Annotated in this window: 59 protein-coding genes and 1 pseudogene (1 of these 60 only partly in view); 29 read left to right on the top strand and 31 right to left on the bottom strand. The window is 55.2% G+C overall.

Translation table 11 applies throughout. The annotated features are described in order from the left end of the window. Positions 1–604, top strand: the 3' portion of a protein-coding gene (locus TA5113_RS04825; protein WP_058315234.1) for an AraC family transcriptional regulator. 143 nt of this gene lie to the left of the window's left edge; the window shows 604 of its 747 coding nt (coding positions 144–747); its start codon lies beyond the left edge, outside the window; the stop codon is at positions 602–604. 149 nt (positions 605–753) lie between these two features. Then, positions 754–1,932 (top strand): Na+/H+ antiporter NhaA, encoded by a 1,179-nt coding sequence (nhaA, locus tag TA5113_RS04820; RefSeq protein ID WP_058315233.1) that lies wholly within the window; start codon positions 754–756, stop codon positions 1,930–1,932. 147 nt (positions 1,933–2,079) lie between these two features. Here the strand turns inward: nhaA and TA5113_RS04815 are convergent, their stop codons facing one another. From TA5113_RS04815 to TA5113_RS04805, 3 genes are all read right to left on the bottom strand, one after another. Further along, positions 2,080–2,463 carry a RidA family protein gene (locus TA5113_RS04815; RefSeq protein ID WP_220387193.1) on the bottom strand — a complete coding sequence of 128 codons (384 nt, stop codon included), beginning with the start codon at positions 2,461–2,463 and terminating at the stop codon, positions 2,080–2,082. A 255-nt stretch (positions 2,464–2,718) separates the two neighbouring features. Next, complete coding sequence (gene rpsD / locus TA5113_RS04810; protein ID WP_058315232.1) at positions 2,719–3,339, bottom strand: 30S ribosomal protein S4; 621 nt, start codon at positions 3,337–3,339, stop codon at positions 2,719–2,721. A gap of 161 nt (positions 3,340–3,500) precedes the next feature. Then, complete coding sequence (locus tag TA5113_RS04805) at positions 3,501–4,409, bottom strand: LysR family transcriptional regulator (protein ID WP_058315231.1); 909 nt, start codon at positions 4,407–4,409, stop codon at positions 3,501–3,503. A 108-nt stretch (positions 4,410–4,517) separates the two neighbouring features. Here TA5113_RS04805 and TA5113_RS04800 point away from each other — a divergent pair, with 108 nt between their 5' ends. Both TA5113_RS04800 and TA5113_RS04795 read left to right on the top strand, forming a co-directional pair. Continuing rightward, a complete protein-coding gene (locus TA5113_RS04800) occupies positions 4,518–5,285 on the top strand; it encodes an SDR family oxidoreductase (protein WP_058315230.1) in 768 nt (255 codons plus the stop codon). A 238-nt stretch (positions 5,286–5,523) separates the two neighbouring features. Next, positions 5,524–6,168, top strand: coding sequence for a hypothetical protein (locus tag TA5113_RS04795; protein ID WP_058315229.1), 645 nt, complete (start codon positions 5,524–5,526; stop codon positions 6,166–6,168). 4 nt (positions 6,169–6,172) lie between these two features. Here TA5113_RS04795 and TA5113_RS04790 read toward each other — a convergent pair whose 3' ends face one another. Together TA5113_RS04790 and TA5113_RS04785 are read right to left on the bottom strand one after the other, a co-directional pair. Beyond that, complete coding sequence (locus TA5113_RS04790; RefSeq protein WP_058315228.1) at positions 6,173–7,234, bottom strand: Hint domain-containing protein; 1,062 nt, start codon at positions 7,232–7,234, stop codon at positions 6,173–6,175. Positions 7,235–7,332: 98 nt separating this feature from the next. After that, positions 7,333–8,253, bottom strand: a complete 921-nt coding sequence (locus tag TA5113_RS04785) for a lipid A-modifier LpxR family protein (RefSeq protein WP_245627162.1) — start codon at positions 8,251–8,253, stop codon at positions 7,333–7,335. A 167-nt stretch (positions 8,254–8,420) separates the two neighbouring features. Here TA5113_RS04785 and gnd point away from each other — a divergent pair, with 167 nt between their 5' ends. Then, positions 8,421–9,833, top strand: a complete 1,413-nt coding sequence (gnd, locus tag TA5113_RS04780) for an NADP-dependent phosphogluconate dehydrogenase (RefSeq protein ID WP_058315783.1) — start codon at positions 8,421–8,423, stop codon at positions 9,831–9,833. Between the two features lie 56 nt (positions 9,834–9,889). Here gnd and TA5113_RS04775 read toward each other — a convergent pair whose 3' ends face one another. Further along, complete coding sequence (locus tag TA5113_RS04775) at positions 9,890–10,498, bottom strand: response regulator (protein ID WP_058315782.1); 609 nt, start codon at positions 10,496–10,498, stop codon at positions 9,890–9,892. Between the two features lie 250 nt (positions 10,499–10,748). Here TA5113_RS04775 and TA5113_RS04770 point away from each other — a divergent pair, with 250 nt between their 5' ends. The 7 genes and pseudogenes from TA5113_RS04770 to TA5113_RS16900 all read left to right on the top strand — a co-directional run bounded on the left by TA5113_RS04770 (position 10,749) and on the right by TA5113_RS16900 (position 17,060). Next, positions 10,749–11,255 (top strand): putative pterin-binding protein, encoded by a 507-nt coding sequence (locus tag TA5113_RS04770; RefSeq protein WP_058315226.1) that lies wholly within the window; start codon positions 10,749–10,751, stop codon positions 11,253–11,255. Positions 11,256–11,293: 38 nt separating this feature from the next. Continuing rightward, a complete protein-coding gene (locus TA5113_RS04765; RefSeq protein WP_058315225.1) occupies positions 11,294–13,798 on the top strand; it encodes a hybrid sensor histidine kinase/response regulator in 2,505 nt (834 codons plus the stop codon). Positions 13,799–13,853: 55 nt separating this feature from the next. Then, positions 13,854–14,006: a heavy-metal-associated domain-containing protein gene (locus tag TA5113_RS17070; protein ID WP_220387192.1), complete on the top strand. Its 153-nt coding sequence runs from the start codon at positions 13,854–13,856 to the stop codon at positions 14,004–14,006. A gap of 3 nt (positions 14,007–14,009) precedes the next feature. Next, a pseudogene (locus TA5113_RS17155) lies at positions 14,010–14,192 on the top strand (hypothetical protein); the annotation flags it as partial. A 64-nt stretch (positions 14,193–14,256) separates the two neighbouring features. After that, a complete protein-coding gene (locus TA5113_RS04760) occupies positions 14,257–15,660 on the top strand; it encodes a cryptochrome/photolyase family protein (RefSeq protein ID WP_220387191.1) in 1,404 nt (467 codons plus the stop codon). 159 nt (positions 15,661–15,819) lie between these two features. Next, positions 15,820–16,821 carry a type I glyceraldehyde-3-phosphate dehydrogenase gene (gene gap / locus TA5113_RS04755; protein WP_058315224.1) on the top strand — a complete coding sequence of 334 codons (1,002 nt, stop codon included), beginning with the start codon at positions 15,820–15,822 and terminating at the stop codon, positions 16,819–16,821. Positions 16,822–16,916: 95 nt separating this feature from the next. Continuing rightward, a complete protein-coding gene (locus tag TA5113_RS16900; protein WP_058315223.1) occupies positions 16,917–17,060 on the top strand; it encodes a hypothetical protein in 144 nt (47 codons plus the stop codon). A gap of 9 nt (positions 17,061–17,069) precedes the next feature. Here TA5113_RS16900 and TA5113_RS04745 read toward each other — a convergent pair whose 3' ends face one another. After that, the gene (locus TA5113_RS04745) at positions 17,070–17,609 is read right to left on the bottom strand and encodes a TetR/AcrR family transcriptional regulator (RefSeq protein ID WP_058315222.1); all 540 of its coding nucleotides are present in this window, start codon (positions 17,607–17,609) and stop codon (positions 17,070–17,072) included. A 128-nt stretch (positions 17,610–17,737) separates the two neighbouring features. On the opposite strand from TA5113_RS04745, the gene TA5113_RS04740 reads away from it, so the two are divergent. The 6 genes from TA5113_RS04740 to TA5113_RS04715 are packed head-to-tail and all read left to right on the top strand — an operon-like array spanning position 17,738 to position 22,887. Beyond that, positions 17,738–18,196: a (2Fe-2S)-binding protein gene (locus TA5113_RS04740; RefSeq protein ID WP_058315221.1), complete on the top strand. Its 459-nt coding sequence runs from the start codon at positions 17,738–17,740 to the stop codon at positions 18,194–18,196. Between the two features lie 2 nt (positions 18,197–18,198). Then, a complete protein-coding gene (locus TA5113_RS04735; RefSeq protein ID WP_058315220.1) occupies positions 18,199–20,442 on the top strand; it encodes a xanthine dehydrogenase family protein molybdopterin-binding subunit in 2,244 nt (747 codons plus the stop codon). 11 nt (positions 20,443–20,453) lie between these two features. Beyond that, a complete protein-coding gene (locus TA5113_RS04730) occupies positions 20,454–21,077 on the top strand; it encodes a hypothetical protein (RefSeq protein ID WP_058315219.1) in 624 nt (207 codons plus the stop codon). 13 nt (positions 21,078–21,090) lie between these two features. Then, positions 21,091–21,435, top strand: coding sequence for a hypothetical protein (locus tag TA5113_RS04725; protein ID WP_131726424.1), 345 nt, complete (start codon positions 21,091–21,093; stop codon positions 21,433–21,435). 7 nt (positions 21,436–21,442) lie between these two features. After that, on the top strand, positions 21,443–22,339 hold the full coding sequence (locus TA5113_RS04720) for an XdhC family protein (RefSeq protein ID WP_058315217.1): 897 nt from the start codon (positions 21,443–21,445) through the stop codon (positions 22,337–22,339). Beyond that, the gene (locus TA5113_RS04715) at positions 22,336–22,887 is read left to right on the top strand and encodes a nucleotidyltransferase family protein (protein WP_058315216.1); all 552 of its coding nucleotides are present in this window, start codon (positions 22,336–22,338) and stop codon (positions 22,885–22,887) included. The genes TA5113_RS04720 and TA5113_RS04715 overlap by 4 nt, the downstream gene beginning before the upstream one ends. On the opposite strand, the gene TA5113_RS04710 is transcribed toward TA5113_RS04715, so the two are convergent. The 3 genes from TA5113_RS04710 to TA5113_RS04700 all read right to left on the bottom strand — a co-directional run bounded on the left by TA5113_RS04710 (position 22,884) and on the right by TA5113_RS04700 (position 26,054). Then, positions 22,884–25,175: a glycosyl hydrolase family 28-related protein gene (locus TA5113_RS04710; protein ID WP_058315215.1), complete on the bottom strand. Its 2,292-nt coding sequence runs from the start codon at positions 25,173–25,175 to the stop codon at positions 22,884–22,886. The two genes, TA5113_RS04715 and TA5113_RS04710, sit on opposite strands and share 4 nt — an antisense overlap. 121 nt (positions 25,176–25,296) lie before the next feature. Beyond that, positions 25,297–25,689: a DUF4864 domain-containing protein gene (locus TA5113_RS04705; protein WP_058315214.1), complete on the bottom strand. Its 393-nt coding sequence runs from the start codon at positions 25,687–25,689 to the stop codon at positions 25,297–25,299. Between the two features lie 50 nt (positions 25,690–25,739). Then, positions 25,740–26,054 (bottom strand): ArsR/SmtB family transcription factor, encoded by a 315-nt coding sequence (locus tag TA5113_RS04700; protein WP_058315213.1) that lies wholly within the window; start codon positions 26,052–26,054, stop codon positions 25,740–25,742. Between the two features lie 74 nt (positions 26,055–26,128). Here TA5113_RS04700 and TA5113_RS04695 point away from each other — a divergent pair, with 74 nt between their 5' ends. Continuing rightward, positions 26,129–26,578, top strand: a complete 450-nt coding sequence (locus tag TA5113_RS04695; protein ID WP_131726469.1) for a DUF6428 family protein — start codon at positions 26,129–26,131, stop codon at positions 26,576–26,578. A 33-nt stretch (positions 26,579–26,611) separates the two neighbouring features. Here the strand turns inward: TA5113_RS04695 and TA5113_RS04690 are convergent, their stop codons facing one another. Further along, positions 26,612–28,255 carry a lysine--tRNA ligase gene (locus tag TA5113_RS04690; protein ID WP_058316668.1) on the bottom strand — a complete coding sequence of 548 codons (1,644 nt, stop codon included), beginning with the start codon at positions 28,253–28,255 and terminating at the stop codon, positions 26,612–26,614. Positions 28,256–28,365: 110 nt separating this feature from the next. After that, positions 28,366–29,343 (bottom strand): hypothetical protein, encoded by a 978-nt coding sequence (locus tag TA5113_RS04685; protein ID WP_131726422.1) that lies wholly within the window; start codon positions 29,341–29,343, stop codon positions 28,366–28,368. A 110-nt stretch (positions 29,344–29,453) separates the two neighbouring features. Here TA5113_RS04685 and TA5113_RS04680 point away from each other — a divergent pair, with 110 nt between their 5' ends. After that, the gene (locus TA5113_RS04680; protein WP_058315210.1) at positions 29,454–29,879 is read left to right on the top strand and encodes a tellurite resistance TerB family protein; all 426 of its coding nucleotides are present in this window, start codon (positions 29,454–29,456) and stop codon (positions 29,877–29,879) included. A 141-nt stretch (positions 29,880–30,020) separates the two neighbouring features. On the opposite strand, the gene TA5113_RS04675 is transcribed toward TA5113_RS04680, so the two are convergent. The 8 genes from TA5113_RS04675 to TA5113_RS04645 form a co-directional block, all read right to left on the bottom strand. Further along, entirely contained in the window at positions 30,021–31,631 is a 1,611-nt protein-coding gene (locus TA5113_RS04675; protein WP_058316628.1) for a hypothetical protein, read from the bottom strand. Positions 31,632–31,882: 251 nt separating this feature from the next. Further along, a complete protein-coding gene (locus TA5113_RS16895; protein WP_165589382.1) occupies positions 31,883–32,032 on the bottom strand; it encodes a hypothetical protein in 150 nt (49 codons plus the stop codon). Between the two features lie 102 nt (positions 32,033–32,134). Then, positions 32,135–32,602: a preQ(1) synthase gene (gene queF / locus TA5113_RS04670; RefSeq protein ID WP_058315208.1), complete on the bottom strand. Its 468-nt coding sequence runs from the start codon at positions 32,600–32,602 to the stop codon at positions 32,135–32,137. Positions 32,603–32,614: 12 nt separating this feature from the next. Then, positions 32,615–33,328, bottom strand: coding sequence for a 7-carboxy-7-deazaguanine synthase QueE (gene queE / locus TA5113_RS04665; protein ID WP_181949459.1), 714 nt, complete (start codon positions 33,326–33,328; stop codon positions 32,615–32,617). Beyond that, a complete protein-coding gene (gene queD, locus TA5113_RS04660) occupies positions 33,328–33,684 on the bottom strand; it encodes a 6-carboxytetrahydropterin synthase QueD (protein WP_058315207.1) in 357 nt (118 codons plus the stop codon). The genes queE and queD overlap by 1 nt, the downstream gene beginning before the upstream one ends. Beyond that, positions 33,684–34,376, bottom strand: coding sequence for a 7-cyano-7-deazaguanine synthase QueC (queC, locus tag TA5113_RS04655; RefSeq protein WP_058315206.1), 693 nt, complete (start codon positions 34,374–34,376; stop codon positions 33,684–33,686). Before queC ends, queD begins: the two co-directional genes overlap by 1 nt. Before the next feature lie 159 nt (positions 34,377–34,535). Continuing rightward, positions 34,536–36,026, bottom strand: coding sequence for a D-alanyl-D-alanine carboxypeptidase/D-alanyl-D-alanine endopeptidase (dacB, locus tag TA5113_RS04650; protein WP_058315778.1), 1,491 nt, complete (start codon positions 36,024–36,026; stop codon positions 34,536–34,538). Positions 36,027–36,110: 84 nt separating this feature from the next. Continuing rightward, entirely contained in the window at positions 36,111–36,746 is a 636-nt protein-coding gene (locus TA5113_RS04645; RefSeq protein WP_082625885.1) for a nicotinate-nucleotide adenylyltransferase, read from the bottom strand. A gap of 85 nt (positions 36,747–36,831) precedes the next feature. Here TA5113_RS04645 and TA5113_RS04640 point away from each other — a divergent pair, with 85 nt between their 5' ends. The 5 genes from TA5113_RS04640 to TA5113_RS04620 all read left to right on the top strand — a co-directional run bounded on the left by TA5113_RS04640 (position 36,832) and on the right by TA5113_RS04620 (position 42,318). Beyond that, on the top strand, positions 36,832–37,716 hold the full coding sequence (locus TA5113_RS04640) for a bifunctional helix-turn-helix transcriptional regulator/GNAT family N-acetyltransferase (protein WP_058315205.1): 885 nt from the start codon (positions 36,832–36,834) through the stop codon (positions 37,714–37,716). Between the two features lie 139 nt (positions 37,717–37,855). Then, positions 37,856–38,239 carry a DUF1353 domain-containing protein gene (locus tag TA5113_RS04635; RefSeq protein ID WP_058315204.1) on the top strand — a complete coding sequence of 128 codons (384 nt, stop codon included), beginning with the start codon at positions 37,856–37,858 and terminating at the stop codon, positions 38,237–38,239. A gap of 422 nt (positions 38,240–38,661) precedes the next feature. Next, positions 38,662–39,606, top strand: a complete 945-nt coding sequence (locus TA5113_RS04630) for a hypothetical protein (RefSeq protein ID WP_131726467.1) — start codon at positions 38,662–38,664, stop codon at positions 39,604–39,606. Positions 39,607–39,725: 119 nt separating this feature from the next. Next, the gene (gene ettA, locus TA5113_RS04625; protein ID WP_058315202.1) at positions 39,726–41,381 is read left to right on the top strand and encodes an energy-dependent translational throttle protein EttA; all 1,656 of its coding nucleotides are present in this window, start codon (positions 39,726–39,728) and stop codon (positions 41,379–41,381) included. 193 nt (positions 41,382–41,574) lie between these two features. Then, on the top strand, positions 41,575–42,318 hold the full coding sequence (locus TA5113_RS04620) for a DUF4145 domain-containing protein (RefSeq protein WP_082625884.1): 744 nt from the start codon (positions 41,575–41,577) through the stop codon (positions 42,316–42,318). Between the two features lie 156 nt (positions 42,319–42,474). Here TA5113_RS04620 and TA5113_RS04615 read toward each other — a convergent pair whose 3' ends face one another. Next, positions 42,475–42,996 (bottom strand): REP-associated tyrosine transposase, encoded by a 522-nt coding sequence (locus TA5113_RS04615; RefSeq protein ID WP_058315201.1) that lies wholly within the window; start codon positions 42,994–42,996, stop codon positions 42,475–42,477. Positions 42,997–43,148: 152 nt separating this feature from the next. On the opposite strand from TA5113_RS04615, the gene TA5113_RS04610 reads away from it, so the two are divergent. Beyond that, complete coding sequence (locus TA5113_RS04610; RefSeq protein ID WP_058315200.1) at positions 43,149–43,385, top strand: HP1242/YdcH family protein; 237 nt, start codon at positions 43,149–43,151, stop codon at positions 43,383–43,385. A gap of 87 nt (positions 43,386–43,472) precedes the next feature. Here the strand turns inward: TA5113_RS04610 and TA5113_RS04605 are convergent, their stop codons facing one another. Both TA5113_RS04605 and TA5113_RS04600 read right to left on the bottom strand, forming a co-directional pair. After that, positions 43,473–43,937: a HugZ family pyridoxamine 5'-phosphate oxidase gene (locus tag TA5113_RS04605; RefSeq protein ID WP_058315199.1), complete on the bottom strand. Its 465-nt coding sequence runs from the start codon at positions 43,935–43,937 to the stop codon at positions 43,473–43,475. An 84-nt stretch (positions 43,938–44,021) separates the two neighbouring features. Beyond that, positions 44,022–44,225: a dodecin family protein gene (locus tag TA5113_RS04600; RefSeq protein WP_058315198.1), complete on the bottom strand. Its 204-nt coding sequence runs from the start codon at positions 44,223–44,225 to the stop codon at positions 44,022–44,024. 423 nt (positions 44,226–44,648) lie between these two features. Here TA5113_RS04600 and TA5113_RS16890 point away from each other — a divergent pair, with 423 nt between their 5' ends. Both TA5113_RS16890 and TA5113_RS04595 read left to right on the top strand, forming a co-directional pair. Continuing rightward, positions 44,649–44,822, top strand: a complete 174-nt coding sequence (locus TA5113_RS16890; RefSeq protein WP_165589381.1) for a hypothetical protein — start codon at positions 44,649–44,651, stop codon at positions 44,820–44,822. Between the two features lie 334 nt (positions 44,823–45,156). Beyond that, positions 45,157–45,783, top strand: coding sequence for a TetR family transcriptional regulator C-terminal domain-containing protein (locus TA5113_RS04595; protein WP_058315197.1), 627 nt, complete (start codon positions 45,157–45,159; stop codon positions 45,781–45,783). A gap of 77 nt (positions 45,784–45,860) precedes the next feature. Here the strand turns inward: TA5113_RS04595 and TA5113_RS04590 are convergent, their stop codons facing one another. From TA5113_RS04590 to TA5113_RS04570, 5 genes are all read right to left on the bottom strand, one after another. Further along, a complete protein-coding gene (locus TA5113_RS04590) occupies positions 45,861–47,162 on the bottom strand; it encodes a branched-chain amino acid ABC transporter permease (protein ID WP_058315196.1) in 1,302 nt (433 codons plus the stop codon). Beyond that, the gene (locus tag TA5113_RS04585; RefSeq protein WP_058315195.1) at positions 47,159–48,172 is read right to left on the bottom strand and encodes a branched-chain amino acid ABC transporter permease; all 1,014 of its coding nucleotides are present in this window, start codon (positions 48,170–48,172) and stop codon (positions 47,159–47,161) included. Before TA5113_RS04585 ends, TA5113_RS04590 begins: the two co-directional genes overlap by 4 nt. Positions 48,173–48,174: 2 nt before the next feature. After that, entirely contained in the window at positions 48,175–48,882 is a 708-nt protein-coding gene (locus TA5113_RS04580) for an ABC transporter ATP-binding protein (protein WP_058315194.1), read from the bottom strand. Continuing rightward, positions 48,879–49,664: an ABC transporter ATP-binding protein gene (locus TA5113_RS04575; RefSeq protein ID WP_058315193.1), complete on the bottom strand. Its 786-nt coding sequence runs from the start codon at positions 49,662–49,664 to the stop codon at positions 48,879–48,881. The genes TA5113_RS04580 and TA5113_RS04575 overlap by 4 nt, the downstream gene beginning before the upstream one ends. A gap of 111 nt (positions 49,665–49,775) precedes the next feature. Continuing rightward, positions 49,776–50,972 carry an ABC transporter substrate-binding protein gene (locus TA5113_RS04570; protein WP_058315192.1) on the bottom strand — a complete coding sequence of 399 codons (1,197 nt, stop codon included), beginning with the start codon at positions 50,970–50,972 and terminating at the stop codon, positions 49,776–49,778. A 398-nt stretch (positions 50,973–51,370) separates the two neighbouring features. Between TA5113_RS04570 and TA5113_RS04565 the strand changes: the two genes are divergently transcribed. Then, the gene (locus TA5113_RS04565) at positions 51,371–51,967 is read left to right on the top strand and encodes a TetR/AcrR family transcriptional regulator (RefSeq protein WP_058315191.1); all 597 of its coding nucleotides are present in this window, start codon (positions 51,371–51,373) and stop codon (positions 51,965–51,967) included. Positions 51,968–52,015: 48 nt separating this feature from the next. Here the strand turns inward: TA5113_RS04565 and TA5113_RS04560 are convergent, their stop codons facing one another. The 3 genes from TA5113_RS04560 to TA5113_RS04550 all read right to left on the bottom strand — a co-directional run. Next, on the bottom strand, positions 52,016–53,710 hold the full coding sequence (locus tag TA5113_RS04560; RefSeq protein WP_058315190.1) for an ABC transporter ATP-binding protein: 1,695 nt from the start codon (positions 53,708–53,710) through the stop codon (positions 52,016–52,018). Between the two features lies 1 nt (position 53,711). After that, entirely contained in the window at positions 53,712–54,629 is a 918-nt protein-coding gene (locus tag TA5113_RS04555) for an ABC transporter permease (protein WP_058315189.1), read from the bottom strand. Positions 54,630–54,631: 2 nt separating this feature from the next. Then, positions 54,632–55,451 (bottom strand): ABC transporter permease (locus TA5113_RS04550; protein WP_106686079.1); only part of this gene is annotated, 820 nt, incomplete at its 5' end.

The raw sequence follows: 55,451 nt of genomic DNA, 5'->3' as shown, positions 1-55,451 counted from the left end.
CCCAGCGCGCGCGGCGCTCATTTGCGCTGGCCGCGAAATCACGGTCACCATGCCTCAGCAACTGTCAGCTTGCTCGGTTCTATTCGACACCGAATTCGTCGATGAACCAAAGACGAGCCTATCGGTATTTGAGATGACTCCCTTGGCAAAAGAGCTGGTCTTGGCCTGCCGCGACTATGGCCCGGACAGCCAGTTGGACGACTACGGTTTGCACTTGTTTAAGCTGCTCGCCGCGAATGTATGGAAGCTGGCTGAAAGCCCTTCCCCCGCAGTTCTGCCCACAGGCCAATCTGACGCGGTCCGCAAGGCATTGGCCTTGACCGAAGCCCGATTAACCGCTGACCCAAACTTTGAGGAAATCGCCAACGCTGTTGCCATGAGTTCACGAACGCTAGCGCGCAGGTTTTCCGACGAATTGGGCATGACTTGGCGACAGGCTCTGCGTCGTCTGCGCATGAACAAAGCCATCGAGGCCCTTGCAGACCCACAACGAGGCATCACCGAAATCGCCTTTTCCGTCGGCTATAACTCATTGTCCGCATTCAATACGGCATTCCGGGACTTCACAGGCATGACACCGACGCAATTCCGATCCAGTTTCTAGCGCCCCTAAGCCGCTGACGGTCATCCTCTGCCCAGAACCGCGCCAAAACCGCGCATTTTGGCCGGAATTTGGGTAATTTGGACTGACCGAATGTTCCAAGCTTCCGTATTGTCTCTATATAGGTCGAGGGATCACGCGACAGGGAAATCATGGAAAAAACACTTTCAAGAATTCAGCAATTTATGCAGATGGAAGCCAGCGCCGGGCTTGTGTTGATGGGGGTCGCCGTCTTGGCGATGCTCTTTGCAAACACCGGGCTTGCAGAGCTTTATACATCTGTTTTGGACACCAATATCCGCGTTGGCATTGGGACCTTTGAAATCTCAAAACCCGCGCTTTTGTGGATCAACGATGGCCTCATGGCGATCTTCTTCTTTTTGATCGGGCTAGAGATCAAACGAGAGGTGTTGCTTGGCGAGCTTTCCAGCTTTGACAAAGCCATCCTGCCCATAATGGCCGCGATCGGCGGCATGGCGGTTCCGGGCCTTGTGTATGTCATGATCAACCTTGGCACACCTGAAAACCTGAACGGCTGGGCGATCCCTGCTGCGACGGACATCGCCTTTGCCTTGGGGGTTTTGGCGCTGTTAGGCAGCCGAGCACCTGTCGCATTGAAAGTCTTCCTGCTGGCGGTTGCCATCATCGATGACCTTGGCGCGATCATCATTATCGCCCTGTTTTATACGTCTGAGCTTTCGACGAACGCGCTGACCTTCTCAATGCTCGGCTTCGCAGGTGCAGTCGTCCTGAACCGAATGGGCATTCAGCGGATCGCCCCCTACATAATCATTGGCGTGATCATGTGGGTGTTCGTTCTCAAGTCAGGCGTACACGCGACACTTGCCGGGGTGCTCATCGCCCTGACCATTCCGCTGAAGGAAAAGAACGGCGAAAAAGCTCTGCTGTATAAGGTCGAGCACGCATTGCACCCTTGGGTCGCCTATATGATCTTGCCGATCTTTGCCTTCGCCAACGCGGGCGTCAGCCTTTCCGGTCTGTCTGTGAGCGACCTCACGCAGCCGCTGACTCTGGGTATCGCCGCTGGCCTGTTCCTTGGCAAACAAATGGGCGTTGTCGCGCTGACATTCATCGGCGTCAAAAGCGGCATTGCGAAATTGCCCGATGGGATCAATTGGTTTCACCTCTACGGTGTCGCTTGCCTGACTGGGATCGGCTTCACCATGAGCTTGTTTGTTGGCTCGCTTGCCTTTGGTGCCGACGAGACCATGAACGCGGTCCGCTTGGGTGTGATCTTTGGGTCTGTCCTGTCTGGACTGCTGGGCTTTGCGGTACTTCGCAGCATGAAGGCGACGCCGGCGACTGACTAGTTCGGTTGATCTAATTAAGCTTTGCCTTTCTCCTTAATTGGAGGAAGGCGCCGCTAAAACAAAACACCGATACTAGCATCGGCCAGCTCATATTCAGTGAAGCCCAAAAACCGCTCTGCGGACTTTTTTGCCGTTCGTTTGTAGACCTCAATCTCGAGCAATTGCTGTCGCCTCAATTGAGAGCAATAACCCCATGGGAAGGTCCACGATGGGAGTGGAACGCGCGGGTGGATCAATGGGGAAATACTCGCCAAAAAGGTCATTGAGGGCGGCGCGTTCTTCAGCGTCGCCCAGCCAAGTGATAACTTTCACCACGTCGTTCATCGAAGAACCAGAGCACTCGAGACATGTCTTAAGGTTCTCAAAAGCCTGCCTTGCCTGACTTTCGAAGTCTTCGCCTGCCTTGGCTCCTGACTTCGGAATAATGCCAGCCTGACCGGATACAAAAATAAAGTCCCCCGCACGGATGGCCGTAGAATACGCGCCGTAAGGCGCCGGCATATCGGGGTGATTGATGACTTGCTTATCCAAAGCGGACCCTTTCTTGCTGTTTCGACAAAATCTACCTCGCGCTATGCTCCCGATCAACCTGAGCACCTTATTTCAATGTCCATCATGGGCTCAAAGCGGACATGCGGCAGCGCGACGAATGCAAAACTATGCACATGATTGCGCTGTCAGCTTAAAGACCAAGAAAACCCGTCTTTCATTGTTCTTCCGCCCCCAAACAAAAAAACCGCGCTGATTTCCCAGCGCGGTTTCTTCGTATTCGAATGTCGGCGAAGATTAGTTCTTCGCGTAGAATTCAACAACCAGGTTTGGTTCCATAACAACTGGGTATGGCACGTCGGACAGGCCCGGTGCGCGTACGAAAGTTGCTGTCATTTTGGAGTGGTCCGCGTCGATGTAGTCAGGCACGTCACGCTCTGGCAATTGAACCGCTTCCAGCAGAACCGCCAGTTGCTTGGAACGATCACGTACAGAGATCACGTCGCCTTCTTTAACACGGTAAGACGCGATGTTCACTTTCTTGCCGTTCACTTCCACGTGGCCGTGGTTCACGAACTGACGCGCCGCAAATACGGTTGGAACGAATTTCGCGCGGTACACAACAGCGTCCAGACGGCGCTCCAGCAGACCGATCAGGTTTTCACCAGTATCGCCTTTTACACGTTCCGCTTCGCCATAGATGCGACGGAATTGTTTCTCGGTCAGGTCGCCGTAGTAACCTTTCAGCTTTTGCTTCGCGCGCAGCTGGATACCGAAGTCGGAAAGTTTGCCTTTACGGCGCTGACCGTGCTGGCCTGGGCCATATTCGCGACGGTTCAGAGGGGACTTAGGACGGCCCCAGATGTTCTCGCCCATGCGGCGATCAATTTTGTACTTGGCAGCAGTTCTCTTAGTCATCTGCTGATCTCCTTCGTTTAGGTTTTCGAAGGGCGTTGTCCTCTTCCCAGATTTGGCTGGGATGACAGGGTTCCTCTTGCGAGGTCCACCAACACCAATGAAAGGCGGCTTATAGAGGCGTTTTGCAGGGAGTCAACGCAGAAAGTGCAGCAAAACTAGTGCTAGTTTCGTTCTGGCGAACTTACTGACACTTTAAGATGGTCGATCATCACACGCACTTTCTGCGGCAGGTATTTTCGGTTTGGATAGAGCAACCAAGCAGCGGTCTCAAATTCGGTTGCGGTACAGAGATGATCAGGAAGGACATCCACCAACCGACCGGCCTCAATATCCTCGCCAACCAACCAATCCGCCAACATGGCAACACCCATGCCGGACAAAGCGGCGTTGCGCAAAACAAGAGCATTGGAAATCCGTAACAAGCCATCCACCGGGACGACGGTCTCGGCACCCTCCCCATCTTTAAATCGCCATTGGTTCGGCACACCCGGCAAAGCAAAGCGCAAGCAATTGTGCCCCATCAAGTCACGCGGGTGCGCAATCGTGCCCGCCGCCCCAAGGTAATCCGCGCTTGCCACAACCCGATAACGGGTTGCCATCAGCTTTGTGGAAATAAGGTCGCCTTTCGGGCTCGGCGAAAGGCGGATGGCAAGATCGATCCCGTGTTCTGCCAGATCCACATTGCGATCATCACTCAGCAGATCCACCGAAATTCCGGGATAGAGATCACGAAACCGCGCCAATGCGGGCACCAACACTTTCTCGCTGAACGCGACCGAAGCGGTCATCCGCAATTGCCCAGCGGGGGTTCTGACCCCTGCTGCGATTTCGTCCTGCGCTGCATCGAGTTCATCCAGCAGCGGCGCGACCCTATGCAAGTAGCGTGCGCCCTCATCTGTCAGGGCAAGACTGCGCGTTGTCCGATGAAAAAGCCGAATGCCGAGCCGCGATTCAAGCGCCGCAAGGCTGCGTGAAATCGAAGATGGGTTAACATCCATCGCCCGAGCCGCCCCGGCGATGCTCCCGTGGCTTTGAACCAAAAGCGCGGTTTTTAGATCTGAAGTCTCCATTCGTGCAAAATATGCATGAACATAAGGCAAAAACAAATGTTTATCCCTAAATGCGCAATCGTTACGAAGGGTTTTGAAACTGCACCCATCTCAGAAAGACATGACGCCATGGAAAATCTTAAGGGCAAAACAGCAATCATCACAGGCGCGAGCCGGGGTATCGGCGCAGCAACGGCACGGTACTTTGCCCAAAACGGGGCAAACGTCGTTTTGGCGGCGCGGTCCGCTGACAAAATTGAAACCCTCGCCGAGGACCTCCGAAAAGAAGGCCACGCTGCGCGTGCCATTCCCTGCGATGTGGCGGATCCTGATGCGGTCAAGGCCCTCATCGAAGATGCGAAAGATGCGTTTGGATCCGTGGATGTATTGGTTAATAACGCCGGCATCATTGATCCTATCTCGCGCATTGAAGACAGCGATCCCAGCGCGTGGGGCAAGGCGCTTGATGTGAATGTGAAAGGCGTCTACCACGGCTTGCGCTACGCAATCCCTGTGATGAAGGCGCAGGGCGGCGGCACCATCATCAACATTTCCTCTGGCGCCGCCCATTCCACCTTAGAAGGTTGGTCCCACTATGCAGCCTCCAAAGCTGCAGTGTTACGTCTGACTGGCGTTGCCAACACAGAGAACGCCGCGGACGGCATTCGGGTCATTGGGATCAGCCCAGGCACAGTGGCAACTGACATGATCAGATATATCACGGCCACCGGCGTGAATGCCGTGAGCAAATTGCCGGAAAGCGCGCATATCCCTGCGGATTGGGTCGCAAAGGCGATTGCAGTGCTCTGCGGTCCCGTTGGCGATGATTTTCTTGGAACGGATTTCACGCTGAAAACCGATGAAGGACGCAAGCTTGCTGGCCTCCCGCCGTTATAGTTTGGCTTGATAGTTTGGCTTGGCAAAAGCGTGGCACCCCGTGCCACGCGCTATTCGCACTCCGTTAATTCATAAACTCGGAACATCGACCACTCCGCGGTTATCCGCCTCTCAAGCGTCCCAAACCAGCGGTTTCGTGCTATGATATTGCATAACAATTGAAGATCGAGCGCCCTGAACACAGGTTGGCGCGCATGCCAAAGGATGCGCAGCCCAAGATTCGTAAAGGAGCGAAACCATGAAACTTCTAGCAAAACTCGCCGTGTCTGCCGCGTTTGCTACCCAGGTGTTTTCGACACAAGCCGTCGCGGGCACCTATGACACACGATGCACAACCAAGTCCGTGCCCTATCAGGCCACAGTCAAAGGCGGCCAACCTGAAAAGGTGATTGGCGGGGCGGTCATCGGTGGCGTCATCGGCAAGGTTATTACCGACAACAATGGCGGCGCTGCAGCCGGCGCGCTGATTGGCGGCGCCATCGGCCATGAAAACAGCCGTCGCACCGTCACCAAATACAAAACCGTCGAGACCTGCCAAAAGGTCTACATCCCTGCCCGTGTCACCGATCAGGCCGAACTGGAGCGCACTTTGATTGATCTAAATGCGGGCCGCTCTGTCAGCCGCGAGATGATCAAGGATGTGCAATACACAATCGGTGTTTCTCATGACGGCAAATGGGGCCCTCGGTCTCGCGGTGCGGCAGAAGAATACCTTGCGAGCTTGAACACTGTGCCAGAGCCGGTGACGTCTTTGTATTCGCTGATCGTAAATGATGTGGTGATTGTCAGTTCCCAGGATCCATCGGCGATAGAAGAAATCCAACAGGCATTGGCTGAGGCGGGCGTGGAATCCCAAATCTTCGTGGATTGGGAAAATACCTAAAGCGTTAAGCCGCTTCGTGACGCAGGATCGCAGCCTCTGACGCGGTCAACTGGCGGCGTGCATGCTCGCCATAGATATAAGGGCGCGCCTCAAGCTCGGGGTTCAACCCCAAGAGACGCTTGCGGTCCTCGTCATCCAAAGCGGACATTGCCGCATCAGCTGGGTGGAAGCTTTCGGTTTCCACCCCGTTTGCAAAGATGATCTCATGACGTGGCAACATGAGGTGCATATAGGTCACCTCGCGCAGCCGGTAATCCATAGTGACCGTGCTGCCGTTTTCCAATTGGCGCGCGGAAACCAAAACCTCTGGCGTGTTAAACAATGCACGCGCCACTTCACCACGCACCAGCACGCGGTGTTCAGGCGAAACAACCAATTCCTGCTGCGGCCAATTATGACCCAACGCCCCCGGTTTGATACGGATGGGGCGTAGCTTCGGCATGGCAAACAGCCGCGCTCCTGTCATGCGTCGCGCGCCCAACCATTGGATTTCCTGCGCGCCACTGTCCTTGGTGATCACCCGATCACCTTCGCGCAGCCGTTCAATCGGAATAGAACCATCCATGGTTTCAATCAGCGTGCCCGGCGTAAAGCAAATCACCCGTGCCACTTCCGGATCAAGCGGATCTTCAGTCGCCGCTTCCATGGTGTGATGCACCACCCACAGCTCTTTGTCTTTTGGCGGAATTTGGTCGACGAACATCAAAAGCTTTGCGCCCGTGTCCACGTCGATCATGGTGACCGTGTAGCTATGCCGCCCATCAGAGACCACAAAACTGCTGTCTTGCAGAGGTTCATCTACATCGATGTCATCAAGGGATTGCGTATCAGACATGGCTGCGCCGACGAGCTTGCGCACCATTCGCGCAGCCTTACGCCGTAGCATCAGCTCGTTTTCGCCCCGCTCCAGTCGCAACACCTCGGACGGGCCATCAACCCGAACAGCGTCTCCACGCCATAACCACACCGCACCTTTTTGAATGGCGCTTATTGGTGCGGTTCCAAGACCGTCAATTTCTGTTTGCGACCAAGAGATGACGAACGTGCCTTGAAAGCCCGTCCCCATTCGTCTCGTGTCCTGCCTCAAATTCTTATTAAGGCGAGGTTACCAAAAGTGATTCGTTCTGGGAAGCCCTAATTGAATCTCGTCGTGAGACCAGTGACTTAAAAGTCGAGTCTCAACCGGAGCGCGCCCACGACTTGACCTTCATCTTGGCCCGTAAATTCACGGCTAAGCCAAGTCGCACCGTAGTAAACCGAGCTGCGTTCCCCCTGCCAGTTCACGCCCAAGCGATAGCGTTCGCGGTTATCTTCAAGCGTTACGCCGGATGAGGCAGGAAGGTAGATACTGCTATCCACATAAGCGACATCCGCGCCGATCAAGAATGACCAACCAGGCCGGTTTTGATAGGTGGTCTGGTATTGTTGTCCGCTGACAGGGTCACGCACCAACAGCTCGTCATTGCCAAATTGACCAATCACCAGATCAAAGCCGGTACGCAGAAGAGTCTCGTCCCCCGCGCGCGCCTCAAGGAAAGGGCGGATGCGGGCCTGCCCACCAAGATCAATTTCGTATCCAACTTCGGCAACACCTGTCAGAGCAAGTTTGTCACCCACTTGTCCGTTAAGCACCGCGTCGGTTGGGCCCGGAATGCTAAATAGATCATGCAACCCTTCCTGAAATGCACCAATCCCGCTGCTTGGACCCACAAGCGTTAGGTCAGCGCCCAAAGCAATATCAAACCCACCCCGCTGCATGTGGGTGTGGGCGCCGATGGATAGCGCGCCTGCATAAGGCCGATCGCCTGCTGCAGGTGTCACCAAATCCTCAGGCGCGATCACCTGCCCGAGAATCCGCAGCTCGATAATGTCGCCAAACGCTTCAGGCCGCGCCCCGTCCCAAGGCGTTCCAAATAGGTGACTGCCTGCGATAGAACCAGAGCGCCAGCGGTCCTGACCATCGCCAAGGAAGTCGTTCACAATTAGACGGCCATATCCAACTTGTTCGGCTTGAGCACTCGTGCCCGCGGTAAAGCCAAAGCCCATCGCAATCGAAAATACGATTTTTACTAGAAATTTCTGCATCATGTCCCGCCAAACGTGTTTTCCTTGTCTTAGGCACACTCTTGAAAAAAGGAAAATGTTTACGCACGCATATTTCATGTTCTGCTTCGAGTGCAGCCGATGCACCACACTATGGTTTTCCGACCCAAACCATGGTTAACGTGCGGCAAACAAAACGGAGCAAACGAATGACCACAGCCTCAATGGGACTCATCGGTGTTGGCACCATGGGCAGCGCCTTGGCGCTGAATATCGCAGAAAACGGTCATGACATCGCGCTGTACAATCTGGACCCATCCACCATTGACGCATTGATTGAGAATGCGGGCGAGTTGGCGCCGCGTTTGACGAAAACTGAAAGCGTGGAAGAGCTGGTCAAAGCGATGCCTAGCCCGCGTGCGATTATCCTATTGGTCCCAGCTGGCGCGCCGGTTGAAGCGTCGATCAACGCGCTTATCCCTCTGCTGGAAAGCGGCGACACCATCATTGACGGCGGCAACAGTGACTTCCGCGAAACGCAAGAACGCACCAAGCGCGTTGAAGCGGCTGGGATCAATTACCTCGGTGTCGGCGTTAGCGGCGGCGCCGAAGGGGCGCGCCATGGCCCTTCCATGATGGTTGGCGGCTCGCCCAGCGCTTGGGAGCCGATCCGTCCAGTGCTCGAGGCGATCTCTGCGAAACACAATGGCGAACCATGCGTCGCGCATTTCGGTCCTGACGGCGCGGGACACTTTGTGAAGACGGTCCATAACGGCATCGAATATGCGGACATGCAGCTGATTGCCGAAATCTACGGGCTGCTACGCGATGGCGAAGGCCGGAAACCGTCTGAAATCGCACCGATGTTTGCCCGTTGGAACGAGGGTATCCTGAAAAGCTATCTGACCGAAATCAGCGCTAAGGTACTCGAAGCGGTCGATCCAGACACCGGCCAACCGGTAGTGGATGTGATTGTCGACAAAGCAGGCCAAAAAGGCACAGGCCGCTGGACGGTGATTGAAGCGATCCGCATGGGCCAATCCGCGTCCATCATCGAAGCGGCGGTGGGCGCGCGGGTTATGTCTTCGGAGCGAGAAACCCGTGCGGTCGCGGCTGGCATCCTCGGCGATGGCCCCAATAACAGCGTGACCTTTGATGAAGACGATCTTGAAGCAGCGTTCTTGGCCGCGCGCATCCTGTCTTACGCGCAGGGCTTCCGTATCCTAAAGGCCGCGTCTGACGAATTTGAATGGGATCTGGACTACGCCAAAATTGCTGAAGTCTGGAGAGAGGGCTGCATCATTCGCTCTGCATTGCTTGATGATATCGCTACAGCGTTCCGTGGAAATCTGCCTGATGGCCGCTTGATCCTGTCTGATCACTTCGCGCCTTTGTTGCTGTCTAAAATGGATCAATTGCGCAAAGTGGTGTCCCAAGCGGTTTTGGCTGGGTTGCCCGTGGCAGCTCTGTCTTCGGCGATTTCATGGTTTGACGAAGTTCGCCAATCGCGCGGCACCGCTGACATGATCCAAGGACAACGTGATTTCTTTGGTGCCCACAGCTTCTTGCGTCTGGACAAAGAAGGCTCTCATCACGGGCCGTGGCATGCAGATCGCGGCTAGCTCTAACAAGGCCGCTATGACTCGCCCGTTGTAAGGGGCGGGTCGACGCCCTTATCTTAAAAGAGCCCTGCTTCTTTGGCGATCATCGCCGCGTGTGTCCGGTTTTTCGCCTCTAGCTTGCGGCACAATGTGCGCACATGCAGTTTGATCGTCACTTCCTGCAAATCAAGTTCGCGAGCGATCTCTTTATTAGAAAGTCCGCGGCATACCCCATTTAACACTTCGCCCTCGCGTCGGCTAAGTTGTTTAGCAACCGGGTTTTCTTGAGCTTGCGCAGACATATGGGTGACAGGGAAAAACGTCTCACCCGCCACCATGAAACGGGTTGCGTTCACAAGGCTTTGCGCGGTCATGGTCTTGGGTAGAAACCCAATCGCTCCTAGATCAATAGCCTCTTGTGCAACATAGGTGGGCGCATTGCCCGACAGAATAGCGACACCTTTGGCGATACCGGCCTCAATCGCAGTCTCTAGCCCGTCAAGCCCGTTCATGCCCGGCATGTTGTAATCCAAAAGCAATAAATCAAATGGCCCCTCTTGGCGTCCCACCTCAAGGGCATCTTGCAGAGAGCTGGCCACAGAAACCTGTGCATCTCCAACCGTTTGCAAATAGGCCGAGAGCGTCTCTCGAACCATGCTGTGGTCATCTGCAATCAAAATTCGCATCGCTACAGTGTCTTTCACAATTCAACTCACCATACTATTCCGCAGATCAAAGGGATCTATCTCAAATCACTCTCTAGATCACATCACCTTACTAAATCTAAAGTTGATTGATCTAGTGTCATCACATAATGAACTATATTTTTTATAACATCCCCTATCCCTTTGGATAGATGTCACCCCCAACGAACAGGTCCATAGTTGAAGAGTTTCTGGCATGACTGATTAACACGACTTATTGAGAGCGCTCCTTATGAAAATCCTTAAAATCGCCGCCCTTACATTCATGGCGATCGCGCCGCTCGGCGTCGCAGCCGATGATCTCGACACACCGACCGGCGAAGTGATTCTAACGGTGAGCGGAGCAATTACAAAGCAAAACACCGACGAAGCCGCGGCTTTTGATTTTGATATGCTAGCGGCGATGCCTGCAGAAAGCTTTGAAACCACGACCATTTGGACGGAAGGCTCTCAGTCCTTTACAGGTGTATCGCTGAACGCTTTGTTGGATTTTGTCGGTGTTGATGGAAAGCTATTGTTTGCAAGCGCCATCAATGACTATCAGGTAGAAATCCCGATCACTGACGCAACCGATGGCGGCCCGATTGTTGCTTACCTACGGAACGGAGAACCGATGAGCGTTCGCAACAAGGGACCGCTTTGGATTGTATATCCCTACGATCTGAACAAAGACTACCAATCAGAAACCATATACTCGCGTAGCATTTGGCAGTTGGACCGCATTGAAGTGGTGCAATAAACTGCGCAGTGTCTCTCCCTGAATAAGGGCTCTGTGCCATGAGAATCCCACGCGGTTTTGTCACCGCTACTCTTGTCCTCGTTGTTGTGGTGGCGTTGTTTGAACTCTTCGTCCTGTTGAGGTCAGTCGCTCAACAGGTCGATGAACTGTCCGATGCCAGCACGGGGGATGGTGTTTGGGCGTTGTCTCGGTTGGAAATTGATTTCTATCGATTTGAGGCAGCTCTGGAAGCGGCGCAGTCGCCAGAAACCTATCCCGAGCTGCGCACGCGTTTCGATCTTTTCTACAGCCGTGTTGCGACGCTTTCAGAAGGTCAACTGAACCAGAACATCAGAGACCATGAGAGCTTTGCTAAGAACATGGCTACGCTAGAAGGTTTCGTGGAGATGGCGCTCCCGTACATTGACGGCAATGACGCGATGCTAACGCAAGAGCTCGCAATGCTTCGGTCGGAAACTGAGCGGATCGCACCCGTGGTGCGTCGACTCTCTATCACTGGGGTCGCTAGTTCCTCGCAAAACAGTCGCGACCTGCGCTTTGCAACGCGTGCTCTATTGGTGAAGCTCGCCACCAGCGCGCTTATACTGATCTGCGGGCTTTTGGTCTTCGCTGTTGTGTTGCGCCGTCTGTATTTGCAAAGCGAGCAAGCCTCGCGATCAAGCAATATCTCTCGCGCGCGTAACGAGGCTATGATCGAAAGTGCGCTTGACGGAATCCTCGTAACCGCACCTGATGGCAAAATCCTCGAACTAAACACCGCCGCGGAGCAGGTGTTCGGCTTGAATTCCGGAAATGACACAGGGCTCCATCTCAGCGAGTTGCTTAAAGGCATTTCTGAAACGACCGAATATGGCTCCCCCAAAGAGTCGGGTCTTCTTGACAGAGGGCGCCTGCTCACCACGGGTATTCGACAAGACGGGTCAGAGTTTGCGGCGGAAGTGACTTTATCTCAGGCCCGCACATCGCAAGAAGACGACGTTTTTGTCGCTTATGTACGTGACATTTCCTCAATTCTTGAGGCTCAGAAAGAGCTTAGGGACGCCCGTGACAAAGCCCTGCAGGGTGAACAAGCCAAGGACAAACTCCTCGCGGTCATGAACCATGAAATCCGCACCCCTTTGAACGGCATCCTGGGCAGCTTGGACTTGCTTAAGAAAACCGACCTGACCGACGCGCAAAACAAGTACCTTGGAGCGATTGAAACGTCCGGCGATGTGCTGATGCAACATGTGAACGACGTTCTCGAGCTTTCACGTCTGGACAGTGACATCTCCAAACCGCCTCATGAACCACTAGAGCTTTGCAAAACCATCGGTGATCTGGTCGACAGCCAAAAGGCAGCCGCCACAGCCAAAGGCAACACCCTGTCTCTGAAGCTTTCCGATGACTTGCCCAAGACGGTTCTTGGCAATCCGCAAGCGCTGCGGCAGGTGTTGCTAAATTTGCTGGGCAACGCTTTGAAGTTTAATAACAACGGATTGATCAACGTAGACGTGGAGCCCTTCGGTCGGGACGATCTCGTCGAGTTTCGCGTCATCGATGACGGACCGGGGATCGCCGAAGAAAACCTCGGGCGATTGTTTGAGGATTTCTACACCGTGGACCCGACCTTTAGCCGCACGGCACAAGGCACTGGCTTAGGATTGGGCATCACCAAACGCATGGTTGCGGCCATGGGCGGCGAGATTGGGGTCGAGAGCATCGAAGGCGAAGGGTCTATGTTCTGGTTCCGCGTCCCGCTTGCGCCTGCCCCAAAGGCCGAAACAACCGAAGAGGTCATTTCGGCGACACCCCCAGATGCGCGCGGCGCAAAGGTGTTGCTGGTCGAAGATAATGAAATCAACCAGATGATCACAGGAGATATGCTACGCAACAGTGGTCACGCGGTTGATATCGCCCCGAATGGGACGACCGCGATCCGAATGGCAGAACGAAACGACTATGATCTTATCCTGATGGACATCAGTATGCCCGGCATGGACGGCATCACGGCCGCAAAAGAGATCCGACGCGCTTTGGGCGATCCAACTCACCCACCAATCTTTGCGTTGACCGCACAATCTATCGCGCCCGAAGACACCAAGCTTTCTGCTGCTGGCATCACAGCTGTGCTGCCGAAACCGCTGACGTCAGAGCTGCTGCAGAACGCAGTCAACCGCGCACTCAAAGTCACCGCCTATGACACCCATGACCACAGCGCGGACGAATGCAACCTCATGAACCCGGCGGTGTTTGCGGATTTGCTGACCAATATCGGACCCGAGCGCATCCAGCATCACTTTGACGCACTCAGCACAGATTTGGCAGCTTTCTTTGAGCACCCCGCGCCCGGTCCAGAGGCAAACCTAGAATTCCGATCTCAGGCACACACCCTCTCTGGCGCCGCTGCTGTATTGGGATTGTGTAGCCTTCGCAGGTCATTAGCAAAGCTCGAAGATCACCCAGACGCTCAAAATTTGTTCGATCAAACGCAACAAATTTGGTCTGAATCGCGTGAGACATATCAACGTGCGCTGGACCGCGCTGCGAACACCCCGCCTTGACCCTCGTCGAACGACGCGCCTTTATATGTCTCAGGCATTTGCAAGGATCTCATCCATGGCCTCAGACACTCTGACATTGAACGTCCAAGGTATAACCTCTGCGTGCTGCGCCCCGCGGGTCGAAAAAGCGCTGTCCGCTTGGCCAGACACGGATCGGGTGCATGTGAATGTCGCGCAGGCCAAAGCGCTATCTGAAGCCACCCTGTAGTACATCCGACAAAACCTGTTCTGGGCCTTTGGCTATAACATCCTACTGATCCCCGTGGCGGCAGGTTTGTTCTACCCTTGGCTTGGCTGGCAGCTCTCGCCCATGCTGGGCGCGGGAGCCATGGCATTAAGCTCGCTCTTCGTGGTGAGCAATGCGCTGCGCCTCAAACGGTTTTCAGCAAGCTGATCCAACTTAGAAACGCATGCGCTCTGGTCAAATGCCCGCCCTCCGCTAGATATTGGGGACGATCTTGAAAGGCCCGCCCGTGTCAGAGCACTCCCCGATCCGCGTCCATTGGTTCCGCCGCGACCTTAGACTGACCGACAACCCAGCACTGAGCACAGGATCAACCCGTTGCCTGCCGCTTTACATTTTGGACCCAGCGGAGCTTTCGCGGATGGGTGGCGCAAGCAAAGTCTGGCTCTATCACAGTCTCACAGCGCTCAACCAAAGCCTCAACGGTGCGTTGCATATTGCCCTCGGCACACCCAACGAAGTGTTCACCCAGCTCTCATTGGACCACCAAATCGCTCAGGTGACATGGACCCGACGCTATGACCCTGACGGGATCGCTTTGGATCAACCGATCATGGAGATGCTAAAAGACAAAGGCGTCGAGGTCACAAGCACCAACGGCTCGCTTCTTTGGGAACCGTGGGAGGTCAACAAACCTGATGGCGCCCCCTACCGTGTGTTCACCCCGTTCTTTAAACGCGGCTGTCTTGCGGCCCAACCGCCCCGCGCACCGCTGCCAGCACCGCAGCTGGAAACCGTGCGCTTAGCGGGCCACACCCCTGACCTTGCGCAACATCTGCTTCCGGACACCCCTTGGGACAAAGACGTTGTCACCGGGTGGACCCCCGGCGAGGCGGGTGCAAAAACTCGACTCGACGCGTTCATCGCCACCAATGTGGCGAACTACAAAGCCGCCCGCGATATCCCCAGCCTCAGCGCCACATCGCGGCTGGCGCCACACCTGCATTTCGGCGAGGTCTCTCCGAACCAAATCTGGCACGCCATCGAAACGCTAAAAACCACGGTTGATACCTACCATTTCAAATCCGAACTGGGTTGGCGCGAGTTTTCCTACCACCTGCTCTATCGTCACCCGGACCTTGCAACTGAAAACCTCAACAAAAAGTTCGACACATTCCCTTGGCTGAACGATGAAACCGCCTTGCAGCGCTGGCAAAAAGGCCAAACCGGTATTCCCATCGTTGATGCCGGCATGCGCGAGCTTTGGCAAACCGGCTATATGCACAACCGAGTGCGTATGATCGTGGCATCCTTCCTGATCAAAAACCTGCGCATCCATTGGCGCGAGGGGCTGGCTTGGTTCCACGACACGCTCTTTGACGCCGATCCCGCCAATAATGCAGCAAGCTGGCAATGGGTGGCAGGCTCTGGTGCAGACGCGGCACCGTACTTCCGGATTTTCAATCCGGTCACTCAGGCGCAGAAATTTGATCCAGACGCCATCTACATCAAACAATACGTCCCAGAGCTTGCGGATCTGACCGCCAAACATGCCCATGCGCCATGGCTCGCGCCTGACGCGGTGAAAGCCACCATTGCTGGCAGCTACCCGGCCCCTCTCGTTGACCTAAAGGAATCACGCCAAGCAGCGCTCGATGCATTCAAAGCTCTGCCCTAAACCGTTAACGCAAACGGTTCCGCCACCGTTATCGCCAACGGGAGGACATTCGGATACGTTAACGCTAACATACTGACATAAAAGGGTATTTTGTCTTTTTATCGTCACGGGACAGGTCTATATGTCAGCTCATATTTCATAACGAGCGAGGACACTCGGATGACCGTTACTGTTGGTATCAATGGCTTTGGCCGAATTGGACGTTGTACCCTGATGCACATCGCGGAAGCGGCGCGCGAAGATGTACAGGTTGTGAAAGTAAACGCGACCGGCCCATTGGAAACCGCAGCACACCTCATTCGTTATGACTCCGTCCACGGTCGTTTCGCCAATGACGTGGTTGTTCAGAACGGCACCATGGATGTGGGCCAAGGCCCAATGCGCATGTTCTCAACCTATGACATGGACGAGCTGGACTGGACCGGCGTTGACGTGGTTCTGGAATGTACTGGCAACTTCAACGACGGCACCAAAGCAGCAAAACACTTGGAACGCGGCGCGAAGAAAGTCCTGATCTCTGCGCCCGCGAAAAACGTCCAAAAGACCATCGTCTTTGGTGTGAACGACAACCAGTTGACCGCCAATGACAACATGATCTCCAACGGCTCTTGCACCACAAACTGCTTGGCCCCACTGGCGAAAGTTCTGAACGACACCATCGGTATCGAAAACGGACTGATGACCACGATCCACAGCTACACCGGTGACCAACCAACCCTGGACCGTCGTCACAAAGATCTCTACCGCGCGCGCTCAGCAGCGATGGCGATGATCCCAACATCTACAGGCGCTGCGAAAGCGCTGGGCGAAGTTCTGCCTGAAATGAAGGGCAAACTGGATGGCACCTCCATGCGCGTCCCAACGCCAAACGTATCCGCTGTCGACCTGACCTTCGTTGCGTCCAAAGATGTGACCGTGGAAGACGTGAACGAAGTTGTGCGCGAAGCCGCGGCGACCCACATGAAGGGCGTTCTGGGTTATGATCCAGAGCCAAAAGTTTCGATCGACTTCAACCACACCACTGAAAGCTCCATCTACGCGCCTGACCAAACCAAAGTGGTCGGCGGCCGCACTGTGCGCGTCCTGGCATGGTATGACAACGAGTGGGGCTTCTCTGCGCGCATGGCAGATGTGGCCTCCAAAATGGGTCAGATGATCTAAACCGATCTCTCAACCATCACCTTCAAAGATTATTGCGCCCTTTCGGACCTTCAGGCATATCTGTCTCAGGTCACCACCGAAGGGGCGCATTTCTTATGACCAACAGCTTAGCCATTGGAATCGGTTTGGTTTTGGTCTTGGCCTTGGGTGCCGACCAGTATTGGCTAGATGGCCAAGCGGCATTGTTCACCGCGCGCAAATTTTCTGAATTGGTAGAGTGGATCGCTTTCTGGCGGTGATCTCAGAGATCAACGAAAATAGGTCGTCAAAACCATTTCTTTGAGCAAGTCCAAACGCCTCTCCAGCTGTGCGCGGCTTGCCGCACTGAACTTGGCGTTCTTGGCGGAAAAGAACACAAGATCGGCAACCTCGTGCGCCTGATCTGCATCGATTTTTTCACCAAGCAGGTCCGCCAACAGTTCGATCCAGTTAAGGTGCCCGTCTTTAAGGGACGGCTCTACAATCGCACTCATGCCCTCAAGAAGTTCGTTCACATTGGGCATATCTGTCAGCTGATCATACCAACGCAGCGGCCCCATGCTGAAATAAGCGTCGAGCTTCGCTTCTGCCCCATCAAGGTCTTTCCAGGCCTCTTTGACCATTTGAAGATCGGCGTCCATGAAGTACTTGACCGCCGCGCGCAGCAACTCTTCTTTGTTCGGATAGACATTATATAGAGACTGCCGGGATATACCCGCAGCCTGCGCGATATCCGACATGGTTGTCTTTTGAAGCCCGTATTTACCCACGGTGGCCAAAGCGGCCATCGCGATTTCTGCGTTTCTCATCTTTTAATCATTTCATTGACGAACAAGAGTCATTCTACTAGCTTTGTACAAGAATACAACTTTTGTATAATCATACAGTATTCGCACATTCAGCCACGCACTGACCTAGGTCGGAATAGGACGCAGCAATGAAACTCTCTGTAAATGGAAAAGACCGTGAGGTCGATGTCGAACCGGATATGCCCCTTCTTTGGGTATTGCGGGATGAACTGGGACTGACAGGAACCAAATATGGGTGTGGTGTCGCCCAGTGTGGTGCCTGCACAGTCCATATGGACGGGCTCGCCGTTCGGTCGTGCCAACTTGCGGTTGGTGACGTGACTGGCGACATCACAACCATCGAAGGTCTTGGTACGCCAGACAGCTTGCACGCCGTGCAAGACGCATGGGTCGAACACCAAGTGGCTCAGTGTGGCTATTGCCAGTCCGGTCAGATCATGTCTGCCGCTCAATTGCTGGATTTTAACGACTCCCCAACAGACGCTGACATTGATGCTGCCATGGGTGGCAACCTGTGTCGCTGCGGGACCTACCCGCGTATTCGCGCCGCGATTAAATCCGCAGCGCAGAAAATTCAGGAGGCATAAGCATGGGACGCGCACGTACGATTGGCAGACGCTCTTTCCTTATCGGCTCCGCAGCCATCGCCGGGGGCGTGGCATTTGGGGTCTACACCGCAAGAACACCTTTTGCGAACCCGAACCTGAAAGAACTGCAGCAAGGCACCGCCAGTTTTAACCCTTGGGTGATTGTCGACAGCGACAAAGTCACTTTGATCGCCACTCACGCGGACAAAGGCCAAGGGATCTTCTCAGCTCAAGCTGCTTTGATTGCGGAAGAGCTTGATATCGACCTGGATCAGGTCGAAGTCAGCTTCGGCATGCCTGACAAAGCCTATTTCAATGGCGCAGCTATCGACGCCATGGCGGGCTTCCCGCTTTATGACAATAGCCCAACCGCTGAACGCGTCCGCGGTTTCTTGGGCGGCGTTGTGAAACTTGCACTGCCAATGATGGCAACTGGCGGCTCCTCAGCGATCCCAGACACTTACGAAAAACTGCGCCATGCTGGGGCCTGCGCCCGTGAGACACTCAAGCTCGCGGCTTCCCAGCAAAGCGGTGTGCCTGTCGGCCAACTGAAAACAGAACGCGGCTCTGTGATCCTGCCGGATGGAACAGCACTCAGCTACACATCCCTCGCAGGCATCGCTGCAACAATCGAGCCGGTCGAGAAGGTTGCTTTGCGTGATCCAAAAGACTGGAAGCTCGCCGGCAAGCCAATGAACCGCGTGGATATGGTCCAGAAATGTACCGGCACACTGGACTATGGCATCGACTTTGAAACCGAAGACATGGTCTACGCCGCCATCAAGGTGAACCCACGCCAAGGCGGCGCGATGAACAGCTATGACGCATCCGCAGCCAAAGAGATGAAAGGCGTCAAAGACGTTCTGGAAATCACCGGTGGTGTTGCTGTCATAGCGGACAACACATGGCGCGCAATCCAAGCTTCAAACGCAATCGAGTTTGATTGGGGCGAAGCACCATACCCTGCCGAGCAAGCAGATCATTGGAAGGTTCTTGAAGAAACCTTCACTGAGGAAAGCCTGAACGCGGAAGCCCGCGTAGAAGGCGATGTGGATGCAGCAGAGGGCGAAGAAGTCACCGGCGAATATCGCTCTCCTTACATTGCACACGCGCCTTTGGAACCACTCAACGCGACAATCCTTGTGACTGACGAGCGTGTCGATATCTGGACGGGTCACCAAATTCAGATGTTTGTTGAATCCATCGTCGCGGGCATCACCGGCGTTGATCAGGAAAACGTTCACCTGCACAACAAATTCATGGGCGGCAGCTTTGGACACCGGCTCGAGTTTGATTTCATCAAACAAGCGGCCGAGATTGCCAATCAAATGCGCGGCACACCGGTCAAAATGACCTATTCCCGCGAAGAAGACTTCGCTCATGACTTCCCACGTCACATCACCATGGGTCGCGGTGTCGCCAAGCACAAAGATGGCAAAGTGACATCGCTTGACGTGCAGATCGCAGGTCAGTCCGTCATGCGCTCTCAAATGGGTCGGATGGGGATGAGCCTGCCTGGTCCGGATGCGCAGCTTCACGAAGGCGCATGGGATGCACCGAACTTCAACTTGCCGAACCTGCGCGTTCGCTCCTATCTGACCGAGGCCCTTGCGCCAGTGTCATCTTGGCGCGCTGTGGGCGCAGGTCCGAACGTCTTTATCTATGAGACACTTCTGGACGAGGCGATCCATGCCGCTGGTGCCGATCCGCTTGAGGAACGCATCCGCCTGATGGGCCACGATGTGTCGGTCAAAGTGCTGGAAAAGGTCGGCGAGATCAGCAACTGGAACGGCGCCAACCTTGGTGAAAACCGCGGCCGCGGCGTTGCCTATGGCTTCTCCTTCGGGGTGCCTGTGGCGACGGTCGTCGAGGTCACCAACACCGATCGCGGCATTAAGCTGGACGGTGTTTGGGTTGCTGCCGATGTGGGTAAAGTGATCGACCCGGGCAACTTGGAAAACCTTGGCCAAGGCGGAACCGTCTGGGGTCTGGGTCACGCGATCAATTGCGAGATCACCTATTCCGACGGTATGGCTGAGCAAAGCAACTACCATGCTCATGAAGGCATGCGTATCTGGCAATGCCCGCCGATCACCTTCGCGGCGCTTGAAAACAGCCCGAAAGTGCGCGGTTTTGGTGAACCTCCGGTTCCACCATCCGCCCCTGCCCTTGGCAATGCGATCTTTGCGGCCACCGGCCAGCGGATCCGCGAGATGCCTTTCAACAAACATATTGATTTCGTTTAAGGGGATCAGAGATGAAGCGAGCCCTACTAGCCAGCGCATTCACCCTTATGTCAGCCCTCAGCGTATCTGCTGGGGAAACCGTTGACATTGTCCCTCCAGCGGAGGGAAGTGTGACAACAGAAGCGGCCCTTGAAGCATGGTCCCGGATCTACGAGGTGGCGTCGCACCCTCGGTGTTCCAACTGCCACGTGGGCGAAGACAATGTGCCGATGTGGTCCGGTCCAAGCTACGGCAAAACCCGGCCCCACGGCATGAACATCAATGGCGGCGAAAGCCGGATTGGTGCAGAAGCGGTTCTGTGTTCCACCTGCCATACAACCAAATCTGAGGATTGGGAAAATGCCAACACCACGCCACACGCAGCCCCACGGGTTGCGATGGACTGGCAACTGGCACCGGTTGAAGCAGAGTGGTTTGGCAAAAGCTCTGTCGAGGTCTGCAACCAACTGCGCGATCCTGATCGCAACGGTGACCGTACCTTCATGGATATCGCCGAGCACCTGGATCACGACTTGATCCTGCACTGGGCATGGAAACCCGGCGGTGGCCGCGAAGCAGCGCCATACAGCTTGCAAGAGCACGTGAATGACATCCTCACTTGGGGTGTCGGCGGCATGCCGTGTGAAAACGATTGATTTGGTGGACGCAATGACAGAGACAAAAAATCCATTCCGCACAGCCGGTTACTTCTTCTACCTTTCTGCGGCGCTGCACGTGGTTGCAATTGTATTGTCCGGAGGTGCCTTGTTTGGCACCTTGGCAGGCGCGGTCGTCCTTTGGGGGCTGATCGGCTACTTCCTGATCACGCGCCCACGCCGCTGGCTGGCCCATCTGGGTTTCATCGGCGCATTGGTCGGCATCGTGGCTTCGGTTTCCGTTGGAACGCAATATTCCGGCCTCACCGGCATGACCATGACCGCGATCACCCTTGCCGATATCGGCGCAGCGGTTCTGCTATTTGGCGCTTTGTGGCGATCTCCAGTAAAGGCCTAACCTCGACATGAACCGAATAATTCCCGCAATCGCGCAGGCCGAAAGGCTCTGCGCGGTTGCTATCATTGTGGGTCAAGAAGGCCCCGCCTATCGCCCTCTCGGCGCAATGATGGCCGTTTACGAAGATGGCAGCTTTGAGGGGCACCTCTCCTCTGGCTGTATCGAGGCCGATATCATCAGTCATTGCCAAGACTTGAGTGAGACCAAGATCATCACTTACGGCGCTGGCTCACAATTCGTGGACCTCAAGCTGCCCTGTGGCGGCGCGATGGACGTGTTGATGATCCCAACGCCACCGCAAGAGCCATTTCAAGCGGTGGAACACGCGCTGAGCAACCGTCAACCCGCTGCACTGGCAATCAACCTTACAACGGGCAACATCGCCCTGAGCGACGCTTCTGAAACCAGCGTTGCAAACGATCATATCAACCTTTTCTTTGAGCCACCTTTGCAGCTTTGCGTGTTCGGCAATGGACACGAAGCCAAGGTCTTTTCCGAGCTGGCGAATGGCGCAGGCCATGGGGTGAAGCTCTTCTCAACCAGCCCCGACACGCTTGAACGCTGCGCGATCCCGCAGTCGGCACAACACTTAATGACCCAGCCAAAGATCACGGACCTGTCTGCCATCGATGACCGGACCGCCATTGTCCTGTTCTTCCACGACCACGATCTGGAAGAGCAAATCCTCATCGACGCCCTAAAGACCGACGCCTTTTATATCGGCGCCCAAGGCAGCATGCGCACCCAGCAAAGACGCCTTGCGGATTTGGAAGCTCAAAACATCTCGGGTATCGACCGGATCAGAGGCCCCATCGGTCTCATTCCACGCACCCGCGATGCGCAAACCTTGGCGATCTCTGTGCTCGCTGAAATCCACGCGGTCGCAGGCGAAGCAGCCAAATGAAAACCATTGGCATCCTTCTGGCTGCGGGCAAGTCCCAGCGGTTTGGCCCTGAAGACAAGCTGCTCAGCACCTATCAAGGCCAACCGCTGTGCCGCTATGCCGCCGAAGCGATGCGGGCGTCAGACGCAGATGGCCTCGTTGTCTGTATCTCCAATCCATCACTGGAGCCGGAATTTGATGGGTTTCAAGTCACCCGTTGCGGTGGTTTGCAATCTGACAGTCTTAAGGCGGGTATAAAGGCAGCCATCGCGCTAAACGCCGACCGCATTCTGGTCGCCCTGGCCGACATGCCTCATATCACCACTGGCACACTGAACACGCTTTTGGAGACAAAAGCATCTCTCGCGGCCTGCACAAAAAACGGGAACCGTCCAACGGTCCCCGCCCTTTTTGATCACACATATTTCGACGCCCTTCTCAAACTCGAAGGCGATCAGGGGGCTCGCATGCTTCTGCAACAGGTCGCAGCAGAGAACATGGTACAAATCAGCCCCGTAGAAGCCTTTGACGTAGACACGCAAGCCGACCTATCCGGCCCCCAAGCCTAAACTGCGTTCATCGAAACACGCACCGCCACTTCTCCGGTCAACGGCTCTTCCCAATTCAGCCGCACCTGATCTCCGACGGACCCTTGCTGCAGGTCCACATAAGGCACCGCCCAGCGCGTCTGGTTTGATCCATTGCGCAACCGTTCCGTGGCCACCACCGACTCAACAGACCGCGCCTGACCGCCAAAGGGCAACTGCCCCTCAGTATCCACCATCCACGTGTCCGACGCCGTATTCTGGTCGTGGGACACCATCACCGGGTTATAGATCGGCGTCTCGATCTGGTGGAACGTATTGCCTTCCACGCGGATATTCTTGCCGCGCGTGGAATCAAGCGGCGCAAAGGTCTCATCCACCCGGTCCACCCGATCAATCGAGCCATCAATGCTACGGAACTTATTGCCCGTGACACTCAGCCCACCAATCGACTGCCCCGTGCCATAGGGTTTGATCACCAAATAGCTAAACCAAGGGGCCACATTACCGGTCAGGAACACATTCTCATCAATCGTCAAAGCTGAGAATGAAAAGCCCGTGGTGAAATCTGGCTCCGGTTCATACTCATTGGTCCATTCGATCGAGCAATTGTCGATATAGTTCCCGGTAATCGTGGTCGAGCAATAGCTGCTCGCTACCACGATCCCACCGGTCCGCACCCCAGCGGTCTCTGCATCCCCTTGGAAGCAATGATTGCCAATCACCTGATTGTTGGACCCGCCCAGCACAGCGAAATGTTTGAATTGGCTCGCCCGATTGTTGCGCAGCTTCACGTCATTGGCGTTGGTGTTCACCACAATCGTTGTCCGATCCTGCGCGCGGGTATCCGCCTCATTGGTCAGGAACTGACAGCGGTCAATCAACATGCCCTGACAGCCTTCCCCGTGACTGGTGATCCCCCGATCCCGCGGCCGCGTAATCCAACTGTCACGCACATGAAAAATAACCCCAGCCGGCGGCAACAGAATACCGCTGGCAAAACCATTACACAGCAGGTCCACATGGGAGAGCGAGAAGCGCTGCAGCTTACTAAAGCCCGAGAAGTCCATGATGTATTTGAACCGAGTGAACGTATAATTTTGCGTCCCGCTCGCGTCATAAAGCGGTGCGCTCAACTCCACTTCTTGGGTCGCGTCATTTTTGGCTTTCACATAGACCTCGCGCCCCACACCATTGCCTTCCACGAGCGCGCCAACCTGAATATTGGCCACGTTGGTCACGCCGGTCAGAAAACGCGGATTGGACGTGGAATAGGTCCCAACAGAGGTCGCCACATCCGGGTCCCAGACAGCATCGCTGGACTGAACATAGAACTGCCCATTGATGATATTGCGCCGCTGCGCATAGCTCGTGCGGTTGGGGACCAGTGCCTGCATGTCCATTGGCGACGTGATCGTGATCCGGCGTCCGCCGCAATTCAGGCTTTCATGATCCGCACTATTGAAAAGCGATTGAAACGCCTTCTCAAAAGCCAACTGCTCATTGCCAAAGGCATCGATATAGGCTGGTAGATCAAAGTTCTTGGTTAGACTAAAAATCGCCTCGCGCGGCATGGTCACAGTGCCCTCAAAGCGCACCCGTTCCGTGAACACCATGCCACCTGACAACAGATAGGTCCCCGAAGAAACCAAAACCGTGCGTCCATCGGCAGCGGCATTCGCTGCTTCAAAGGCCGCGGTGTCATCGGTCACCCCGTCCCCTACAGCGCCATAGTCGCGCACATCTACCATGGCCATCAGCTCTCGGTGAAAGGCCGACGTTAGATCCGCCACTTCAATGTCATCGATGCGCACAATGCCACCGGTTGGCCCGGTCAAATCAAGCCCCACATGGGCATAGGTCGGCTCGGTTCCCCAAGCCATGTCCACCCCACCGCGTTGCCCGGACCCAATGATAGCAGCGACCTCAACAACGTCGCCATAAGTGCTTAACGCCACCGCAGGCCCGACTTCGGTCAACCCGCCCACATGGGCGCCTCCAGACGTCCCCGCCCAAGCGGCAATACGCACGGTGGGTAGCCCCCCACTCATCACCTTGATGCGCGCCTTGACTTGCAGGTAGCAGCCCGGCTCCAACGGCGTCTGCCCCATGTATCGCAACCGCTGGGTGGCCTCGACCTTTTGCAGCTCCAAACAACCGCCAAAATCCGCATCCGCTGGCACAAAGGCCGCATTCACCGCCCCGTCATAGGTGTCAGAGCCTGGCGTCCCATCGCCGCTCGACCATTGATCCAGCCCTGCGCTGAAGGGTGTTGGCATCAACACCACGCCATCGGTGATCGCTTTGTTCATGAGAAATCCCTTTTCCGTTGCCAAGCTGACCCCGGATGACTTGGGCCAGCGCTTGCGGAAAAGGTATGGAGAAAGATGTTAATCTGCGCTCAGAGCAGCGTTCGCTGCCCGTTGCGCAGCCTTATGCAGACGGCCCCAACGGCACCGGGCGCACCCCATTGATGCGCCATTCCCCGTCTACTTGGATCATCTGATACTCCAGCAGATGTGTCGCCCCAGATCCGTCGCGAAACAGCACTTTTTGCCAATAAGCACCGCGCATTTCTTTCAGCTCGAAATACTGCACAGCATCTGGTCCGACCACCATCGGATAGCCCGAGCGCACCATGGTTTCAAACCGCTCTGGCGTTCCAAAAAACATTTGAATTGAAGGGCTTGCATAGGTGAAAGCTTGCGAAAAATCCCCGCGCCCAAAGGCCTCTATCTGCGCATCAATGGTGGCGCGGATACCGTCCTGCTGCCCGTGAACCAGGGTCGCAACCCAAATAAAAGCTGTCGTCAAAATGATGCGCATGGCCGTCCCTCCTGTTCCTCAGGTAGCGCCCGTCGCCGCTTTGACCAGCGTCAGCCCCTGCAACACTCCCGCACAAGGCTGTTCCCGCCACAGCAATCCTCTAGCAAATACTGCACCAAGCCCCCCATAGCATCCAAACGCACAAAGTAGCGAATGCTGCGCGACTCCCGTTCCGAGCGCACCAATCCTGCCTCTGACAAAGCAGTTAAATGAAACGACGCGCGCGAAGGCGCTGCACTAATGCGCTCTGCCACTTCGCCGGCGCTGAGGCCTGCAGCGCCCGCTTCAACCAGCACTTTTACCAATCGCAACCGGCTTTCATTGGACAAAGCAGCAAAGGCTTTCAGCGCATCGGGCTCATTCATATTTCAAAAACTCTTGAACTATTATCAGTCTCATGTACTATATTTCAAGAATCGTTGAAATGAAAGATGCCAGCATGAAATTAAGCGCATTCCTCAAGGCCCTCGGCCCTTCGCCCGTCGACCTGCCCGTGATTTATTTCACAGATGAGGCCGCCATTGGCGCAGGCTATCACCTGACAGAGCTTAAATCCGCACCAACCACCAGCATCGACTGTGGCGGCAATATCAACCACTTCCACGAAGTGACGCTTCAACTGTTGGATGGGTCTGTTGGCAAACATATGACCGCGGGCAAGCTCACTAAAATTCTGCTGCATTCCCTCAAAACCCTGCCAGATCTGGATTGGGCGGATGTGAAGGTCGAATTCGCACCCAACAATGAGGGCCTGCAACTCTTCCTGCTGGGCGAGCCAATTGTCACCGATTTTGAAGTGCGCGTCCCACTGATTGCTGATGGTGCAGTGTGCAAACCCGCCGCTTTGGGTGGCGATTGCGTGCCTTCCCTGACAGGTAGCTGTTGCTAAGAAAAAGGGCAGCGAAACCGCTGCCCATTCTTTCTATAGGAAGTCGCCGTTTAGCGCGGCTTCGATCAACTCGATCGTTTCGTCCACCCCGTAAAGAGCAATAAACCCACCAAAACGAGGCCCTTGGGATGCGCCCAAAAGCACCTCGTAGATCGCGGTGAACCAATCACGCAGCGGTTCGAACTCTTTCAGCTTACCGATGGCAAACACGATGGATTGCAGGAACTCTGGATCAGAGAAATCAGCGACTGGCAATTCATCATCACGGCCCAACTTCTCGTTCTTTGCCTGAATGGCCGCCAATGCTGCCTCCGGAGATTTCAACGCAGCTGCCAGATCACTCAGAGCGTCGCGCTCTTGATCTGTTGGGGCACGGAACACGCGGTTTGGCTTCACGAAGTCGTGGAAATAGTGCACCGCAAAGCCCGCCGCGTCATCCATTTTTGGATTGTTTTCAGGAGACGCATCCGGCGCGTAACGGTTGATGAAACCCCAAAGCGTTTCTTTGTCTTCCGCCGCAGAAACTGCCGCCATGTTCAGAAGCATCGCAAAGTTCACAACCATATCTGAGGCTGGAACGTTGTCACCATGAATGTGGTAAACCGGGTTATTCAAACGCGCTTTGGTATCCTGACCGGCATATGCGCCCAGTTGCTGGTGATATTCATCCACCGCCTTCGGGATCACGTCAAAATGCAACCGCTTCGCGGTCTTTGGCTTTTGATACATGAAATACTGCAGGCTTTCCGGCGCGGCGTAAGTTAGCCACTCCTCCATGGACAGGCCGTTGCCTTTGGATTTGGAAATCTTCTGGCCCTGCTCGTCGTTGAAGAGCTCATAAGACAGGCTTTCTGGCGGACGCTGACCCAATGCGCGACAGATTTTGCTGGATTGGGTCACGGATTCAATCAGGTCTTTGCCCGACATTTCGTAATCCACCCCAAGCGCGGCCCAGCGCATCGCCCAGTCAGGCTTCCACTGCATCTTCACATTGCCACCGGTCACCGGGATCTCGATCTTCTCGCCATCAGGTTCCTGATAGACGATCGTCCCTTTGGCGACATTACGCTCCAAAGTCGGCACCTGCAGCACGTGGCCAGTTTTCGGGCTGACCGGCAGGAAGCAAGAATAGGTCGCCTGCCGCTCGGCCCCCAAAGTCGGCAGCATGATCTCTTGGATCTTGTCAAACCGCTCCAGCGCAATCAGCAAGGTCTCGTCAAACTTGCCGCTTTTGTAATAGTCAGTCGCGGAAGCAAACTCATATTCAAAGCCAAAGCTATCAAGGAACGCGCAAAGCCGCGCGTTGTTGTGCTGGGCAAACCCTTCATGGGTGCCAAACGGGTCACGCACTTTGGTCAGCGGCAGGTGCAAGTCCTGCGCCAGCTCTTCTTGGTTTGGTAGATTGGTCGGCACCTTGCGGAACCCATCCATATCGTCTGAAAAACAGATCAGCTTGGTTGGGATGTCAGACATCTGTTCAAACGCGCGTTTGACCATAGTGGTGCGCGCCACCTCACCAAAGGTGCCGATATGCGGCAGGCCTGATGGGCCATAGCCGGTTTGAAACAGCACATAGCCCTTTTCCGGCGCTTGCTTTTGATAGCGTTTGAGCACCCGGCGCGCTTCTTCAAAGGGCCAGGCTTTTGAACTCATCGCAGCATCGCGCAGATCAGACATGTGTTTCTCCAAAATCTCGCCGCCCTGCCCCATGCAGAGGCGACCGGCATCTCCTAGTTCGCTATCGCAGAATGGTCAATGATTGTTGGAGCTAAGAACTAGTTAACAGGTCATCCCGGCGCAGGTAACAATTCTAAATCAACCTTTGCCCCGATCATCTTTTCTGGAAACAGAACTGGGTCAAATTCTTCGCGTTCTTCCAAAGATAAAAACTCACAATCTGTCTCATACAAATATCGCACGCCGGCAATAATGGGTGCACGAAAGCGCTCAATCATTGAATTATAGTATGTCGCGTGCTGCATCCACCGAAAGCTAAAGTCTGAATAAAAATCGCCTGTCTGGACAGCATTCGCGAGCAAAAGTGCCGTACAGTGCACAAACGAAGAATTGCCTGAAACATGTGATACCAGACCAACCGCCTCAGCTGGCAGCCAGCGCTCTTCCTTATCAAAAAGGCAGGTTTCGCGATCAAGAACCTCGTTTAGCGCTTCAAAGTGCCTATCAGCATCCGCGCCATAATCCGCTCGAGAAACGGACTTACGCGCAGCTTCATCCATTTCGCGTGCAATACTACATAAACTCGGCAGCACTTGTTCCAACTCAAAGGTCAATCGGCAGACATTTGGCAATATTCTTTCAGGCATCGGATAGGTCACCTGAAACGGGAAATCTATCTCTGCATCAAGACCGCGCAAAACAGCGCTTCGGAGTTCGTTCGGGGCGGATTTCAAACCATCTAAGCAGAGATCAGCAAATTCGACGCTGCTTCCGGCCCATAAACCCCGTTGAAGATCGTTCGCAACGAGGATCGCCATGGCCAAGGCACAATTATCGGCCTCCTCAAGAGCGATTCCAGCCAAGTTAGAATAGCAATCTTCGTATGTTTCGCTTGCAAAGCGGCAGTGATGCGTTCTCACGACTTCGACTAAGTCCGCCCCACCGATTTTGGCGAGCGTTTGGTCATCTTGGGATTTAACCAGCTCCATTAAATCAAAGGCCGCCTGTGCCTGCCTGAATTCAAATTTTGGGCGCTTCAATACCGCCTCCATACCTAAAGCAAATCCAAATACTATAATGGTTTTCATTCAAACCGAGCTCACCAAAGTTGCAAGTCAATTTAGCAACAAGCATCTAGCCTTGCCCTGCTATCGAGCGAGGCATATCCTATTCACAAACTAGGACCAAAGGCATAGAAATGACGCAAGAAGCCCCACATCCATGGACCCCGCAGGACAGCCTGGTGGCGGTGATGGTGGCAATCTCCGCATCCGACGCCAATGTGCGCACCGCGGAGCTGATCAAAATCCAATCCGCCGTCAACAACCTGCCAGTGTTTGGCGATTACGACATTGACCGGCTTGGCGTCGTCACCCCAACCGTGTTCGATTTGTTTGAACAAGAAGACGGGATCGCAGCACTGATTGGTTTGGTGCGTGCCAACCTTCCGGAAGAGCTGTTTGAGACCGCCTATGCGCTGGCCTGCGATGTGGCCGCTGCTGATGGCAAAATCTATGAGCCTGAGCTGCGCTTGCTGGAAGAAATCCGCTATGAGCTTGATATTGATCGCCTACATGCGGCAGCAATCGAACGAGGTGCCAGGGCGCGGCACATGACGCTTTAGCACAGCATCTCAGAATTCAATCCTGAAAATGAAAACGCCCCCGACTTCGCGGGGGCGTCTTTTTTATTGAAAACCAAAGGGCTTACTTAGGGTCCATTGTGAACAAGAAGATCTGGCCACCTGCGTCAGAGCCGTTGGCTTCTACCGCACCAGAGCTTTCAGAGCGGGCCTGAACCCACCGAGGTAGGTCTGATCTGCTGTTGCGATCTCGCCGCGGATATCCTGACGACCTGTGCCCGCCAGTTCTTCGACTGTGTAGAAAGAACCATCTGCTTTCTTCGCGATCAGCGCAGTCACTGGCCAGTTACCAGAAAACTCTGCAGTGCCCGCCTTGGTGAACGCGCCGCCAAGAGCGGAAACGCCCTGTTCGTAACGGGAAGAGAACTTACCGCCAGCAAGAGCCAGCAGGTGTGCGTCTGCAACATTCATGTCCGCGTCCAGCGTCAGCACGTATTTACGCTCACCAAAGTCGTTGCCGCTGTCTTCTTCGACGATCAGGTAATCGCCTTCGGAAGTTTTTGCCCAGAAAAGACCGTCCGGTGCGATCATCTGTGCTTTGCCTTTTTCAACGTGAATGGACGCATCACCGTCCTTCACCTTGCCCTCATCACCGATTTTCACAGTCAAAGCGCCATCCCAAGAACCAACAGTCCGTGTCACTGTCGCATCCAGAGCGGCTGGCAGCGTTTCGCCATCAAAGTCGAACGCGCCAAAGTCGACTTGGAACAGACCGCCTTTGTTGGTCATGTTCGCAAAGTAACGTGGCTTGCCAGATGGGTCTGCTGCAACGTGCTCAACTTTGCTGTCACCGTTGAAGTAGATGTGGCCTTCTGGTTGCTCGTCCTCAGATTCCCACAGCATCATTTCTGTGTCTTGAACCGCAACAGGCTTGTCCCAGCCGCCCCACTGGTAAGAGGTAGGAACGTATTTCGCTTCAAAGCTTGCAGGCGCGTCCGCGTTCTGGATGTAATCGTCGATCATCTTTTCCGCTGGGTTTGGTTCTGCAACCAAAGTCGCCGCAACATCGGTGGTCACTGCCATGCCGTAGAGCTTGCCAAACAGCAGACCGTTACGCGCCAAGAAGCTGTCACGCTCGTTTGCGGTTGCGTAGTCGATCACGGATCCATCTGCCAGACGGTCCTTCATGCCAACATAAACCTTCAGTGGGGAAGGTTCCTGACCGTGGTTGTAGCCGGAGGTCACGACAACAACGTAGTCTTTGTGACCAGAGTTGATTGGCATCATCTTCTCATAGCCAGTTTGGCCCAGCGCTGGCGCTGTATAAGCGGTGCCGGATTTGATGTCGACGACGACGGATGCAAGACCCATGGTTGCTGCTGAATCCGCAGAACCTGCTGGGAACATACGACCGATTTCCCACTCTTCAGCCGCAAACCAAACGTCATCGGCAAAACCCATGCCTTCGCCGTATTTGTTGGCTTGCTCGTACCATGCGCCACAGAAAGACTGGAAGAAATAGTCTGTTGCGGACAGGCGGTACTTAGGAGCGAACTGGATCAGAGTGCCGTCTGGACGTGTTTGGTTGCCCCATTTACCCGCCAAGTCAGATGGATCGAAGGATGGCGCAGCGACCATTTCGCCAAAGACGTTGTAGACTTTGTTGAACAGGTGGCCAGAGCCTTTCACCATGCTCGCAGCAGCGTCGTCATTGCTCATGAAGCTGGCAAAAGCTGTGCGATCATAGTCGATAGTGTGGATGTGGGAACCTGTGAAGGTGACGCCGTTTGCCATTTCCCATGGATATGTTTCTGGGTTTGGCGCGCGGCCCATGGTTGCATAAGATTCGGATTGATATGCAACACGAACAGTGTCGTTATCTGCCAGCCATACAGCTTGACCATCTGGGTAACCAGTCAGCGCTTTGCCTGTTTCAGCGTCAACTTCGCCTACGGTTGCAAGCGCTTTGAACTCTGCAAACGGGAAGTTGGTGTTGCCGCTTTCACCGTCGTTCAGAGGCGCTGTTGCCAGGCCTGCTTCTGCGATCAGAGCGGTAGTTTCACCAATGGTTTTCTGCGCATGCCGCCTGCAAATGCGGTCAGAGACGTGGTTGTCAGCAGAGCTGCACTTACAAAGAATGTTTTGGAAAGCTTATGGAACATAATGGGACCTCCGATGTGTTCATCGGTAGGCATTACGAGCTCCAAGCGACAAAAAATTACAGATTTTGTAACCGTTCAACGACACACAGAACGAGGCGCATTTCGAAAATGAAATGCAGCCCCCTGTCACAAAGATCAACCGCGCCCGCGGTATGTGGGCACGCCTTGCTCTGGTATCCAAACATTGGGCAGCTCTGGCCCAGTTTGATAGAAGACATCAATCGGGATACCACCACGTGGATACCAGTAAGCGCCGACCCGGAGCCATTTTGGCTCTAGCAATTCCTCGATGCGCTTTCCGATGGTGACGGAACAATCCTCATGAAAAGCCCCGTGATTGCGGAATGACCCTAGGAACAGTTTCAAGGATTTGCTTTCCACCAGCCAATCACCCGGCACATAGTCAATCACGATATGGGCGAAATCAGGTGCCGATGTAAGCGGACATAGGGATGTGAATTCCGGCGCTGTAAAACGCACCGCATAATCAGTCCCTTTTTGCGGATTTGGCACCCGCTCCATCACCGCTTCTTCCGGCGTTTGCGGCAAAGCTGTGTGGCTTCCCAACTGGGTCAGGTTCTCGTAGATGGATTTGTCAGACATTTTCGTCTCCGTTCAAACGCCGCGTTTGTTGCCCCAAATCAGGACATGCAACTGCGGTAGGATTTTCGGGCTGTACCATTTGTCAGCCAGGGTTTTGTCAATCAGCCATTCATAGCGATCCATGATGCCATCCATATCAACGGCGGCATCATCCTCATCGGCGGATGGCGGCGTGTGGTTTCCTGGCTGGATGTAAAGCGGCAGCTGCGGGTAGCGCGCGGCGGCGTCTTTGGCCCATGCGTAATCCGTGTCATCAAAGATCACGATTTTCAGGACCGTTTCGGCCTCGCCAGCCGCCTTCACGCAGGCATCAAACTTATCCCAATCCACCACATGTCCAGAGGATGGAGGTTTCGGCGATAGGATCAGCGGCGCAAGTTCTGAGAACCACTCTCGTGCAATGGAGCCTTGGGTTTCCAGCGCGAAGTCATAGCCTTTGGATTTGCCCAAAGCGATCACATCGCTAAAGTCCTGAATTGCCGGGTTTCCGCCAGACAAAGACACCGTCAGCGGCGTGCCGCCGGATAGGCGCTCCACCTCTGCGAAGACATCCGCACTGTCCATTTTTGCCCATGTGTGGCGATGTTCGGTATCTACTGCGTGAAGACTGTCACACCAGGAACAACGATAATCACAGCCGCCCGCGCGCACAAAAACCGTGGGCGCACCAATCACCGCACCTTCCCCCTGAATGGTGGGGCCAAATATCTCGGTAATCCGCAGCATCAGGGACGGTATTCCGCCCAGATCTTCGGGGTTTCTTGAATCTTCACGGCACTTGTTTGGCACCAGCGTGCCTTGCACCAATCAAAGATCACCTTGCACAGCCATTCGGTTGTGACATTGGGATGGTCAAACACCTCGTTGAGATGGCGGTGATCCAGCGTGTCATCAATCCAATCCCGAAGCGCGTTCAGCTCTTTGACGTCAACAATGAAACCCGTGTCGTCCAATTCTTCAGAGGCCAACTCCAAAGTAACCACGTAATTGTGCCCATGCACCCGCTTGCACGGATGGCCCTCAGGCAGGTCGGTGAGGTTATGGCTGGCTGAGAAAGCGAACTCTTTGGCGATGCGATACATCAGACGCTCCCCACCACGGTTTTCCAATAGTCGCGGTCTTCGTATTCTGTGGGGTCTTCAACGCCCGCCAGATGAAAGGCTTCCAGCCTCTCCACACAAGTTCCGCAGCGCCCGCAATGCAGCGCACCGCCTTTGTAACAAGACCATGTGTCTTCAAACGGGACCTCTGCGCGCGCGCCCTCGGTGACGATGTCCGCTTTGGAGATATTCACGAAGGGCGTGTAGAGCTGCACATCCGCATAGCCTTCAAGCGCCGCGTCCTGCATGGACTGAAAAGCGTTAATAAAGCCCGGGCGACAGTCGGGGTAGATGAAGTGATCCCCCCCATGCACAGCGGTGCCCACCGATTGCGCGCCCTTTGCGGCCGCCACTCCAAAGGCCACCGCCAGCATGATCGCATTGCGGTTTGGCACCACGGTGACTTTCATATTGTCTTCGGCGTAATGCCCATCGGGCACATCCAGATCATCGGTCAGGGCAGAGCCTGACAGAAACCCGCCAATGGCGCGCATGTCGATCAGATCATGGGGCACGCCCAGGGCTTTGCCCGCTTTGGCGGCAAAGTCCGTTTCTTTCTTATGACGCTGCCCGTAGTCAAACGAGATCAACCCCACAAGCTCGCGCTCCTGAGCGACCTTGTAGGCAAGCGTGACAGAGTCCAATCCGCCGGAGCAGATGACAAGTGTTTTCATATTTTGAACCCTTGTTTTAGCGAACCGGGTAGGCTGCGACCGGTATCCGGGACCACCCCGAACGGACGGCGTTTAGCAAGGGATTGAAGGGATGAAAAGACCGAATATGGGCGTTGACCTAAGGGAGGCCGCATCCCGTTTGGAAAATAGCGCTAAGGTCTAAGAACCAAACAACGTCGCCCAACGCTCAATCAGCGCTTGCTGAAGCCGCTTCGCCCGCGCATTCCAGCTGCGCGCGCCTTTGGGTCGATCGCGCTGTGCCCGGCTCAGACTCGCACGGGTATCCGTATCTGCAGCGAAGATTGCAAAGGCCAGCTCTTGGCCAGACGGCGCTTGCAAGTAACCCGCCAAGCCTGACACAAAGTTCAAGGTGCCTGTTTTTGCCTGCACTGCAACCGGATGGTTTTTGATAGGCCGCCCGTTGTCATCGCGCATGGTAAAGCCGCGCAAGATCGGGTGGATTTGGGCCTTTTGGTTCAAAATCGCCAGCGCTTTGGCCAGTTCCTTGGCCTGAATACGCGAGCGGTCCCCAAGGCCCGAGTGATCCACGAACTTAGCACCGGTGATGCCCAGTTCCTCTTTGGCCCAAACCTCCATCGCCCTTCCTGAGGCGCGCAGGGACGCGGGATAGGTGCCGCGCGCTTTGGTGGCTGACAAGCCAACCATCTCTGCGGTGATATTGGTGGAGTAGCGCAGCATGCCTTTCAGTATGGTGACAAGTGGCGCGCTCTTTTGCGAAGCCAATACCGCGCCTTTCGGTTGGCTGGTGGTCTTCTCAGGCGCGGGCATAGACACGCCCTGAGCCGACGCCAAAGCGCGGAACACTTCGCCGGCATAGACTTCAGGCTGGCGCATGGGCAGCCAACGGCCACCTTCCTTATTCAATGCAGCACGAGAGACGGACCACTGATCCACCCCATTCACATTGGCATAATCAAACACCGGAGATTTGCGCGGGCTTAGGGTCACCTGCGCCACTCTGACCTTTGGCCGATGCTTTTCGCTGCGCGCTTCCATCGAGGTCTGAAAACCATCTCCAACCCGCTTCCAGTCGAAATAGACGCGGTTGAAATTCAGACAGATGCCAGACACGGCGGTCGCATACCCCACATGGCGGGGCTGGCCCGGGTCAATCGCTTCCACAAAAGGAAGCGCTCCGCCGTAAACCACGAAACGTCCTTCGACACGTTTCAAACCTGTCTGCGCAAGCGCCTTCGCTAGGGCGGCAACGCCATCGGTATTCAAGGTCGGGTCCGCTCCACCAACAAGCGCCAAGTCCCCTTTTAGAACACCCGCTTCAATCGGCCCCATGGCCACAACTCGCGTTTCAAAGCGATGATCCGCACCTAAAGTGTCTAACGCATAAAGAGCGGTGACGGCCTTTGACACGCTGGCCGGGGGCAACGCCGTGGTGTCCCCTTCGCTTTCCAGCAAACGCCCCGTGCCCAATTCAGCAACCGCAAAGCTCACATTGCCCCGCAGCTTGGCCGCGTCAATCAGATCTTGCGGTGTCGCCAAAGCATCTTTCGCAAAGCTCGATGGACGCAACTTTGGTCGCAAAGAACTTGTCGGCGGATTTGCCCAGACCGGCAATGCGGTCAAACTGGTCAGCCCAGCAAGAAGGCTGCGTCGAGAAAGGCGTTTTGACATAACCGCGACTGTACGATTCCGGCGCAGATTGGCAAGCGCCAAGCCCCCTTTGTCACCGAAAATTCAACGATCATGATCGCGTGTTTACTTTGTTTCCGAGCGACCCGCCGCAGGCCACGCGCCCGCCGCGCGCAACTGTGTCGAGCTTAGGCTGCTCATGGGCACATTGGTGAAACACCAAGCGGGTGCTGCACGATTGGCCAATGTCTGGCTGTGCCGCCCCGGAATTTTATAGTCGCGATAAACATCCGCTGCCTTACCAGTGCGTGCCGCCATCCGGTCCCCGGGTCGCGCCAAGACGCCCACGGGAACCGTGTCCATAATAACGCGCCAGTCTTTCCAAAGATGAAACTGCGCCAGATTATCGGCCCCCATCAGCCAGACAAACCGCACACCGGGATAGTTCAGCTTCAACCGCGCAATGGTTTCCGCGGTGTAGCGTGTGCCTGCGCGCGCCTCAAAGTCGCTGACCGTGACCTTGGGGTGCTGCATGATCTCTTCGGCCGCGCGCATCCGCTTGGCAATCGCCGCAGGACCACGTTCTTTCAGCGGGTTCCCCGGGCTCACAAGCCACCACACCCGATCCAGATTGAACCGTTTCAGCGCCTCCAGCGTGATATGCACATGCCCCGCATGGGGCGGATCAAACGACCCCCCCAGCAGACCAACGGTCATGCCCGGCTCTAGATACGTCACGCGTTTTCGGATCCCACTCACCATGGGCGGCAATAAAAGTGTACGGCCCAAAATTGTCCAGCCCTAATCCCGCTTGACAGGTGCAATATGGTTGACTTATGTCAACAATATGAAAGATCATGATATTCAACGGATTAGGCGCTTTAACCGCGCCGTCACCGCCGCGTTGGGGGTTTTGGACAGCTCATTTCTGGGTCGCGGCCGTCCCCTCGGTGTCGCCCGTGTCATCCACGCCATCGGCCATTACGGCAGCGACATCGCCGTGATCCGCACCCAACTTGGCTTAGACAAAGCGGTCCTTAGCCGCATGTTAAAGGGGTTGGAAGCGGAAGGCCTGATCACCTTCCGCACTGACAGCCAAGACGCCCGCAAGCGCCATGCGGACCTGACGGATAAGGGCCGCGCCGAGTTTGACGCCTATGACGCGCTCTCTGATCACCACGCTGCAGATCTGCTCGAAGGCCACCCACACACCGGCCATCTGCTCCAAGCAATGGACCTGATCGCCACCGCCTTTGGCCGCGACAAGGTCACCATCCAGGAAATGGATCCCCGCGCAACCGACAGCCTCTATTGCCTGCAAAGCTACTATGACGAACTCGAAGCCCGGTTTGAGCGCGGCTTTGACGTCTCCCTCTCCCGCGACCCGGAAGCGGCGAATATGATGCCCCCACTGGGCGCTTTCTATGTGGCCATGTCCGACGGGCTGCCGCTGGGCTGTTGTGGGCTGAAGGGCGTTGGCACGGACGTCGCCGAGATCAAACGGCTCTGGGTCAGCCCCTCCGCGCGGGGTTTGGGATTGGCACAGCGTTTGCTCGCGGAGTGCGAGACCGCCGCGAACGACTTGGGCATCAAAACTCTGCGACTGGACACAAACTCCGCGCTGCCCGAAGCGGAACAGCTTTATCGCAAAACCGGCTGGACCCAGATCGAGCGCTTTAACGATGACCCCTACCCGGATTTGTTTTTCGAGAAGGCCGTTTCGGTGGGGTAAAACCCCACCCTACGCAAATCAAAACCGCGCCGTAGGGTGGGGTTCCACCCCACCAAGCGCACACCAATTTTGAAAACCGCCCCCGCTCGGCTACCCTCTGCGTGATTGATCAAAACCAATTTCACGAGAGGACCTCATTATGACCCAACCTCCTGATATTTCATGGTGCGAAAAGGGCGGCAACCGCGGCTGGATTACGGTGAAACCCATGACCTGGGACATCGGCAAAAAGCAAAGCGGCTGGAGCCTGACGATCCCACCGGGGCGCGAATTTGAAAGCTCGGTGCCGCCGGGGCTCACATGGCTGTTTGATCCTGATGATCCGTTCTTTCTGAAATCGGCTTTGATCCATGACTGGCTGCTGGAAGAAGGCTACCGCCGCGCTTTTGCGGACAGCCAATGGTTTGAAGCGGCGCTGAGCGTGCACGCCCACAAATTGCGCACATGGCTGGCTTATATGGGAATGCGGGGCCGCCGGTTCTTTCGGTGGATTTTTGGCAAAACCACGGTGAACCGCGGGTGATGGGGTGCGGTGCGGTAAAACCCCACCATCCCTCATCGCAACCGTAGGCCGGGCTTCAGCCCGGCACCCATCCGGATTTGTTTGGCGCATCGGTGCGTGAAATCACGCACCCTACAATTTTGAATGTGAACCGCCCGTAGGGTGCGTGCTCGCACGCACCACGCCAACGTCGCAAAGCCGGGCTAAAGCCCGGCCTACGCATTTTGTTTTGGATGACATCCCCACAAAGGGCGGCGCACCCAAAACCAGTTCCCGCTGAAAGCCCTACCCTATCAACAAAGGGCGGCGCCTGACCCTGGGACGGCGCGAAGCGCCCTCCCGTGGGGAGGGTCGGGCGCTGCCCGGCGGTGCCGGGCTTGACCTTTCCTCAAGCATACAAGAGGTTGAAAAAGTTATCTTCAACTAAATTCTTAGGTGCAAATTTGACAGACCAGCCAAGCTTTGAATTCGTAAGAAATGGTACTTCTCTTAAACTAACTGGCCTCGGCCCTGTTTCGCAGATTGCCCAGTACGCTGCAGACGCTATTGGTGTTGTTGGAGAGCCTCTCGGCATGGTTAAAGACCAACTTTCTTCATTTCGCATCCAACGTGCCGAAGCCGCAACAATTGCGATGAAAAGGGCTGAAGAAATTAGAAAGACAGAAGGCCTCAAATTAGAGCCCGTTTCGACAAAATACTTGTCGAATTGGCTGGAAGGTGCCTCCTGCGAAGATAGTCTGCAAGACAATGTTCTTGAGTTGTGGGCGCAGCTACTGTCCCAATCTTCCTCAAAATTTGACGCTCGCTATTTGGCGTACAACGAAGTGCTACGAAAAATCGGACCGCAAGAAGCGGAAGTAATCAGAAGTTTTTATAACCCATTGTTTTTACCAGCTGGCGGATATGAACTTGACGGAAACTTAAGAAGAAGCTTTTTGTCGCACGACTCGGAAAGTATCAACGAAACACTACTCGTACTGATTTTTAAACTTTTTCAGCGTGGCAAACTACAATTCAATGCGAATGAATTTCCGAAGTGGAATACATGTAAGAACATCTTTTCCCATCTGCTGGATGGCTTTTTGTGTGAATTGAAAGTCTCGTATGGCGAAACCTTTATGAGTTTGCAAACTGAAGGAAATCCAGAAATCGTTTTGGAACACGCAGGTGTCGCAGTTGTCCGTTCTGACAGTGCGGTCAACGAATTTGGGCATCGCCTCACCCTTAAGTGGGCTACCCCAACAAAAATTGGCGAAGGTCTGTTTTCAGTTCTTAATCGGGATCGACTTAATCTTGATCCGGACGGAGATTGGCAGAAGACCAGAATCGAATATGGGAAGCCAACAACGAGAATTCCTGAGAAGCTTCGCAACCATTTCAGCCTCTAAAGAAGAAACCCTGAAATTCTCCGTCAACTTCTCCCCATTTGCCATCCCCCACCCCATCCGCTATCACACGCTCCAACGCGCACGCGCGCATCAGAATCCCCTAATTTCCGGAGCCCGACATGGCAGCTTATCAGTACGTCTATCACATGCAGGGGGTCTCCAAGACCTACCCCGGCGGCAAGAAATGTTTTGAGAATATCCACCTCTCCTTCCTGCCCGGCGTGAAAATCGGTGTCGTTGGTGTCAACGGCGCGGGTAAATCCACGCTGATGAAAATCATGGCCGGATTGGACAAGGATTTCACCGGCGAGGCTTGGTCTGCAGAAGGCGCGAAAGTCGGCTACCTGCCGCAGGAGCCAAAGCTCGATGAAACCCTGACCGTGCGGGAAAACGTCATGCTGGGCGTGGCCGAGAAAAAGGCCATTCTGGATCGCTACAATGAGCTGGCGATGAACTACTCGGACGAAACTGCCGAGGAGATGGCCAAGCTGCAAGACGACATTGACGCCCAGAACCTTTGGGATTTGGACAGTCAGGTGGATGTCTCTATGGAAGCCCTGCGCTGCCCACCAGATGACGCGAAAATCGCTGATCTCTCCGGTGGTGAGCTGCGCCGCGTGGCGCTCTGCAAGCTGCTGCTGGAAGCGCCAGACATGCTGCTCTTGGACGAACCCACCAACCACCTGGACGCGGAAACCATCGCTTGGCTGCAACAGCACCTGATCGATTATAAGGGCACCATCCTCTGTGTGACCCACGACCGCTATTTCCTTGACGATATCACCGGCTGGATTCTGGAACTCGACCGTGGCCGCGGCATTCCTTACGAAGGCAACTACTCCAGCTGGCTGGAGCAAAAGGCGAAACGTCTGGAGCAGGAAGCCCGCGAAGACAAATCCAAGCAGAAAACGCTGGAACGCGAACTCGAATGGATGCGTCAGGGTCAAAAGGCCCGTCAGGCGAAATCCAAAGCGCGTATTGCGGCCTATAACGAGATGGCGTCTCAGTCCGAACGCGAAAAGGTCGGCCGCGCCCAGATCGTTATCCCGAATGGACCGCGTCTGGGTTCAAAGGTGATCGAGGTCGAAGGCCTGTCCAAACACTTTGGCGACAAGCAACTGATCGAAGGGCTGGAGTTCTCTCTGCCCCCGGGCGGCATTGTCGGCGTGATCGGCCCCAACGGCGCCGGTAAATCCACGCTCTTTAAGATGCTGACCGGTCAGGAACAGCCCGATGGCGGCTCTGTCACCTATGGCGACACGGTGAAACTGTCCTATGTCGACCAGAGCCGCGATGATCTGAACGACAAAGAAACCGTCTGGGAAGCAATTTCCGGCGGGGCGGAGATCATCGAATTGGGCGACGCGCAGGTCAACTCGCGTGCGTACTGTTCAAGCTTCAACTTCAAAGGCGGCGACCAGCAAAAACCGCTGAACCTGCTGTCCGGTGGTGAGCGCAACCGCGTACACATGGCGCGTCTGCTCAAAGAAGGCGGCAACGTACTGCTGCTGGATGAGCCGACCAACGACTTGGACGTGGAAACCCTGCGCGCCTTGGAAGACGCGCTGGTCGATTTCGCGGGCTGCGCGGTTGTGATCTCCCACGACCGTTTCTTCCTCGACCGGATCTGCACGCATATTCTGGCCTTTGAAGGCGAGGCGCATGTGGAATGGTTTGAGGGCAATTTTGAGGACTACGAAGAAGATAAGAAGCGTAGGCTTGGGGCGGATGCGCTTGAACCAAAACGTCTCAAGCACAAGAAATTCACCCGGTAAGGGTGAATGGCTTGGGCTTGCTGTTTGGGTTCAAGCAGTGCGCGGGAGCGTTTCGGTAAATCCGAAACGCGGGCGCACCCCGTCACAAAGGCGCGAAGACGGTTCTGCCGAAGCGCTTGAAGCACAAGAAGTTTACACGGTAAGATTTTGAGGCGGCCTTCGGGCCGCCTTTTTTGAAAAAATGGGAGTTTCAATGGCACACAACTGGATTTGCCGATATTGCAACCATGCACAAATTGTAAACGGCAGCAATTTTTCTTCGAATAGTTTTGCCTTTGATGTAACTGAAACTGATCGGGGATTTATCGGTCTGAAGGGATCAGCAATCACTTGCGCTAACCCGGAATGCAAGAAGCCAACACTAACCGTAGAATTGATTGAAGCGGCCTATAGCGCAAGCAATTATAGATGCTACCTTCCCCAAAACCCAAAAACTCTTAAGTCATTTTGCCTTTTGCCGGAGAGCCAAGCAAAACCTCAGCCCGATTACATCCCACGAGCGCTAGTTGAGGACTACAGCGAGGCATGTAAAATCCGGGACCTAAGCCCTAAAGCGTCTGCAACGTTAGCTCGCCGATGCCTTCAAGGAATGATCCGGGACTTTTGCGGAATCACCAAAGGCACGCTGTACAAAGAAATTGACGAGCTCAGATCGCGGACTGAACAAGGAACCATTCCCAAAGGCGTTACTGAAGATAGTATCGATGCAATCGACGCACTAAGAAAAATTGGTAATATTGGAGCTCACATGGAGAAAGACATCAACGTTATTGTTGATGTAGACCCGCATGAAGCCCAAGCACTTATCGAAATTATCGAAACGCTCTTTGATGAATGGTATGTCGCTCGCGAAAAGCGCAAAATGCGATTTGCAAAAGTCATGCAGATCGCGGAACAAAAGGATGCAGACAAAAAACAAGGGCATGCTGACGCTTAAAACCCGTAGGGTGGGTTTCCAACCCACCATCCTCGGCCGCAAACCTCTCGCAACGGTGGGGTAAAACCCCACCCTACGCAACAAACGACCGTAGGCCGGGCTTCAGCCCGGCATTGACACGACATCTGACCAATCATTGCCGGGCTGAAGCCCGGCCTACATTTCTTTTTCCAAATGCACCGTGGAATATGGCCAATCTTCGGGGCGCTCCACAAACCCATGTTTCACCGGATTGATATGACAATACTGCACATATGCGCGGTATTCGGCGTCATTGCGGATGTGGTGGTCCCAAAACCGGCGTTGCCAGAGGGCGCTTTCTCGTTTCGTCTTGCGTAGGCCGGGCTTCAGCCCGGCATATCTGCCGTTTCGAACGACGGGCAACGTCGCTGGCGGGCTGAAGCCCGCCCTACGGAGCTTCATTGTAAACCGCGCTTTCATCGCTCCAACCCGCACGCCCAAATCGCAATCCCCTTCCGGCAATGTCCAAACGAAATGCATGTGGTCCGGCAAGACCACCCATGCATCGATTTGAAATTGGCGTTGGTCGCGTGTCTCCTTCACCGCCTCTCGCAGCATATCAATGTGGTCCACTAACAGCGTCGATCCCCGCTGCGCCAAGACGACAGTGCAGAACACTGTCGCACCGGGGATTTTGGGGCGGATGTAGTTGGACATGCGCCAAGATGACCGCGGTTTGGTTAATGAAATGTTGCGGGTGCCGGGCTGAAGCCCGGCCTACATTTCCCTCACCAATTTGACCTCCATCAAATCACCCAACCCGCAAACCCGATACGCTCTCCCCATAACCACCAAAATGGAGACGCATCATGGGTCACACACCACACGAACTCGCGGCGGAATTTCCTGAACACGTCACAAAAATCCACGACCTCAAACAGGCGGACGCGCATTTTGCCAAGCTCGCGGATGACTACCACGAACTAAACCGCGCCGTGCATCGGGCGGAAACCAATGTGGAACCGGTCGGCGATCTGGATGCCATTGAGATGCGCAAGAAACGGGCCGCTCTGAAGGATGAGATCTACCGGATGCTCACCGCCTAAGACGCTTTTCAAAGACACCGTAGGGCGGGTTTGCACATTCACCCTTCCCAGATGGCTGCCGAGCAATCCCGCAGAGCAGCACCTGCCCTACGGTATTTTATAGGCTTTGCCGAACCCTGCATTCAGCAAGCCATCCACCACCTCAAACCGCACAAAGTGGAAATCGGCGAAATCCACATAGAGCTTCGCCTTGGGCCGTTGCGCAAGGTAATGCGCACGCAAAGCAACATGCGCCGCACTCCCCTGCTCCACAAACGCCGCCTTACAATGCAAGGTCAGCCGTGGATGGGTCAGCGGATCGCCCTTTTCACCCGGTTCTCCGATCAAGAGCGCACAGGCGGGCGCGTTGCGTAAAGCTTTTGTATGTAAAGATAAATCAGAGATTAAAGTGACAGGAGCGCTGTCCTTATCCGCGGCTAAGCTTATGCGGGTCACGGAAGGCGTGCCGTCCTCTCGGGTCACCGCAAGGGCCGCGTGGCTCGATGTCATCAGCTCTGCGATCATGGCGCGGGCGTCATCGTCCAGAGGACGAAAGGGATCTTTGGGTGTCATGACTTCTGGCTATCAGTTCGCGCAAACTGAGCCAAGGATGCAAAGTCATGACCCCAAAAACCACATTGAGGAGCGTCTTGGTGCTTAGTCTTCCAGCACAAAGGTCACTTTCAGGGTCACCCGATATTCGGTGATTTTGCCACCCGCCACCACGGCCTTTTGGTCCTGCACCCAAGCGCCGGTGACATTCTTAAGCGTCTTGGTGGCGCGGGCCACGCCCACATCCAAAGCATCGTCAAAGCTTTTTGGGGAAGAGGCGATAATTTCGGTTACGCGTGCGACAGACATAGCAGTCTCCATTGGATCAAGTGATGCGCCGACCCTACGCAGGTCAGGGCAACGCTTCACGGGGACAGTGCAGCCCGCTTTCCCCACACATTTCCTCACATGACTGCCAGATGTCTGTAACCTTGCTGGCCGCGCAAGGCCCACGCCCCCATGTCTATTTCAGAGAGAGGAGGCCCTATGCCCAAACCCAATAAGCACCCTGCACCGCTACCGGACCAAGAACGCAAACCCAAACCCTTTCGGTTCACCGATTGGGCCTCGATTTAGCCGCCATACGAGAGTCCGCATAAATCTGCTAAATTCACCAAGTGGCCCATCTTGCGTCACATTCGCGCCCCAATTGATTTGGATAGTCTTCTTGTAAGTCAACATTGACCTGAGCCTGCAGAAGCGGCGATAATCTTCCAGAACCTGGAGTTCTTCATGGCGATTGTTACGTTTCTCTTTGGCAGCTTGCTTGGTATCACCGGTGCGGTGATGCAATTGGTTCTTGGCTTTGGCTTCATGGCCGCGCTGCAAACCTATGCCTTCTGTTCAATCGCGCTTCCGCTCCTGACCCTTCTGGCTCTCTCTACACGCAAGCGTCACGACGCTTAGCCTTAAGACAAACTCGACTGTTTCCTAAATCCGCTTACCCAAGCGCTTACACAAATTCCAATTGCTGATCCCAAGGCGCCGGGGGGCAATTCACGCCTAAGATGCGCCCATATGAGACGTTCGGGTCCGGGACCGTCCCTCCCCTGTGACCCGAACGTCGTCATTATCCAAAAGGCACCGTCCCCCAGCGGTGCCTTTTGCTGTTTCCGGTGCCTGCCTACGAAAGTGACCGCCCCATCTAAGCATGCCTCTTTTTGGCAATTAACCCACGCAAATGCTGGACCTACGGGCTTCGGACCAGTAGGTTTGTAAGCTCTTGAGGGGGCATAGACCGATGGTCGAACTAAAAACTGAGCCAAAAAAGCTCAGCCGGATCCAACAACGCAATCGCGATCTGATTACGGATGCGGGGCTGAATGTATTTTCACAATATGGATTCCGTGGGGCCACGCTTGACCAGATCGCTGAAGCGTCAGGGCTCTCTAAACCCAACATCCTGTATTATTTCACCGGCAAAGAAGACATCTATGTCACGCTGCTGAACCGCATTCTGGACGGATGGCTGGACCCGCTGGATGAGCTGGATCCAAATGGCGATCCGATCTCTGAAATCGTGGCCTATGTGGAACGCAAGATGGAGATGAGCCGCAAGTATCCGCGCGAAAGCCGGCTTTTTGCCAATGAGATTATTCAAGGTGGCACGCGGGTTCTGGATCACATTGAGGTGGATATCAAACCACAGATTGACGCCAAGATCGCCGTCATTCAGGGATGGATTGATACAGGTCAGCTGGCGCAGGTGGATGCGCGGCATTTGCTGACCTCGATCTGGGCGACGACGCAGCACTACGCGGATTTTGAAGCGCAGACGCAGCTCTTCCTTGGTGAAGGGGACCGGGTTCTGACTGAGGGGACAGAGTTCCTTACGGCACTGTTTAGGAAGGCGTTGCAGCCTGGGTAAATGGGTTCCGATAATCCAACAAAAAAGAGCGCCCATTTCAGGCGCTCTTTCTTTTTTCAATCGTTGTCCAACCTGACTTACTTCTCAGGCAGCAACCCGTGCGGGCTAAACCTTAGAACCAGCAGCAGGATCAGGCCCATGGTCAGCGGGCGCAGATAGGCCACGCGGTCCAGCAGACCTTCCCGGATCGGATGGGTTGCATCCATGCCAGCGGTCAGTGTGTTCACAAGGAAGATAGAGATCGGTTCGACCTCGACCCACAGGAACCAGATGAACATGCCACCCAGAACTGCGCCCCAGTTGTTGCCAGACCCGCCGACAATCACCATCACCCACACAAGGAAGGTAAAGCGCAGCGGTTGGTAGGACGCCGGTGTGAGCTGACCATCCAGGGTGGTCATCATCGCACCCGCAATGCCGCAGATCGCAGCGCCCAGCACGAAGATCTGCAAGTGGCGCGCGGTCACGTCTTTGCCCATCGCTTCCGCCGCTGTCTCATTGTCCCGGATGGCGCGCATCATGCGGCCCCAAGGGGAGTTCAGCGCCAGCTGCATCAGGGTCACGATCAGGATGATCACAGAGAGGAACAGCACCGCATAAAGCAGTTTCACGAAGATGGTGGAGCCGGTCACCGGATCAGCGCCAAGACGCTCCATCCAGCCCACGAAGGTCTCGGACTGTTGTAGGTCGATCTCGTAAGGCACCGGACGGGGCAGACCGTTGACGTTTTTCACGCCGCGGCTCAGCCAGTCTTCGTTTTTAAGAACCGCGATGATGATCTCACCAATACCAAGCGTGGCAATGGCCAGATAGTCAGAGCGCAGACCCAAAGCAGTCTTACCAATCAGCCAGCCAACACCTGCAGCCATCAGGCCACCAACGGCCCATGCCAGAAGGACTGGCAGGCCAAGGCCACCCAAGAAGCCCGTTTGGGCCGGGTTCACCGCTTCGATCGCCGCAACGGCTGGATCAAACAGCGCGCGGAAAGAGAAGAAGCCGATGATCAGCCAAACGGCGGTGATCAACCCGCGCGGCAGGTTCTTCGGGATGCGAGACCAGCCTATGATTGCACCCGCGATAAAGCCAACCGCCAGCAAGAGCGAGATCAGGATGCGCATGCCGCCTGCGGCCCATGCCTCTCCGACCGGGGACACAGAGGTCAGCACCACGGACAAGCCGCCCAAAGCGACAAAGCCAACAACACCCACGTTGAACAGGCCCGCATAGCCCCATTGCAGGTTCACCCCCAAAGCCATGATCGCAGAGATCAGGCCGAAGTTCAGGATAAACAGCGCATTGTTCCAGCTTTCAAAGATGCCCACACCAATGATGAGGCAGGCCATAATGGCGAAATAGATAGGAGTACGTGACATGGTCATACCGATTTCCCCTTAAACAGACCGGTCGGCTTGAACAGCAGAACGATGATGAGAATGGCGAAGGACACCGCGAATTTGTAATCCGTGGAGAGCAGCTGGACGAGCCCGTCGGGCCTCCATCCCTCTGGCCCCAGATAGGTCACCACTTTCTTGAACGCGTAGGTGATCGTCACCTCAGAGAAGGCAATCACAAAGCCACCGGCGATGGCACCAATGGGCGAGCCAAGGCCACCGACAATCGCGGACGCAAAGATCGGCAACAGGAGCTGCATGTAGACGAAAGGCTTAAAGCTTTTGTCCAGACCGTAAAGCGTACCCGCAACAGTCGCCAAAGCAGCCACCACAAGCCATGTGATCATCACCACACGCTCTGGGTTGATACCAGAAAGCAGCGCCAGATCTTCGTTGTCTGAATAAGCACGCATGGATTTACCGGTGCGAGTCTTGTTCAAGAACCAGAACAGTAGCGCCACGGTGGCAATCGCGACCACAATGGTCAGCACCTGCGTGGTCCGCAGAGCAAGACCTTCTGACAGGCCTGTCATCTCTTTGAAGTCCCGTGCCCGGATGATGAAACGTTCACCATCAGCAAATCGGCGGTCGTCGGTGCCCACGATCATACGGATGATGCCGTTCATCATGAACATCACACCCATTGAAACGATCACCAGCATAACGGGCGCGGCTTTCACACGACGGTAGAACTTGTAAACCGTGCGGTCTGTGAACAGCACCAAGGCTGAGGCCCCGAGAATACCGAAGGGCAACGCCAGCAAGGCAGTTGGCAACGGCCCCAAGGAAATGCCCCAGCTTTGGAACAGCCCAGTGACCAACAGCACAACCATGGTGCCAAAGGCCATGGTCTCGCCATGGGCAAAGTTAGAGAAACGCAGGATCCCGTAGATCAGCGTGACCCCCAGCGCGCCAATGGCGAGCTGAGCGCCATAAGCCGACGCGGGGATAATGACAAAGTTGGTGAAAGCCACCAATGCGTTGAGAATGTCGACCATGATCACCCTCCCAAGAATGTACGGCGCACTTCAGGGTCGGCCAAAAGCGCTTCCCCGGTGTCCGTATAGGCGTTGCGACCCTGAACGAGCACATAGCCTTTATCTGCGATTTCAAGCGCCTGACGGGCATTCTGTTCCACCATCAGGATGGAAATGCCGGTCTTGGCGACCTCGATGATACGGTCAAACAGCTCGTCCATCACGATGGGCGACACACCCGCGGTGGGTTCGTCCAGCATCAGGAGTTTCGGCTGTGTCATGAGCGCGCGACCTACGGCGACCTGTTGGCGTTGACCACCAGAAAGCTCGCCCGCGTTTTGGTTGCGTTTTTCATAGACCGCTGGGAAGAGCTCGTAGACCTGTTCAATGGTCGGCTCAAAGTCATCGTCACGGATGAACGCGCCCATTTCCAGGTTCTCGCGCACGGACATGGTTGGGAAGATATTCCGAACCTGTGGGACAAACCCCATGCCCTTATGCACGCGCTCTTGCGGGGAAAGACCAGTAATGTCGGTGCCATCGAGCTTTACTGCGCCTTCACGCAGGTTCAGCATGCCAAAAACAGCCTTCATTCCGGTCGATTTACCAGCGCCGTTCGGGCCCACGATCACGGCGATCTCGCCCTTGTCGACCGAGAGTTCCAGATCATGCAAGATGTCCGGCCCAGCGCCATATCCACCGGTCATATTGGTGGCAGAGAGGAAGCTCATTTTGCGCCCTCCTTCTTCTTGTTTTTGACGCCGGTGCCCAAGTAGGCCTCGATCACGGCTTCATTGGACATGATCTCATCGGCTGTGCCTGTGGCCATGACCGAGCCTTGCGCCATCACGATGACGGGGTCGCAAAGCTGTTTAATGAAATCCATGTCGTGTTCGATCATGCAGAACGTGTAGCCACGCTCGACATTCAGGCGTTTAATGGCGTCGCCAATCGTGTAAAGCAGCGTGCGGTTCACACCCGCGCCGACTTCATCCAGAAACACCATTTCGGCGTCCACCATCATGGTGCGGCCAAGTTCCAGCAGCTTTTTCTGGCCACCAGACACGTTGCCTGCCTTAAGGTCAGCGATGTGTTCGATGGTCAGGAATTCCAGCACCTCATCGGCTTTTGCCCGCAATGCCCGTTCTTCGTCAGCAATGCGTTTGCGCCCGAACCATGTGTTCCAAAGCGTCTCGCCGGTTTGACCTGCAGGCACCATCATCAGGTTCTCGCGACAGGTCATGGAGTGGAATTCATGGGCAATCTGGAAGGTTCGCAGAATGCCTTTGTGAAATAGGTTATGTGGTTTCAGACCGGTGATGTCCTCCCCATCAAACAGCACAGTGCCGCTTGTGGGTGTCAGAACGCCGGCGATACAGTTGAATAACGACGTCTTTCCCGCGCCATTCGGGCCAATCAGACCCGTAATGGTTCCCCGTTCGATGGTCAGTGAAGCCCCATCGACAGCGCGAAAGCCGCCGAAATGCATGTGAAGGTCACGCACTTCGATCATCGTTTATGTCCCATGTGAATGTTCTCCCCCTCTAAGTTCTTAGTGTTAGCTGGGGGATAATTTGAAAAAGCCCGGAAGGATCGCTTCCGGGCTTTTCCGTGAAAGGTCGACTTAGCGGTAGCCGACAGTTTCTTGTTTACCGTTTACGGTTTTGATCACGCGGTAGGAACCGGACGCTTCGCCTGGCTCGATCAGCTCAACAGCGGATGCACCGACCAGGTCGATCTCGCCGCCGTCTGCCAGGATTTGCAGGGCTTTCGCCAGTTCACCTGGGAAGATCTGCTCGCCCGGAGCGTTTGCAACGTCAAACATTTTGTCTTTGTAGACCGCTGGGTCGTTGGAACCCGCCGCTTGCATCGCCAGAAGCAGGATTGCTGCTGCGTCATAAGACTCTGGAGAGAACGGAGCCGTGGCGTCAAAGCCGTTTGCTTCACCGATTGGCACGAACAGGTCGCCGCCAGGTGCGTCTGTGCCTGGAACCTGGCCCATAGAGCCGTCCAGATCAGAACCGAAGTTCGCTTCTGTTGCGAAGCCAACCATCGCGTCAGGCAAGTGGAACAGGTCAAACGCGCCTGTGTCCAGAGCACCTTGGATGATGCCTTTACCACCTTGGTCCGCATAACCAACAACAACCAGACGGTCACCGCCAGCGGATGCCAAAGCACCAACTTCCGCAGAGTAGTCGCCTTTGCCATCTTCGTGAGATGCGTTGATGGTCACTTCGCCGCCACCAGCGGTGAAGTTCGCTTCAAACGCGTCAGCCAGGCCTTTGCCGTAGTCGTTGTTTGTGTAGGTCACAGCAACGGACTCCACGCCCTCGCTGAGGAGCAGCTCTGCCATCACAGCACCCTGACGGGCGTCAGATGGTGTCGCGCGGAAGAACAGGCCGTTGTCCTCGATTGTGGACAGCGCTGGCGATGTCGCGGATGGAGAGATCATCACCATGCCGTTTGGAACCGCAACGTTTTGCAGCGCCGCAGTGGTTGCGCCGGAGCACAGAGCACCGATGATGCCGGAAACGCCGTCAGAGGTTACGAAACGCTCTGCAACAGATGTCGCGATCGCCGCATCCGCACAGGTGGAGTCACCTTCCACCAGTGTCAGTTTCTTGCCACCCAGGAACAGGCCGCTTTCCGCGATCTCTGCGACTGCTGCACGGGCACCGCCCGCCATTGGTGGCGCATAGGATTCAGCAGGGCCAGAGAAGCCCAGCATCAAACCTACTTTTACTTCATCCCCGTGGCCGCCCGCGAAGGCAGAACCTGCAACCAAAGAAGCTGCTGCTGAAGTCAGAAGGAATTTTTTCATCTTAGTATTTCTCCCAGTTGGAACTTTGTCCTGCAGGAGAGGTTAGAGCGGACCCATTCGTTTGGGAAGAGTACAACATCACAAAAAACGATGGTTTCCAAAATAACGGAAATTTTTGCATTAAGCCCAACGACGACCATGGCTCACTAGAAATTTTCCCACGCAGATGTCAAAAATTGGAAATTTTCCGAACCCACTGCGTAAATCCTGCTTGATTTGGCGGAAATGATCGAAAAATTTCTCAATCAACCAATCCCTCAGGACGTTGCCAAGACGATTCTTGCGTGGGAGATGGGCTAGCGCTGCAGCGCGGAAAGTCTTATGAAGTGTCGCAATCGGGACACCGCGCAGAGATGACCTAACGTCAATCGCGACCCTGATGCGCGGAAGGAACCAAATTGGCCAGAACGGTTGCGAAAGACCACGACCAGAAACGGTTGCATATTCTCAAGACCGCCGCAGGGGTTTTTGCGCGCGAAGGCTATGCCCGTTCTTCCATGGCACAGGTCGCTTCAGCTTGTGGAATCTCTAAAGCCAATATCTATCATTACTACCCCGGCAAAGACGCGCTGCTCTTTGATATTCTGAACACGTATCTCTCGGCGCTACGGGACAATCTGCTTTCGATCCAAGCAGAGGGCGTCTCGCCGGAAGAACGGCTACAAGCTTTCACCCGTGCAACACTGTCAGCTTATCAAGTGATGGAAGCCGAGCACCAAATTCAGGCGGAAGGCGTTCCGTTGCTGCCAGAAGAGCAGCAGGTAACGTTGAAAAATTATCAGCGCGAGATTGTGCGGGCGTTGAATGAAATCCTTTTGGAGATTTCACCTCAGGCCTTTGAGAACAACAAATCCAAACTGCGCGCCACCTCTATGTCGGTGTTTGGCATGCTGAACTCCTATGCCATGTGGAACAAACAGGTGGAGCCGGCGGCCCGGGCGAAGTATGCGGATTTGGTTTCAGATTTGGTGATCAACGGCAGTCGGGCGCTATAAGCCACCGGGCCGGTTGCAAAGGAAAAGGGGCCTTAGAAGGCCCCTCTTTTATTTCATGAACTTTGGCATCTGACTGACCAGTCGCTGCGTGTAGGCGTGTTCTGGAGCTTCAAAGATCTTCTCGGTCTCATTCACTTCCAGCAACTCGCCAAACTGCATCACGCCGATGCGGTCACACATCTGACGGATGACAGGCAGGTCATGAGAGATGAAAAGAAGCGTCAGGTTCAGCTCTTCTTGCAGATCCTTAAGCAAGTTCAGGATTTGGGCCTGAATCGACACATCCAGTGCAGATGTCGGCTCGTCACAGATCAAGAAGCGTGGCCGTGTTGCCAAGGCGCGCGCGATGGAAATCCGCTGACGCTGACCGCCTGAGAATTCATGCGGATATTTGCGTGCCGCGTCCTTCCCTAGACCCACCAGTTCCAACAGGTCCGCAACGATTTCATTACGCTCCTCTGCCCCGGAGGTGAGTTTGTTCACGATCATCGGCTCTGCCACGATAGACCCGATTTTCATGCGCCCGTTGAGCGATGAATAGGGATCTTGGAACACCATCTGGATGTCCTGGCGGGCTGCAATGGCTTCTTGTTTGCCAGATTTGCCAGTCAGGTCTTTGCCCGCAAAGCGCATCTCGCCGCTGGTGGCGGGATGGATGCCGGTGATGACCCGCGCCACTGTGGATTTGCCCGAGCCACTTTCGCCCACAAGGCCAAAAGTCTCCCCCGCTTTTACGTCAAAGCTGATGGATTTGATCGCGTCCACATAGGTGCGATTGCGTTCAAGGAACGCGCCCTGAACCAAGAAGCGCTTGCTGAGGTTTTTGACCTCGAGCAACGTGCCGCCCTTTGGATCATGGGCTTCGCCAGATGCCAGCCAATGGCCTTTCAGATCAAAGTCCTGAAGAGCCGAGCCATCGCTTTCAGCCAAAGCCACCTTCGGGAAGCGGTGGATCTTGATATTAGATGGCGGCACGGCTGCGATCAGTGACTGGGTGTATGGCTCTTTCGGGTCACGCAGGATCTGCTGGGTTTCGCCCACCTCGATCAGCGCACCTTTATACATGACCGCCACCCTGTCTGCGGTTTCCGCAATCACACCCATGTCGTGGGTCACAAGGATCACGCCAAGGTTACGGCTTTTGCAGAGGTCTTTGATCAGCTCAAGGATTTGCGCCTGAATGGTCACATCCAGAGCTGTGGTTGGCTCATCGGCAATGATCAATTCCGGCTCCACAGACAGAGCCAGCGCAATCACCACCCGCTGCCGCATGCCGCCCGAGAATTGGTGCGGGTATTGTTTGATCCGCTTGGGTGCATCCGGGATGCCCACCTGTTCTAGCAGGTCAACGGCACGTTTTTCCGCCTCGGACCGGCTGATATCCATGTGCGTGAGAATGGTTTCTACCAGCTGGAACTCGATGGTCTCGATCGGGTTGAGCGAGGTCATCGGGTCTTGGAAGATCATGGAAATCCGTTTGCCGCGGATGGTGCGGAACATGGATTTGTCTAGTTGATCGATCCGTTCACCGTTGAGCCAGACTTCACCAGAGGACAGACGCCCGGGCGCTTGCAGCAGGTTGAGAACCGCGTTGCCCACAGTGGATTTCCCAGCACCGGATTCCCCGACGAGGCCAAGGATTTCTCCTTCTGCCACCTCAAGACTCACGTCTTTGACCGCTTGGAATGTGCCGTGCCGCCCCGGAAATTCGACGAGCATGTTTTTGATGTCGAGTAACGCCATATCAGTCATCCAATTTCGGGTTAAGCGCGTCACGCAGCCAGTCACCCAACAGGTTGACCGAAAGCGCCAGCATCAGAAGCGTTACCGCTGGGAAGAAGAGGATCCACCACTCGCCAGAGAACAGGAAGCCCTGCCCGATACGGATGAGTGTGCCCAAAGACGGCTGCGTTGGTGGCGCGCCAACACCAAGGAACGACAGGGTCGCCTCAGCGATAATGGCCAGGGCCAGAGAGATGGTCGCGATGACCAAAACCGGGCTGAGCACGTTGGGCAGAATATGTTTGAAGATGATCGCGATTGGACCACGGCCAATCAGGATTGCGGCTTCAACATATTCTTTCTTCTTTTCCACCAAAGCGGCACCGCGCACGACGCGGGCAAATTGTACCCAGTCAGACAGGCCGATAGAGACAATCAGCACCCAAATCGCCATCTGATCGCGCAGATGGATCGGGGTGAAGCCCTTCGCGATGCCAAAGATCAGCATGGCCACCAGAATGGAAGGGAACGTCAGCTGCACATCTGCGATCCGCATGATGATTGCATCGGTGCGGCCACCCGCATAGGCGGCCACCAATCCCAGCACCACGCCGATGAGCAGCGCGAAGAGAACCGCAAGCACCCCAACAAAAAGCGAAATCCGCATGCCGTAAAGGATGGTCGACAGAACGTCCCGACCTTGGTCATCCGTGCCCATAATAAAGCTGTCACCGGTAAAGGCGTTTGGCTCCATGGGTGCCGAAAAGCCGTTCATCAAGTTCAATGAACTAGGGTCAAACGGATTAAACGGCGCTAATAAAGGTGCAAAGACCGCTGACAGGATGAGCGAGAGCGCGACAATTGCGGATACCACCGCCACCGGCGTGCGGCGGAAGGAATAGAAGAGATCGCTGTCCAGAGCGCGTTTGATCATATCCATGACTACGTCCCCTTCCCTTCCCGCAGACGCGGGTCGATTGCCAAGTAGAGCATGTCCACGAGGAAGTTGATTGCGACGAACATCACAGAGATCATCATCAAATAGCTGGCCATCACGGGGATATCGACGAACTGAACGGAGTCGATAAAGAGCAAGCCAACGCCCGGCCATTGGAAGACCGTTTCAGTGATGATGGAGAAGGCAATGATCGACCCGATTTGCAGACCGGCAACGGTGATCACCGGGATCAACGTGTTCTTGACCGCATGGCGGAAGTTGATGGCCCGCTCGCTGAGGCCCCGTGCACGGGCAAAGCGGATATAGTCTTGGCGCAGCACCTCGGACATTTCCGATCTGACAAGCCGCATGATCAGGGTCATTTGATAAAGACCCAGCGTAATCGACGGTAAAATCAGTGACTTAAGCCCTGAGGCCGTCAGCAAACCGGTGGTCCACCAACCCAAATCAACGGTTTCGCCACGTCCAAAACTCGGGAGCCATTTCAGCTCGACCGCAAAGACGTAGATCAACAGGATACCGATCAGGAAGGTGGGCAGCGACACGCCAATGAGTGACGTCGTCAGGATGAAGTTGGTGATCGCGCCTTTGCGATTGATCGCCGTGTAGATCCCCAAAACGATCCCCAGCACCATGGCGAAGATGGCCGAGACCATCGCCAGTTCCAACGTCGCAGGCAGGCGTTCAAGGATGATGTCCAGCGCCGGACGGCCTTGGCGGAAACTTACGCCGACATCGCCTTGCAATGCGCCAGTGATGAAATTCCAATATTGCACCAGGAACGGGTCGTTCAGGCCCAGAACC

The sequence above is a fragment of the Cognatishimia activa genome (genome assembly GCF_001458335.1).
GTDB classification, from domain to species: Bacteria; Pseudomonadota; Alphaproteobacteria; order Rhodobacterales; family Rhodobacteraceae; genus Cognatishimia; species Cognatishimia activa.
This window is presented reverse-complemented; position numbering and strand designations above follow the sequence as displayed.

What these genes read in the sequence shown, in the direction of transcription:
- nhaA (WP_058315233.1), top strand. Translation starts at nt 754, where the DNA reads ATGGAAAAAACACTTTCAAGAATTCAGCAATTTATGCAGATGGAAGCC.
- rpsD (WP_058315232.1), bottom strand. Translation starts at nt 3,339, where the DNA reads ATGACTAAGAGAACTGCTGCCAAGTACAAAATTGATCGCCGCATGGGC.
- TA5113_RS04805 (WP_058315231.1), bottom strand. Translation starts at nt 4,409, where the DNA reads ATGGAGACTTCAGATCTAAAAACCGCGCTTTTGGTTCAAAGCCACGGG.
- TA5113_RS04800 (WP_058315230.1), top strand. Translation starts at nt 4,518, where the DNA reads ATGGAAAATCTTAAGGGCAAAACAGCAATCATCACAGGCGCGAGCCGG.
- TA5113_RS04795 (WP_058315229.1), top strand. Translation starts at nt 5,524, where the DNA reads ATGAAACTTCTAGCAAAACTCGCCGTGTCTGCCGCGTTTGCTACCCAG.
- TA5113_RS04790 (WP_058315228.1), bottom strand. Translation starts at nt 7,234, where the DNA reads ATGGGGACGGGCTTTCAAGGCACGTTCGTCATCTCTTGGTCGCAAACA.
- TA5113_RS04785 (WP_245627162.1), bottom strand. Translation starts at nt 8,253, where the DNA reads ATGCAGAAATTTCTAGTAAAAATCGTATTTTCGATTGCGATGGGCTTT.
- gnd (WP_058315783.1), top strand. Translation starts at nt 8,421, where the DNA reads ATGACCACAGCCTCAATGGGACTCATCGGTGTTGGCACCATGGGCAGC.
- TA5113_RS04775 (WP_058315782.1), bottom strand. Translation starts at nt 10,498, where the DNA reads ATGCGAATTTTGATTGCAGATGACCACAGCATGGTTCGAGAGACGCTC.
- TA5113_RS04770 (WP_058315226.1), top strand. Translation starts at nt 10,749, where the DNA reads ATGAAAATCCTTAAAATCGCCGCCCTTACATTCATGGCGATCGCGCCG.
- TA5113_RS04765 (WP_058315225.1), top strand. Translation starts at nt 11,294, where the DNA reads ATGAGAATCCCACGCGGTTTTGTCACCGCTACTCTTGTCCTCGTTGTT.
- TA5113_RS17070 (WP_220387192.1), top strand. Translation starts at nt 13,854, where the DNA reads ATGGCCTCAGACACTCTGACATTGAACGTCCAAGGTATAACCTCTGCG.
- gap (WP_058315224.1), top strand. Translation starts at nt 15,820, where the DNA reads ATGACCGTTACTGTTGGTATCAATGGCTTTGGCCGAATTGGACGTTGT.
- TA5113_RS16900 (WP_058315223.1), top strand. Translation starts at nt 16,917, where the DNA reads ATGACCAACAGCTTAGCCATTGGAATCGGTTTGGTTTTGGTCTTGGCC.
- TA5113_RS04745 (WP_058315222.1), bottom strand. Translation starts at nt 17,609, where the DNA reads ATGAGAAACGCAGAAATCGCGATGGCCGCTTTGGCCACCGTGGGTAAA.
- TA5113_RS04740 (WP_058315221.1), top strand. Translation starts at nt 17,738, where the DNA reads ATGAAACTCTCTGTAAATGGAAAAGACCGTGAGGTCGATGTCGAACCG.
- TA5113_RS04735 (WP_058315220.1), top strand. Translation starts at nt 18,199, where the DNA reads ATGGGACGCGCACGTACGATTGGCAGACGCTCTTTCCTTATCGGCTCC.
- TA5113_RS04730 (WP_058315219.1), top strand. Translation starts at nt 20,454, where the DNA reads ATGAAGCGAGCCCTACTAGCCAGCGCATTCACCCTTATGTCAGCCCTC.
- TA5113_RS04725 (WP_131726424.1), top strand. Translation starts at nt 21,091, where the DNA reads ATGACAGAGACAAAAAATCCATTCCGCACAGCCGGTTACTTCTTCTAC.
- TA5113_RS04720 (WP_058315217.1), top strand. Translation starts at nt 21,443, where the DNA reads ATGAACCGAATAATTCCCGCAATCGCGCAGGCCGAAAGGCTCTGCGCG.
- TA5113_RS04715 (WP_058315216.1), top strand. Translation starts at nt 22,336, where the DNA reads ATGAAAACCATTGGCATCCTTCTGGCTGCGGGCAAGTCCCAGCGGTTT.
- TA5113_RS04710 (WP_058315215.1), bottom strand. Translation starts at nt 25,175, where the DNA reads ATGAACAAAGCGATCACCGATGGCGTGGTGTTGATGCCAACACCCTTC.
- TA5113_RS04705 (WP_058315214.1), bottom strand. Translation starts at nt 25,689, where the DNA reads ATGCGCATCATTTTGACGACAGCTTTTATTTGGGTTGCGACCCTGGTT.
- TA5113_RS04700 (WP_058315213.1), bottom strand. Translation starts at nt 26,054, where the DNA reads ATGAATGAGCCCGATGCGCTGAAAGCCTTTGCTGCTTTGTCCAATGAA.
- TA5113_RS04695 (WP_131726469.1), top strand. Translation starts at nt 26,129, where the DNA reads ATGAAATTAAGCGCATTCCTCAAGGCCCTCGGCCCTTCGCCCGTCGAC.
- TA5113_RS04690 (WP_058316668.1), bottom strand. Translation starts at nt 28,255, where the DNA reads ATGTCTGATCTGCGCGATGCTGCGATGAGTTCAAAAGCCTGGCCCTTT.
- TA5113_RS04685 (WP_131726422.1), bottom strand. Translation starts at nt 29,343, where the DNA reads ATGAAAACCATTATAGTATTTGGATTTGCTTTAGGTATGGAGGCGGTA.
- TA5113_RS04680 (WP_058315210.1), top strand. Translation starts at nt 29,454, where the DNA reads ATGACGCAAGAAGCCCCACATCCATGGACCCCGCAGGACAGCCTGGTG.
- TA5113_RS04675 (WP_058316628.1), bottom strand. Translation starts at nt 31,631, where the DNA reads ATGGCAAACGGCGTCACCTTCACAGGTTCCCACATCCACACTATCGAC.
- TA5113_RS16895 (WP_165589382.1), bottom strand. Translation starts at nt 32,032, where the DNA reads ATGCCTACCGATGAACACATCGGAGGTCCCATTATGTTCCATAAGCTT.
- queF (WP_058315208.1), bottom strand. Translation starts at nt 32,602, where the DNA reads ATGTCTGACAAATCCATCTACGAGAACCTGACCCAGTTGGGAAGCCAC.
- queE (WP_181949459.1), bottom strand. Translation starts at nt 33,328, where the DNA reads ATGCTGCGGATTACCGAGATATTTGGCCCCACCATTCAGGGGGAAGGT.
- queD (WP_058315207.1), bottom strand. Translation starts at nt 33,684, where the DNA reads ATGTATCGCATCGCCAAAGAGTTCGCTTTCTCAGCCAGCCATAACCTC.
- queC (WP_058315206.1), bottom strand. Translation starts at nt 34,376, where the DNA reads ATGAAAACACTTGTCATCTGCTCCGGCGGATTGGACTCTGTCACGCTT.
- dacB (WP_058315778.1), bottom strand. Translation starts at nt 36,026, where the DNA reads ATGTCAAAACGCCTTTCTCGACGCAGCCTTCTTGCTGGGCTGACCAGT.
- TA5113_RS04645 (WP_082625885.1), bottom strand. Translation starts at nt 36,746, where the DNA reads ATGGTGAGTGGGATCCGAAAACGCGTGACGTATCTAGAGCCGGGCATG.
- TA5113_RS04640 (WP_058315205.1), top strand. Translation starts at nt 36,832, where the DNA reads ATGAAAGATCATGATATTCAACGGATTAGGCGCTTTAACCGCGCCGTC.
- TA5113_RS04635 (WP_058315204.1), top strand. Translation starts at nt 37,856, where the DNA reads ATGACCCAACCTCCTGATATTTCATGGTGCGAAAAGGGCGGCAACCGC.
- ettA (WP_058315202.1), top strand. Translation starts at nt 39,726, where the DNA reads ATGGCAGCTTATCAGTACGTCTATCACATGCAGGGGGTCTCCAAGACC.
- TA5113_RS04620 (WP_082625884.1), top strand. Translation starts at nt 41,575, where the DNA reads ATGGCACACAACTGGATTTGCCGATATTGCAACCATGCACAAATTGTA.
- TA5113_RS04615 (WP_058315201.1), bottom strand. Translation starts at nt 42,996, where the DNA reads ATGTCCAACTACATCCGCCCCAAAATCCCCGGTGCGACAGTGTTCTGC.
- TA5113_RS04610 (WP_058315200.1), top strand. Translation starts at nt 43,149, where the DNA reads ATGGGTCACACACCACACGAACTCGCGGCGGAATTTCCTGAACACGTC.
- TA5113_RS04605 (WP_058315199.1), bottom strand. Translation starts at nt 43,937, where the DNA reads ATGACACCCAAAGATCCCTTTCGTCCTCTGGACGATGACGCCCGCGCC.
- TA5113_RS04600 (WP_058315198.1), bottom strand. Translation starts at nt 44,225, where the DNA reads ATGTCTGTCGCACGCGTAACCGAAATTATCGCCTCTTCCCCAAAAAGC.
- TA5113_RS16890 (WP_165589381.1), top strand. Translation starts at nt 44,649, where the DNA reads ATGGCGATTGTTACGTTTCTCTTTGGCAGCTTGCTTGGTATCACCGGT.
- TA5113_RS04595 (WP_058315197.1), top strand. Translation starts at nt 45,157, where the DNA reads ATGGTCGAACTAAAAACTGAGCCAAAAAAGCTCAGCCGGATCCAACAA.
- TA5113_RS04590 (WP_058315196.1), bottom strand. Translation starts at nt 47,162, where the DNA reads ATGACCATGTCACGTACTCCTATCTATTTCGCCATTATGGCCTGCCTC.
- TA5113_RS04585 (WP_058315195.1), bottom strand. Translation starts at nt 48,172, where the DNA reads ATGGTCGACATTCTCAACGCATTGGTGGCTTTCACCAACTTTGTCATT.
- TA5113_RS04580 (WP_058315194.1), bottom strand. Translation starts at nt 48,882, where the DNA reads ATGAGCTTCCTCTCTGCCACCAATATGACCGGTGGATATGGCGCTGGG.
- TA5113_RS04575 (WP_058315193.1), bottom strand. Translation starts at nt 49,664, where the DNA reads ATGATCGAAGTGCGTGACCTTCACATGCATTTCGGCGGCTTTCGCGCT.
- TA5113_RS04570 (WP_058315192.1), bottom strand. Translation starts at nt 50,972, where the DNA reads ATGAAAAAATTCCTTCTGACTTCAGCAGCAGCTTCTTTGGTTGCAGGT.
- TA5113_RS04560 (WP_058315190.1), bottom strand. Translation starts at nt 53,710, where the DNA reads ATGGCGTTACTCGACATCAAAAACATGCTCGTCGAATTTCCGGGGCGG.
- TA5113_RS04555 (WP_058315189.1), bottom strand. Translation starts at nt 54,629, where the DNA reads ATGGATATGATCAAACGCGCTCTGGACAGCGATCTCTTCTATTCCTTC.